This is a genomic window from Cupriavidus mimosae (genome assembly GCF_023952485.1).
GTDB classification, from domain to species: Bacteria; Pseudomonadota; Gammaproteobacteria; order Burkholderiales; family Burkholderiaceae; genus Cupriavidus; species Cupriavidus taiwanensis_C.
Genome location: NZ_JALHRY010000006.1, coordinates 1 through 54,896, shown reverse-complemented (window position 1 = coordinate 54,896; position 54,896 = coordinate 1). Strand labels below are relative to the sequence as shown.

The 54,896-nt window shown below is 67.7% G+C and carries 53 protein-coding genes and 1 tRNA gene (1 of these 54 running past the window's edge); 34 read left to right on the top strand and 20 right to left on the bottom strand.

Going from position 1 to position 54,896, the window contains the following annotated elements; genetic code table 11:
• Together MKD50_RS12865 and lpdA are read left to right on the top strand one after the other, a co-directional pair.
• Window positions 1-642 carry the 3' portion of an Ntn hydrolase family protein gene (locus MKD50_RS12865; protein ID WP_115706649.1) on the top strand. It extends 18 nt beyond the left edge of the window, so the window shows 642 of its 660 coding nt (coding positions 19-660); its start codon lies beyond the left edge, outside the window; it ends in the stop codon at window positions 640-642.
• 33 nt (window positions 643-675) lie between these two features.
• Window positions 676-2,454 (top strand): dihydrolipoyl dehydrogenase, encoded by a 1,779-nt coding sequence (gene lpdA, locus MKD50_RS12860; protein WP_115706650.1) that lies wholly within the window; start codon window positions 676-678, stop codon window positions 2,452-2,454.
• Window positions 2,455-2,587: 133 nt separating this feature from the next.
• Here the strand turns inward: lpdA and MKD50_RS12855 are convergent, their stop codons facing one another.
• Window positions 2,588-2,854, bottom strand: coding sequence for a GNAT family N-acetyltransferase (locus MKD50_RS12855; RefSeq protein ID WP_256461660.1), 267 nt, complete (start codon window positions 2,852-2,854; stop codon window positions 2,588-2,590).
• Between the two features lie 417 nt (window positions 2,855-3,271).
• On the opposite strand from MKD50_RS12855, the gene MKD50_RS12850 reads away from it, so the two are divergent.
• The 9 genes from MKD50_RS12850 to mdcH all read left to right on the top strand — a co-directional run bounded on the left by MKD50_RS12850 (window position 3,272) and on the right by mdcH (window position 12,030).
• Window positions 3,272-4,672 (top strand): SLC13 family permease, encoded by a 1,401-nt coding sequence (locus MKD50_RS12850; protein WP_252667285.1) that lies wholly within the window; start codon window positions 3,272-3,274, stop codon window positions 4,670-4,672.
• A 129-nt stretch (window positions 4,673-4,801) separates the two neighbouring features.
• Window positions 4,802-5,719: a LysR family transcriptional regulator gene (locus tag MKD50_RS12845; protein ID WP_252667284.1), complete on the top strand. Its 918-nt coding sequence runs from the start codon at window positions 4,802-4,804 to the stop codon at window positions 5,717-5,719.
• Between the two features lie 134 nt (window positions 5,720-5,853).
• A complete protein-coding gene (gene mdcA, locus MKD50_RS12840; RefSeq protein WP_252667283.1) occupies window positions 5,854-7,512 on the top strand; it encodes a malonate decarboxylase subunit alpha in 1,659 nt (552 codons plus the stop codon).
• Window positions 7,512-8,471, top strand: coding sequence for a triphosphoribosyl-dephospho-CoA synthase (locus tag MKD50_RS12835; RefSeq protein WP_252667282.1), 960 nt, complete (start codon window positions 7,512-7,514; stop codon window positions 8,469-8,471). Before mdcA ends, MKD50_RS12835 begins: the two co-directional genes overlap by 1 nt.
• Window positions 8,471-8,788 (top strand): malonate decarboxylase subunit delta, encoded by a 318-nt coding sequence (locus tag MKD50_RS12830; protein WP_252667281.1) that lies wholly within the window; start codon window positions 8,471-8,473, stop codon window positions 8,786-8,788. The genes MKD50_RS12835 and MKD50_RS12830 overlap by 1 nt, the downstream gene beginning before the upstream one ends.
• The gene (locus MKD50_RS12825; protein ID WP_252667280.1) at window positions 8,785-9,636 is read left to right on the top strand and encodes a biotin-independent malonate decarboxylase subunit beta; all 852 of its coding nucleotides are present in this window, start codon (window positions 8,785-8,787) and stop codon (window positions 9,634-9,636) included. Before MKD50_RS12830 ends, MKD50_RS12825 begins: the two co-directional genes overlap by 4 nt.
• Window positions 9,633-10,469, top strand: coding sequence for a biotin-independent malonate decarboxylase subunit gamma (gene mdcE, locus MKD50_RS12820; protein WP_252667279.1), 837 nt, complete (start codon window positions 9,633-9,635; stop codon window positions 10,467-10,469). The genes MKD50_RS12825 and mdcE overlap by 4 nt, the downstream gene beginning before the upstream one ends.
• Window positions 10,457-11,113, top strand: coding sequence for a malonate decarboxylase holo-ACP synthase (locus MKD50_RS12815; protein WP_252667278.1), 657 nt, complete (start codon window positions 10,457-10,459; stop codon window positions 11,111-11,113). Before mdcE ends, MKD50_RS12815 begins: the two co-directional genes overlap by 13 nt.
• Complete coding sequence (gene mdcH, locus MKD50_RS12810; protein ID WP_252667277.1) at window positions 11,101-12,030, top strand: malonate decarboxylase subunit epsilon; 930 nt, start codon at window positions 11,101-11,103, stop codon at window positions 12,028-12,030. The genes MKD50_RS12815 and mdcH overlap by 13 nt, the downstream gene beginning before the upstream one ends.
• Before the next feature lie 338 nt (window positions 12,031-12,368).
• On the opposite strand, the gene phaP1 is transcribed toward mdcH, so the two are convergent.
• On the bottom strand, window positions 12,369-12,947 hold the full coding sequence (gene phaP1, locus MKD50_RS12805; RefSeq protein ID WP_115706660.1) for a TIGR01841 family phasin PhaP1: 579 nt from the start codon (window positions 12,945-12,947) through the stop codon (window positions 12,369-12,371).
• A 362-nt stretch (window positions 12,948-13,309) separates the two neighbouring features.
• Here phaP1 and MKD50_RS12800 point away from each other — a divergent pair, with 362 nt between their 5' ends.
• The 5 genes from MKD50_RS12800 to pbpG all read left to right on the top strand — a co-directional run bounded on the left by MKD50_RS12800 (window position 13,310) and on the right by pbpG (window position 17,921).
• A complete protein-coding gene (locus tag MKD50_RS12800) occupies window positions 13,310-14,236 on the top strand; it encodes a histone deacetylase family protein (RefSeq protein WP_115706661.1) in 927 nt (308 codons plus the stop codon).
• Window positions 14,233-15,159, top strand: a complete 927-nt coding sequence (locus MKD50_RS12795) for a DMT family transporter (RefSeq protein WP_252667276.1) — start codon at window positions 14,233-14,235, stop codon at window positions 15,157-15,159. Before MKD50_RS12800 ends, MKD50_RS12795 begins: the two co-directional genes overlap by 4 nt.
• A gap of 84 nt (window positions 15,160-15,243) precedes the next feature.
• Entirely contained in the window at window positions 15,244-15,702 is a 459-nt protein-coding gene (locus MKD50_RS12790) for an acyl-CoA thioesterase (RefSeq protein WP_115706663.1), read from the top strand.
• A gap of 16 nt (window positions 15,703-15,718) precedes the next feature.
• Window positions 15,719-16,441 (top strand): nitroreductase, encoded by a 723-nt coding sequence (locus MKD50_RS12785; protein ID WP_115680017.1) that lies wholly within the window; start codon window positions 15,719-15,721, stop codon window positions 16,439-16,441.
• Between the two features lie 262 nt (window positions 16,442-16,703).
• Window positions 16,704-17,921, top strand: a complete 1,218-nt coding sequence (pbpG, locus tag MKD50_RS12780; RefSeq protein WP_252667275.1) for a D-alanyl-D-alanine endopeptidase — start codon at window positions 16,704-16,706, stop codon at window positions 17,919-17,921.
• Window positions 17,922-17,985: 64 nt separating this feature from the next.
• Here the strand turns inward: pbpG and MKD50_RS12775 are convergent, their stop codons facing one another.
• The 3 genes from MKD50_RS12775 to MKD50_RS12765 form a co-directional block, all read right to left on the bottom strand.
• Window positions 17,986-19,398 carry an FAD-binding oxidoreductase gene (locus MKD50_RS12775; RefSeq protein ID WP_252667274.1) on the bottom strand — a complete coding sequence of 471 codons (1,413 nt, stop codon included), beginning with the start codon at window positions 19,396-19,398 and terminating at the stop codon, window positions 17,986-17,988.
• A gap of 15 nt (window positions 19,399-19,413) precedes the next feature.
• Complete coding sequence (locus MKD50_RS12770; RefSeq protein ID WP_115706665.1) at window positions 19,414-20,163, bottom strand: FadR/GntR family transcriptional regulator; 750 nt, start codon at window positions 20,161-20,163, stop codon at window positions 19,414-19,416.
• Between the two features lie 138 nt (window positions 20,164-20,301).
• Window positions 20,302-21,087 carry an IclR family transcriptional regulator gene (locus MKD50_RS12765; protein ID WP_012352591.1) on the bottom strand — a complete coding sequence of 262 codons (786 nt, stop codon included), beginning with the start codon at window positions 21,085-21,087 and terminating at the stop codon, window positions 20,302-20,304.
• Between the two features lie 233 nt (window positions 21,088-21,320).
• Here MKD50_RS12765 and MKD50_RS12760 point away from each other — a divergent pair, with 233 nt between their 5' ends.
• Genes MKD50_RS12760 through MKD50_RS12750 form a run of 3 tightly spaced genes read left to right on the top strand, consistent with a single transcriptional unit; the run spans window position 21,321 to window position 23,755 of the window.
• A complete protein-coding gene (locus tag MKD50_RS12760; RefSeq protein WP_240074255.1) occupies window positions 21,321-22,046 on the top strand; it encodes a (Fe-S)-binding protein in 726 nt (241 codons plus the stop codon).
• A 30-nt stretch (window positions 22,047-22,076) separates the two neighbouring features.
• Window positions 22,077-23,489 carry a LutB/LldF family L-lactate oxidation iron-sulfur protein gene (locus tag MKD50_RS12755; protein WP_252667273.1) on the top strand — a complete coding sequence of 471 codons (1,413 nt, stop codon included), beginning with the start codon at window positions 22,077-22,079 and terminating at the stop codon, window positions 23,487-23,489.
• Window positions 23,486-23,755, top strand: a complete 270-nt coding sequence (locus tag MKD50_RS12750) for a hypothetical protein (protein ID WP_115706668.1) — start codon at window positions 23,486-23,488, stop codon at window positions 23,753-23,755. The genes MKD50_RS12755 and MKD50_RS12750 overlap by 4 nt, the downstream gene beginning before the upstream one ends.
• 34 nt (window positions 23,756-23,789) lie before the next feature.
• On the opposite strand, the gene MKD50_RS12745 is transcribed toward MKD50_RS12750, so the two are convergent.
• Window positions 23,790-24,677, bottom strand: coding sequence for a LysR family transcriptional regulator (locus tag MKD50_RS12745; protein ID WP_115706669.1), 888 nt, complete (start codon window positions 24,675-24,677; stop codon window positions 23,790-23,792).
• Between the two features lie 117 nt (window positions 24,678-24,794).
• Between MKD50_RS12745 and MKD50_RS12740 the strand changes: the two genes are divergently transcribed.
• The 3 genes from MKD50_RS12740 to MKD50_RS12730 all read left to right on the top strand — a co-directional run bounded on the left by MKD50_RS12740 (window position 24,795) and on the right by MKD50_RS12730 (window position 27,760).
• Entirely contained in the window at window positions 24,795-25,796 is a 1,002-nt protein-coding gene (locus tag MKD50_RS12740) for an ornithine cyclodeaminase family protein (protein WP_115706670.1), read from the top strand.
• On the top strand, window positions 25,793-26,626 hold the full coding sequence (locus tag MKD50_RS12735; protein ID WP_240074264.1) for a phosphate/phosphite/phosphonate ABC transporter substrate-binding protein: 834 nt from the start codon (window positions 25,793-25,795) through the stop codon (window positions 26,624-26,626). The genes MKD50_RS12740 and MKD50_RS12735 overlap by 4 nt, the downstream gene beginning before the upstream one ends.
• A gap of 135 nt (window positions 26,627-26,761) precedes the next feature.
• Complete coding sequence (locus MKD50_RS12730) at window positions 26,762-27,760, top strand: tripartite tricarboxylate transporter substrate binding protein (protein WP_252667272.1); 999 nt, start codon at window positions 26,762-26,764, stop codon at window positions 27,758-27,760.
• Window positions 27,761-27,833: 73 nt separating this feature from the next.
• On the opposite strand, the gene MKD50_RS12725 is transcribed toward MKD50_RS12730, so the two are convergent.
• The 14 genes from MKD50_RS12725 to MKD50_RS12660 form a co-directional block, all read right to left on the bottom strand.
• The gene (locus tag MKD50_RS12725) at window positions 27,834-28,628 is read right to left on the bottom strand and encodes an ABC transporter ATP-binding protein (protein WP_012352596.1); all 795 of its coding nucleotides are present in this window, start codon (window positions 28,626-28,628) and stop codon (window positions 27,834-27,836) included.
• A 1-nt stretch (window position 28,629) separates the two neighbouring features.
• Window positions 28,630-29,526 carry an ABC transporter permease gene (locus MKD50_RS12720; protein WP_115706673.1) on the bottom strand — a complete coding sequence of 299 codons (897 nt, stop codon included), beginning with the start codon at window positions 29,524-29,526 and terminating at the stop codon, window positions 28,630-28,632.
• A gap of 177 nt (window positions 29,527-29,703) precedes the next feature.
• Complete coding sequence (locus tag MKD50_RS12715; protein ID WP_062798240.1) at window positions 29,704-30,681, bottom strand: ABC transporter substrate-binding protein; 978 nt, start codon at window positions 30,679-30,681, stop codon at window positions 29,704-29,706.
• A gap of 445 nt (window positions 30,682-31,126) precedes the next feature.
• The gene (locus tag MKD50_RS12710; protein ID WP_252667271.1) at window positions 31,127-32,161 is read right to left on the bottom strand and encodes a quinone-dependent dihydroorotate dehydrogenase; all 1,035 of its coding nucleotides are present in this window, start codon (window positions 32,159-32,161) and stop codon (window positions 31,127-31,129) included.
• Window positions 32,162-32,269: 108 nt separating this feature from the next.
• Window positions 32,270-33,085, bottom strand: a complete 816-nt coding sequence (locus tag MKD50_RS12705; RefSeq protein ID WP_252667270.1) for an arginyltransferase — start codon at window positions 33,083-33,085, stop codon at window positions 32,270-32,272.
• Between the two features lie 77 nt (window positions 33,086-33,162).
• Window positions 33,163-33,915, bottom strand: coding sequence for a leucyl/phenylalanyl-tRNA--protein transferase (gene aat, locus MKD50_RS12700; RefSeq protein WP_252667269.1), 753 nt, complete (start codon window positions 33,913-33,915; stop codon window positions 33,163-33,165).
• A gap of 41 nt (window positions 33,916-33,956) precedes the next feature.
• Window positions 33,957-34,541, bottom strand: a complete 585-nt coding sequence (locus MKD50_RS12695) for an NUDIX hydrolase (RefSeq protein ID WP_062798246.1) — start codon at window positions 34,539-34,541, stop codon at window positions 33,957-33,959.
• A gap of 207 nt (window positions 34,542-34,748) precedes the next feature.
• Window positions 34,749-34,824, bottom strand: a tRNA-Met gene (locus MKD50_RS12690).
• 122 nt (window positions 34,825-34,946) lie between these two features.
• Window positions 34,947-35,699, bottom strand: coding sequence for an RES family NAD+ phosphorylase (locus MKD50_RS12685; RefSeq protein WP_115706677.1), 753 nt, complete (start codon window positions 35,697-35,699; stop codon window positions 34,947-34,949).
• Entirely contained in the window at window positions 35,659-36,048 is a 390-nt protein-coding gene (locus MKD50_RS12680; protein WP_018004354.1) for an MbcA/ParS/Xre antitoxin family protein, read from the bottom strand. The genes MKD50_RS12685 and MKD50_RS12680 overlap by 41 nt, the downstream gene beginning before the upstream one ends.
• Before the next feature lie 113 nt (window positions 36,049-36,161).
• Window positions 36,162-37,406, bottom strand: coding sequence for a benzoyl-CoA 2,3-epoxidase subunit BoxA (gene boxA, locus MKD50_RS12675; RefSeq protein WP_252667268.1), 1,245 nt, complete (start codon window positions 37,404-37,406; stop codon window positions 36,162-36,164).
• 13 nt (window positions 37,407-37,419) lie between these two features.
• Complete coding sequence (boxB, locus tag MKD50_RS12670; RefSeq protein WP_252667267.1) at window positions 37,420-38,844, bottom strand: benzoyl-CoA 2,3-epoxidase subunit BoxB; 1,425 nt, start codon at window positions 38,842-38,844, stop codon at window positions 37,420-37,422.
• A 29-nt stretch (window positions 38,845-38,873) separates the two neighbouring features.
• Entirely contained in the window at window positions 38,874-40,571 is a 1,698-nt protein-coding gene (gene boxC / locus MKD50_RS12665) for a 2,3-epoxybenzoyl-CoA dihydrolase (RefSeq protein WP_240074297.1), read from the bottom strand.
• A gap of 113 nt (window positions 40,572-40,684) precedes the next feature.
• Window positions 40,685-41,632: a helix-turn-helix transcriptional regulator gene (locus MKD50_RS12660; RefSeq protein WP_240074303.1), complete on the bottom strand. Its 948-nt coding sequence runs from the start codon at window positions 41,630-41,632 to the stop codon at window positions 40,685-40,687.
• 286 nt (window positions 41,633-41,918) lie between these two features.
• On the opposite strand from MKD50_RS12660, the gene MKD50_RS12655 reads away from it, so the two are divergent.
• From MKD50_RS12655 to MKD50_RS12600, 12 genes are all read left to right on the top strand, one after another.
• Window positions 41,919-43,526, top strand: coding sequence for a benzoate-CoA ligase family protein (locus MKD50_RS12655; RefSeq protein WP_252667266.1), 1,608 nt, complete (start codon window positions 41,919-41,921; stop codon window positions 43,524-43,526).
• 34 nt (window positions 43,527-43,560) lie between these two features.
• Window positions 43,561-44,376: an alpha/beta fold hydrolase gene (locus tag MKD50_RS12650; protein WP_240074306.1), complete on the top strand. Its 816-nt coding sequence runs from the start codon at window positions 43,561-43,563 to the stop codon at window positions 44,374-44,376.
• A 122-nt stretch (window positions 44,377-44,498) separates the two neighbouring features.
• Window positions 44,499-45,704 (top strand): ABC transporter substrate-binding protein, encoded by a 1,206-nt coding sequence (locus tag MKD50_RS12645; RefSeq protein ID WP_252667265.1) that lies wholly within the window; start codon window positions 44,499-44,501, stop codon window positions 45,702-45,704.
• 251 nt (window positions 45,705-45,955) lie between these two features.
• Window positions 45,956-46,822 carry a branched-chain amino acid ABC transporter permease gene (locus tag MKD50_RS12640; protein ID WP_252667264.1) on the top strand — a complete coding sequence of 289 codons (867 nt, stop codon included), beginning with the start codon at window positions 45,956-45,958 and terminating at the stop codon, window positions 46,820-46,822.
• Between the two features lies 1 nt (window position 46,823).
• On the top strand, window positions 46,824-47,903 hold the full coding sequence (locus MKD50_RS12635; protein WP_252667263.1) for a branched-chain amino acid ABC transporter permease: 1,080 nt from the start codon (window positions 46,824-46,826) through the stop codon (window positions 47,901-47,903).
• Window positions 47,900-48,670 carry an ABC transporter ATP-binding protein gene (locus MKD50_RS12630; RefSeq protein ID WP_115706686.1) on the top strand — a complete coding sequence of 257 codons (771 nt, stop codon included), beginning with the start codon at window positions 47,900-47,902 and terminating at the stop codon, window positions 48,668-48,670. Before MKD50_RS12635 ends, MKD50_RS12630 begins: the two co-directional genes overlap by 4 nt.
• A complete protein-coding gene (locus MKD50_RS12625) occupies window positions 48,667-49,407 on the top strand; it encodes an ABC transporter ATP-binding protein (RefSeq protein ID WP_115706687.1) in 741 nt (246 codons plus the stop codon). The genes MKD50_RS12630 and MKD50_RS12625 overlap by 4 nt, the downstream gene beginning before the upstream one ends.
• 318 nt (window positions 49,408-49,725) lie before the next feature.
• A complete protein-coding gene (locus tag MKD50_RS12620; RefSeq protein ID WP_252667262.1) occupies window positions 49,726-51,624 on the top strand; it encodes a potassium transporter Kup in 1,899 nt (632 codons plus the stop codon).
• A gap of 447 nt (window positions 51,625-52,071) precedes the next feature.
• Entirely contained in the window at window positions 52,072-52,476 is a 405-nt protein-coding gene (locus tag MKD50_RS12615; RefSeq protein ID WP_115706689.1) for a hypothetical protein, read from the top strand.
• 123 nt (window positions 52,477-52,599) lie between these two features.
• Window positions 52,600-53,688: an alpha/beta fold hydrolase gene (locus MKD50_RS12610; RefSeq protein WP_115706690.1), complete on the top strand. Its 1,089-nt coding sequence runs from the start codon at window positions 52,600-52,602 to the stop codon at window positions 53,686-53,688.
• Between the two features lie 172 nt (window positions 53,689-53,860).
• Window positions 53,861-54,301 (top strand): Hsp20/alpha crystallin family protein, encoded by a 441-nt coding sequence (locus MKD50_RS12605; RefSeq protein ID WP_115706691.1) that lies wholly within the window; start codon window positions 53,861-53,863, stop codon window positions 54,299-54,301.
• Between the two features lie 15 nt (window positions 54,302-54,316).
• Window positions 54,317-54,739: an Hsp20/alpha crystallin family protein gene (locus MKD50_RS12600; RefSeq protein WP_115706692.1), complete on the top strand. Its 423-nt coding sequence runs from the start codon at window positions 54,317-54,319 to the stop codon at window positions 54,737-54,739.
• Window positions 54,740-54,896 lie beyond the last annotated feature (157 nt).

Below are 54,896 nucleotides of genomic sequence, written 5' to 3'. Positions count from 1 at the left end.
GTCAAGAAGGGCGCCGAAGTGGCGATCGCGGCGGACGCGCTGGTCACCTTCGGCGATACGCGGCTGTCGCGCGCGTATGAGCGCAACCAGAAGGTCTTTCCGGTCGGCGACGGCTTTATCGCGCTGGCCGGGACGACCGCGCACTTTCCGGTCATGCGCACGTTGCTGGCGGGCCTGGGCGAGGAATGCAGGCTGGGCTCGCGCGACGACGTGTTCCGCACCTTCCTGAAGGTGCACGAGAAGCTGAAGACGGACTACTTCGTCAACACCAAGGAAGACGATGACGATCCCTACGAGTCGTCGCAGATCGTATGCCTGATCGCCAATCCGGCGGGCATCTTCGGCGTCTACTCGTACCGCGAGGTGTTCTCGTTCGACCGTTTCTGGGGCATCGGCTCGGGCCGCAACTACGCGCTGGGCGCGATGCATGCGGTCTATGACCGCCCGGACCTCGGCGCGGGCGAGATCGCGCGCATCGGCGTCGATGCCGGCGTGGAGTTCGACAAGAGTTCGTCGGGACCGATCGAGATGCACACGGTGCGGCTGCACCAGGAAGACGCCGCGGCGGCACTCGCCGACGATGCCGCGGGCGGCGAGCCGGCGGCCGGCGACGCAGCAACCAACAACGACGGCGCGCCCTGAAGCCGAGAGGCGGGCGCGCATAGAGGAGCAAATATGAGTGTGATCGAAGTCAAGGTGCCGGATATCGGCGATTTCGACGCGGTTGAAGTGATCGAGGTGCTGGTCAAGGCCGGCGACACGGTCGAGGTGGAGCAGTCCCTGATCGTGCTGGAGTCCGACAAGGCCAGCATGGACGTGCCGTCGTCGGCCGCCGGCAAGGTGGTCGACGTCAAGGTCAAGGTCGGCGACAAGGTGGGCCAGGGCGCGGTGATCTGCACCATCGAGGCCCAGGCTGGAGCAGCCGCCACGCCTGCCCCGGCCCCGGCCCCGGCACCCGCGCAGGCCCCCGCGCCCGCCGCAGCGCCCGCCCCGGCGGCCGCCAGCCATGCCGGCGGTGCCGATATCCAGTGCGAGATGCTGGTGCTGGGTGCCGGCCCTGGCGGTTACTCGGCCGCCTTCCGCGCCGCCGACCTGGGCATGAACACCGTGCTGGTGGAACGCTACAGCACGCTCGGCGGCGTCTGCCTGAACGTGGGCTGCATCCCGTCCAAGGCGCTGCTGCACAACGCCGCGGTGATCGACGAGGCCAAGGCGCTGGCCGCCCACGGCATCCTCTTCGGCGAAGCCAAGATCGACCTGGACGGCCTGCGCCACTACAAGAACCAGGTGGTGGGCAAGCTGACCGGCGGCCTGGCCGGCATGGCCAAGGCGCGCAAGGTTCAGGTGGTGCGCGGCATCGGCAACTTCCTCGATCCGCACCACATGGAAGTCGAACTGACCGAGGGCGAGGGCAAGCGCAGCACCGGCAAGAAGACCGTGATCCGCTTCGAGAAGGCCATCATCGCCGCCGGCAGCCAGGCGGTGAAGCTGCCCTTCATCCCGGAAGACCCGCGCATCGTCGACTCGACCGGCGCGCTGGAACTGCCGGAAGTGCCCAACAAGATGCTGGTCATCGGCGGCGGCATCATCGGCCTGGAAATGGCCACGGTGTACAGCACGCTGGGCGCGGAGATCGATGTCGTCGAAATGCTGCCGGGCCTGATGAACGGCGCCGACCGCGACCTGGTCAAGGTCTGGGAAAAGAAGAACAAGGACCGCTTCGGCAAGGTGATGCTGAATACCAAGACGGTCGCGGTGGAAGCCAAGCCGGACGGCATCTACGTCAGCTTCGAGGGCGAAGCCGCACCGGCCGAGCCGCAGCGCTATGACCTGGTGCTGGTGTCGGTGGGACGCTCGCCCAACGGCAAGCGCATCAGCGCCGAGAAGGCCGGCGTGGCCGTGACCGAGCGCGGCTTTATCGACGTCGACAAGCAGATGCGCACCAACGTGCCGAATATCTTCGCGATCGGCGATATCGTCGGCCAGCCGATGCTGGCACACAAGGCCGTGCACGAAGCCCACGTGGCCGCCGAGGCCGCGCATGGCGAGAAGGCCTTCTTCGATGCCAAGCAGATCCCGTCGGTGGCCTTTACCGATCCGGAAGTGGCCTGGGCCGGCCTGACCGAAGACGAGTGCAAGGCGCAGGGCATCAAGTACAGCAAGGGCGTGTTCCCGTGGGCCGCTTCGGGCCGCGCCATCGCCAACGGCCGCGACGAGGGCTTTACCAAGCTGATCTTCGACGAGGAAACGCACCGCGTGATCGGCGGTGGCATCGTCGGCACGCACGCCGGCGACCTGATCAGCGAAGTGTGCCTGGCGATCGAGATGGGCGCCGACGCGGTGGATATCGGCAAGACCATCCATCCGCACCCGACGCTGGGCGAGTCGATCGGCATGGCGGCCGAGATCTACGAAGGCACGTGTACCGACGTGCCGCCGCCGCGCAAGCGTTGATCCCGGCCTGACACACACTGCTGGTCTGCCCCGTGCGGACCAGCAGTGTGTGCAACGAGCGGGTTACTCACAGGCATCAAGCCTGGCAGTGCCGATGATGCGACCAGCGTAATCACCGGGCCAATCAGTTTCTTCACAAAGGGACGCGATGACTAACGTCGCGGCTGCGTCCTGACATGCGGCGAAGCCAGGGGCCGACTTCCTCGAAGCCGTTGTCCCGATAGAACGCGAGCCTGCGCTTCCGTCTTGGCTGAGCCGGTGCGCCGACCTCCAGGCGCTTCCATCCTCGCTCGCGCCCTTCCTGCAGCGCCACCCCGATCAGGCGAGGTGCAATGCCCCGCGATCTCATGTCGGGGCGAAGGTACAGCGCCGTGATAAGGCCGAACTTTCTATAACCCACAGCTTCTGGTTGTAGGGGTTTGAAGTTTCTCTAGAAGCACTTCGATGGCTCGGCCGACATCGCGCCATTCAGTCTCCATGGCAAAGCAACCCGTCTTTGTGCTGGCCGTCCGGCGTTGCTCGCACGCCTGCTTTCCGCTTTCCGTAAGGATCGGTCCAAGCGCTTAATTGATGGCCCCGCCCCGGCGCCATATCGTTCAGCCAGACCAACAAGAGAATGCCGGACGCAGTTTCGGACCCGGTCGGCGCCGTTCCATGCGGCCTCACAGACAAGGAGACAACATCATGGCCCATCCCTTCGATACGTTGCCGTAGCGGCAGACCTGAATCTCCGGCAGCCGGCCCGCCGCGCTGCTGCGTTCCCCTGACTTACTTGCCGGTCGGTGTGCGCGGACGCGCAGGCCGCCACGGAGCCGCTATGTCGTCACACGTCATTTCCATCTCGGTGCTAGGGCTGATGTTCGTCATCGCTACGGTACTGCCTGTCAACATGGGCGCACTTGCCTTTGTCGGTGCCTTCCTGGTTGGCACCCTGGTCGCGGCCATGCCGGCCAAGGCCATCCTTGCCGGCTTTCCCGTCGACCTGTTCCTGACGCTGGTCGGCATCACGTACCTGTTCGCGGTGGCGCAGAACAACGGCACGATCGACTGGCTGGTGCGGCTCGCGGTGCGGGCCGTGGGCGGCCGGATCGCCGCCATTCCCTGGATCATGTTCCTGATCGCGGCGCTGCTGACGTCGGTCGGCGCGGTCAGTCCGGCGGCGGTGGCCATCATCGCGCCGATCGCGCTGGGCTTTGCCGCGCGCTATGGCATCAATCCGCTGCTGATGGGTCTGATGGTCATCCATGGCGCGCAGGGCGGCGGCTTTTCGCCGATCAGCATCTATGGCGGCATCACCAACAAGATCGTGCAGAAGGCAGGTCTCCCGCTGAACGAGATGGCGACGGCTTTCGCCAGCCTTGGCGTCAACCTCGCCGTGGCCGCCGGCCTCTTCGTTGCGCTGGGCGGACTGCGCCTGATGCGGCAAGCGGCACCGCCCGCGCTGCAACCGGTGGCCGGCGGCGTGCTGGCCATGGGGGCGCCGTTCGGCGCGCGCACCGTGCCGGCACAGGGCGCGCAGATCTACGGCGATGCGGAGGCCGAAGCCGGCCTCGAGGAGCAGAAGACGATGGCACGCGACCGCACTGCGCTGCTTGGCAGCGAAGGGGAAGCTGTGGCCGCGGCCCCGGCCGGCCTCTACCAGTACCTGACCGTAGCCGGCCTGGTCGCGCTGGCGGTGCTGACGCTCTACTTCAAGCTCGATATCGGCTTTGTCTCGCTGACCATCGCGCTGCTGCTCGCGCTGATCGCGCCAGAACTGCAGAAGCGTGCGCTGGGCCAGGTGTCGTGGCCCGAGATCATGCTGATCGTCGGCGTCAGCACCTTCGTCGGGGTGATGGACAAGATGGGCACCATCGACTTCGTCGGCCACAGCGTCGCCAGCCTGACGTCGCCGCTGATGGCCGCGCTGCTGCTGTGCGTGGTCGGCGCGGTGGTGTCGGCCTTCGCCTCGTCGACCGCCGTGCTGGGTTCGCTGATCCCGCTGGCCGTGCCGTTCCTGCAGCAGGGCTCTGACGTGAGCGCCATCGGCTTTATCGCCGCGATGGCGGTGTCCTCGACCATCGTCGACGTCAGCCCGTTCTCGACCAACGGCGCACTGGTGCTCGCCAACGCGCAGGGGGTGGACCGGCAGGCCTTCTTCCGCACGCTGCTGATCTATGGCGCACTGGTGACTGTGATTGCGCCGGTGATGCTGTGGCTTGTCTTCGTCGTGCTCTGATACCTGTTGCCGCTACCCAGACTTCCGACCATGAAGCTGCCCGGTTAGCCGCGGCCAGCTGCACCCAGCGGTGCGCACTGGCCGGCACGCGGCTAAGATAGGAGCCTGCCCTCAACCATTGCCCGACCCATGAGAATCCGCATCGGCGAAGAGATCACCTTCCGCAAGCTCGAAGCCCTGCTGGCGTTCATGGAATCGGGCAACCTGGCCAAGGCGGCCGAAATTCTCGATACCAGCACGGTCAGCGTGCACCGCGCGCTGCATTCGCTGGAACAGGGCACCAGCTGCGCGCTGTTCCGCCACGAGGGCCGCAACCTGATACCGACCGATGCCGCCCATGTGCTGGCGGATACGGCCCGGGAAGTGCTCAAGGCCATGGCCGACGGTATCCGCGCCACGCGCGAGGCCGCCGGCTTTTCGGCCGACCAGGTCAAGATCGGGTCGCTTTATTCGCTGACGGTCCAGACCGTGCCGAAGGTCGTGATCGGCCTGAAGCTGCGGCGCCCGGAACTGCAGACCGATCTGGTGCTGGGTTCGAACGCGGACCTGCTGCGGAAGCTCAAGCAGGGCTCGATCGACGCCGCCCTGATGGCTGTGCCCGAGCCCGATCCGGAGATCGAGTCGATCCCGCTGTTCGAGGACGATATCTTTTTCGCGGCGCCGGCCGGTTCGCCCTATGCCTCGATGCCCGCGGTGGACCTGCGCGCTTGCCGCGATGAGCCCTTCGTCAGCCTGAGCGAGGGTTTCGTCACCTACAGCGGCTTTGTCGAGGCGTTCCGCATTGCCGAATTCACGCCTAATGTGGTGATGAAGGTCGGCGATATCTTTTCGCTGATGAACCTGGTGGGCGGCGGCATCGGCTATACGCTGCTGCCGGGCCGGGTGAAAGGCGTGTATTCGCGCGATGTGGCGTTCGTGCCGCTGGCCGCCGAATACGACATCAAGCAAACCATCGCCCTGAACTTCCTGCGCCGCCGCGAGCGCGATCCCAACCTGCTGGCGCTGGCCGCGGCCTGCCGCATGGCGATGCGCGACGCCGACGAGTAAGGCACCCGGACGGCGCTGCGCCCACGCCCAGGCTCGCTTCCGGCCAGCGTAACGGTTCATTTCCCGGCGTCATTGTTTGGTGAAGTCCGCGTGTTTAAGGTGGACGCATCAGACAGACACCAGCCGGAGACGCAATGACCCACATCAGCACGGGCCGACAGTGGAATACCCGCAGGGAAGCCAAGGCGCGCCGCAAGCAGAACGCCGCAGCCATTGCCGACGGCAAGGTGGTGCCGACCAGCGACATCGTCGCGTTCCTGGAAGCCGTGCTGGCGTCCGGCGACCGCGTGGTGCTGGAGGGCAACAACCAGAAGCAGGCCGACTTCCTGTCGCGCTCGCTGGCGCAGGTCGATCCGGCGCGCGTGCATGCGCTCCACATGATCATCCCCAGCGTCAGCCGGGTCGAGCACCTCGACCTGTTCGAACGCGGCATTGCGCGCAAGCTGGATTTCTCGTACGCGGGCGCGCAGAGCATCCGCATCTCGCAGTTCCTGGAAGACGGACAGCTCGAAGTCGGCGCGATCCATACCTATATCGAGCTGTATTCGCGGCTGTACGTGGACCTGGTGCCCAATGTGGTGCTGATCGCCGGCTACAAGGCGGATCGCCAGGGCAACCTCTACACCGGTCCGAGCACTGAAGATACGCCGGCGCTGGTCGAGGCCGCAGCCTTCCGCGACGGCCTGGTGATCGCACAGGTCAACGAGATCGTCGACGATCCCGCGGACCTGCCGCGCGTCGACGTGCCGGGCTCCTGGATCGACTACGTGGTGCAGGCGGACAAGCCGTTCTTCTGCGAACCGCTGTTCACGCGCGACCCGCGGCTGATCAAGCCGGTGCACGTGCTGATGGCGATGATGGCGATCCGCGGCATCTACGAGCGCCACCAGGTGCAGTCGCTCAACCATGGCATCGGCTTCAACACCGCGGCGATCGAGCTGATCCTGCCGACCTACGGTGAGGCGCTCGGTCTGAAATGCAAGATCTGCAAGTACTGGACGCTCAACCCGCACCCGACCCTGATTCCGGCGATCGAGACCGGCTGGGTCGAGAGCGTGCACAGCTTCGGCAGCGAACTGGGCATGGAAGCCTACGTCGCCGCGCGGCCGGACGTCTTCTTTACCGGCGCGGACGGCTCGATGCGCTCGAACCGGGCCTTCTGCCAGCTTGCCGGCCAGTACGCGGTGGACCTGTTCATCGGCTCGACGCTGCAGATCGACGGCGACGGCCATTCGTCCACGGTGACGCGCGGGCGGCTGTCCGGCTTTGGCGGCGCGCCCAACATGGGCCACCAGCCGGGCGGGCGCCGGCACCCGACGCCGGCGTGGCTCGACCTGATCGAGACCGACGACCCGCTCGCGCGCGGCCGCAAGCTGGTGGTGCAAATGGTGGAGACCTTCCAGGCCGGCGGCAAGCCGACCTTCGTCGAGTCGATGGATGCGGTCGAGGTCGCGCGCGAAAGCGGCATGCCGCTGGCGCCGGTGATGATCTACGGCGACGACGTCACGCACGTGCTGACCGAAGAGGGCATCGCCTACCTCTACAAGGCGCAATCGCTGGAGGAGCGGCGCCGGATGATTGCCGCCGTGGCCGGCGTCACGCCCATCGGCCTGAAGCACGATCCCGCTACCACGCGCCGGATGCGCAGCGACGGCCTGATCGCGCTGCCGGAAGACCTGGGCGTGCAGCGCAGCCAGGCCACGCGCAGCCTGCTGGCGGCCAAGAGCATGGCCGACCTGGTCGACTGGTCCGGCGGGCTGTACGAGCCGCCGGCACGCTTCCGGAGCTGGTAATGGCAGTCGCCACCGCAAGGATCCTGCAGGCGCAGGCCCCGTACGCGCCCGCGCAGCGCCCGGCGGCCTCGGCCCACGCCGAGGCGCTGGCAGGACTCGCCGTCGGCGCCATCGCCGAAGAGGCGCAGCTCTCGCCCAAGCCCGGCCTGGTCGACAGCCGCGGCAGCGGGGCCCATGCCGACCTGACCTTGCCGCTGATGCTGCGCTCGGCGCATGCGCTGGGGCCTTCGTTCGCGGCCATGGCCGATGCCGGGCTGCAGGCGCCGCGTGTGGGCTATGGCCTGCGCGAACAGCTGGGCGCGCTCGGCCGCGAGGCCGAGGCCGTGATGCTGGCCGCCACCGGTGGCGTCAACACGCATCGCGGCGCGATCTGGTGCATCGGCCTGCTGGTCGGCGCCGCGGCGCACGCGAGTGCCGCAGGGCTGGCCGCCAGTGCCGGGACGATCAGCGCCACGGCCGGAGCCATTGCCTCGCTGGCGGACCGGCACCGGCCGGTGCTCACCGGCAACAAGGGCGAACTCGCCTGCCTGGCCTACGGTGTCGGCGGGGCGCGCGCGCAGGCGCGCGCGGGCTTCCCGCACGTGACGCGGCTGGCGCTGCCGGCGCTGCAGCGCAGCCGCGCGCGCGGCGATACCGAAGCGACGGCCCGCCTGAACGCGCTGCTCGCGCTGATGAGCGAACTGGACGATACCTGCGTGCTGGCCAGGTCGGGGCGGCCCGGGCTGGACTACATGCAGGCCGGTGCCAGGGCGGTGCTGTCGGCAGGCGGCGCGGGCACGGTGGCGGGCCGGCGCCACCTGCGCAGCCTCGATGCCGGCATGCTGGCCCGACGGGCCTCGCCGGGCGGCGCGGCGGACCTGCTGGCCGCGACGATCTTCCTCGACCGGCTGTCGCGGGACGGGGCTGCCGGCGTGACGGCTGCGAGATCGGCCGCGAATAACGACTTCAGGGGACTTTGATGGAACAACTGCGATTTGAATTCCCGGCGGGACAGCCTGCCACCGGGCGCGTACTGGTCGGCGTGGTGGGGTCAGGCGACCTCGAGGTAGTGGTCGAGCCGGGCCAGGGCGGCAAGACCACGGTGGAGGTCACTACCTCGGTCAATGGCTATGACCGCGTCTGGGATGCGCAGCTCTCGCGCGTCTTCGCCGCCGAGCCGCGCGCATCGATGCAGATCCGCATCCACGATTTCGGCGCGACGCCGGGCGTGGTCGGCATGCGCCTGGCGGAAGCCTTTGAAGCGCTGGGCGGCCCGCAACAAGGAGACGGCGCATGAATACCGCGGAACTGCTGGCGCGCAACAGCTTTATCGAACTCGGCGCACGCGAGCGCGCACGTGCGTTGCTAGATCCGGGCACTTTCCGCGAGCTGGCGGGGCCGTTCGACGGCCTGCAGTCGCCGTGGCTGCCGCCGCAAGGCGTGGTGCCGCAGAGCGATGACGGCGTGGTGGTGGCCAAGGGGCGCATCGATAGGATGCCGGCGGTGGTGCTGGCCATCGAGGGCGCTTTCCAGGGCGGCAGCATGGGCGAGGTCGGTGGCGCCAAGATCGCCGGGGCCCTGGAACTGGCGGCCGAAGACAACCGCCGCGGCGAACCGACGCGCGCGGTGCTGCTGCTGGAAACCGGCGGCGTGCGGCTGCAGGAAGCCAATCTTGGCCTGGCCGCGATTGCCGAGATCCATGCCGCGATCGTTGATCTGCGCCGCTACCAGCCGGTGGTCGGCGTGATCGCGGGACAGGTGGGCTGCTTTGGCGGCATGTCGATCGCGGCCGGCCTGTGCAGCGCGCTGGTGATGACGCAGGAGGGCCGGCTGGGGCTGAACGGCCCGGCCGTGATCGAGCAGGAAGCGGGCATCGCCGAGTACGACTCGCGTGACCGGCCTTTTATCTGGAGCTTCACCGGTGGCACGCAGCGCGTCGCCACCGGTTTCGCCGATGCGTATGTCGACGACGACTGCGAGGCAATGCGCGCGCAGGTTGCCGCGCTGCTGCGCGAGCCGGTCGCCGCCTGCCATCGCAGCGAGCAAGTCGCGCAATACCTGGCCGCGCTGCAGGGGTACGACGCCAGCGCCCAGCCTACGCCCGCGCAGGTGCAGGCACTGTTTCAACGGGGGACCGACGCATGAACGCACCACTTCATCCCGCTGCCGCGCGCGAAGCCAGCCGCGGCGAACGCTGGCTGCAGGCGCTGGCGCCGGCCGCGTCGCGCCAACCGGGCTATCCGGATTCCGTGCAGGTGGCCGACGGCGAACTGGCCGGCACCGCGGTGCGCTGGATTGCGCTGGTGCCCGATGCCGCCAGCCGCTTCCCGCGCGCGCGCAACGGCGAAGCCGGGCTGCTCGAGGGCTGGTCGCTGGCGCGCGCGGTGCGCGAGGCGATCGAGGCGGACCGCGCCGCGCCGGCCAAGCGCGCCATCGTGGCGATCGTCGATACGCCCAGCCAGGCCTACGGCCGGCGCGAGGAGGCACTGGGCATCCACCAGTCGCTGGCCGGCGCGGTGGCCGCATATGCCGAGGCGCGCCTGGCCGGGCATCCGGTGGTGGCGCTGATCGTCGGGCGCGCCATGTCGGGCGCCTTCCTCGCGCACGGCTACCAGGCCAACCGGATCATCGCGCTCAATGACCGGGGCGTGCTGGTGCATGCGATGGGCAAGGAAGCCGCTGCGCGCATCACCATGCGCACGGTCGAGGACCTGGAGGCGCTGGCGTCGACGGTGCCGCCGATGGCCTATGACATCGAGAACTTCGCCACGCTTGGCATCCTGTGGCGGCTGATCGAGGTCGAGTCGGCCAGCGCGCCGCTGGCAGCCGATGTGCACCTCGCGCGCGACACCATCCTGTCCGCGCTGGCCGACATCCGCCGCGACCCGTCGCAGGGCCTTGAAGGCCGCCTGGGCGGCACCAACCGTAAAGCATCGGCAGAGGTGCGCGCGTGCCTGGCGCGGCAATGGCAAGCCTGAACCTCGCCGCGCCCGCGCCGCACGACCTGATCTGGCTGGACGACCCGGCCAGTGCGCTGGAGTGTGCCGCGCTGCCGGCGTGGGTCTCGCTGCCGGCGCTGCATGACACGCCGGTGGTCGTGCGGCGCGACGGCCGCCGGCCGGGGGAGATCCCGGTCGGCCTGCGCGGCAGCACGCGCGCAGAGCGCTTCGGCACGTGGATTGCGCCGTCGGCGATCCGCAGGCTCGTCACGCCGATGGACCTGGCCGCCGGGTGTGCCTGGCGCCTGCGCCCGGCGCTGGCGGCATTGCCAGCAATCCGTGCGCTCGAGGCCATCGCCGGCCGGCTCGATGCCGCCGGCATCCGCTGGGGCGTCACCGGCAGCGCCGCCTTCTCGCTCGCATGCTTGGCCAACGTGCTGCATGCCGACAGCGACCTCGACCTGGTCGTGCAGGCAGACCAGCCGCTGCCGGCCAGTCAGTTCCAGCTGCTTGGCGAACTGCAGCGCAACGCGCCAGTCCGCGTCGACATCCAGATCGCGACACCGTACGGCGGCTTTTCGCTGCTGGAACGCCTGCGCAGCGGGGGCAGGGTGCTGCTGAAGACCGATCACGGTCCGTGCCTGTGCGACAACCCGTGGCAACCATCGCCATGCAAGTCCTGATCACGTTCCCCGGGCAGGGAACGCAGCGGCCCGGCATGCTGAGGGACCTGCCAGGCGATCCGGCCGTGGTGTCCGTGCTGGCCGAAGCGGAGGAAGTCCTGCAGGTGCCGGTGGCGGAGATGGATACGCCCGAGCGCCTGCAATCCACGGTCTGGACCCAGCTGTGCCTGCTGACGTCAGGCGTGGCGATGGCACGGTGCCTGGCCGCGCACGACGCCCGTGCCGACGCCGTGGCCGGCCTTTCCATCGGCGCGTATGCCGCCGCGGTGACTGCCGGCGTGCTCTCCTTTGCCGATGCCTTGCGCCTGGTGCGCCTGCGCGGGGAACTGATGGCGCAGGCCTATCCCGGCGGCTACGGCATGACCGCCATCCTGGGACTCGACTGCACCCGGCTCGCGCCGCTGGTGGCGCAGGTGTGCTCGCCGCAACGGCCGGTATACCTTGCCAACTTCAACGCACCGACGCAGACCGTGATCGCCGGCAGCGAGGCGGCAATGACCGAGGTATCGGCACTGGCGCTCGCCGCCGGCGCGCAGGCCGCGAAGCCGGTCGCGATCCATGTGCCATCGCATTGCCCGCTGCTCAATGGCGCGGCGCAGGCGCTGCAGCGGGCCATGCAGGGCGTGGTGCTGACCAGGCCCGCGGCGCGCTATTTCAGCGCCAGCAAGGCGCGCGAGTTGCGCGACCCGGGACAGATTGCCGACGACCTGGCGCTGAACATGGCCACACCAGTGCGCTGGCATGAAACCATGCTGCTCGCCCATGCCAATGGCGCGCGCCTGGTGGTCGAAGCGCCGCCGGGCGACGTGCTGACGCGCCTGGCCCAGCCGGTCTTTACCGATGGGGTGACCCTGGCATGCGACCGGGCACGGCTGGATTCGATCGTGGCGATAGTGAAACGGCACGCCGCGAACTGACGTAGAACACGGCAATTGCGCAATCCGCTCCTCGAATCCGCGCTGCACCCTTATTTTGCAATTAACCGCCACGAGTCGCCGACATCAGCCTTTCACGGCAGGCAGCGGCAGGGCAACTGCTGGCTTATGGGCCAAAAAAAAACCCGACCTGTAGAGGTCGGGTTTAACGATACCTTTGGACAAGGAGACCGCGGTACCGAGGAGACATCGGCAGACAAGGCAGCGCCGGGCCAGTCGGTCAGGGCACTCCCTTCATCGTTGGCAAAGCCCACGGCAACGCGTGGCAATGGGCTTTGCCAACGGACCGGCCGGGGCCGGTCCGTCTTCAACACTGGCTATCAGGCAGCAGTGGCCTTCTTCGCCGTGGCCGTGCGGGCCGTGGCGCTGGCTTGCTGGGCAGCCTTGGTGGCAGCCGAAGCGGCGGCCTGGAAGTTGGTTTCAGCGATTTCGACCGCTTGCTTGGTCGCCTTCTGCACCGACTCGTAGGCGTTGTTGGCAGCGGAGATCGCCGACTTCACGATGGCCACGGTCGATTCCGAACCGGCCGGGGCGTTCTTGGCGAAGTTCTCGACCAGGGCCTGGACGTTCTTCGAGCCTTCGGCCAGCTGGGCCTCGGCCACCTTGGCGAATTCGCTCTGGGTTTCCGAAGCGATCTCGTACAGGTGACGGGTGTAGGCCAGGGTCTTTTCGGCGACCGGCTGCACGGCTGCAGCCTGGATCGCCAGCAGCTCCTGGGCGTCCTTGGCCGACAGCGCCTTCTTGGCGTTGTCGACGTTTTCGGCGAAGGTGGTCTTGACCACCTGCAGGTTCAGTTCGACGAGCTTTTCGACGCCTTCAAACGCCTTGGTGGTCAGGCCGAACAGCGTTTCGAGGTTAGCCTTTTGTGCTGCTGCGACTTGTTCCGGGGTGAGGATCATTGCTGGTCTCCAGTGGTGAACTTCAAGGTCAAGCAAATTAAGCCGCCTAGATGTCAGGGCCGTGACGGTGTTGTGCCCGTTTCGGCCAGCCCAGGCGTGTGGGTGGGTCAGGGCGCCGTTTGTGCGTTTGTGCGCCGCAACAAGCCGTATTGTAGGGGCGGCCGAATCAATGTCAAGGAGATTTTGTGCGTCGCACAAAATCCGGTTGGGAAGGTATACGGCAAGTGGCGTTGTGGCCATTTCCCGGCTCGGGCGGCAATGCCGGGGCAGGGGTGCTACCATCCCAGGCTGCCCGCGCCGGTACGGCCGGCCGAGGCCGGAATATCAACAAGATGTGAACATAATCGCCCAGGCCTCTTTGCATGCTCGCTTTCTACGCCGACCACTTCGTGCTGCCGTTGCCGCCCGGACATCGCTTCCCCATGCGCAAGTACAGCATGCTGCGCGACGCAGTGTCGGCCCAGGTGCCGGGGCTGCGCCTGTCCGAGGCGCCGCGCGCCGGCGACGATGCGCTGCTGCTGGCGCACACGGCGGAATACGTAGAGGCCGCCTCGGCCGGCACGCTCGACGCGGCGCGCCAGCGCGAGATCGGCTTTCCCTGGTCCGAAGCGATGGTGGAGCGCTCGCGCCGTTCGGCGGGCGCCACCATCGAGGCCTGCCGCAGCGCGCTGCGTGAAGGCATTGCCGTGAACCTGGCGGGCGGCACGCACCACGCGTACGCGGACAAGGGCGGCGGCTTCTGCGTCTTCAACGACGCCGCGATCGCCGCGCGCGTGCTGCAGCGCGACGGGGTGGTGCGCCGCGTCGCGGTGATCGACCTCGACGTGCATCAGGGCAACGGCACCGCATCGATCCTGCACGGCGACCCGTCGGTGTTTACGCTGTCGCTGCACGGCGAGAAGAACTACCCGTTCCGCAAGGAAGCGAGCGACCTCGACGTTGGCCTGCCGGATGGCTGCGACGATGAGGCCTACGCGCAGGCGTTGCAGACAGCGCTGGACACGCTGTTCCGCCGCTTCGAACCCGACCTGCTGATTTACCTGGCGGGCGCGGACCCGCACGAGGGCGACCGGCTCGGGCGGTTGAAACTGACCATGGCTGGCCTGGCACGGCGCGACCGCCTGGTGTTCGACGCCGCGCAAGCACGCCGGCTGCCGGTGGCGGTGACCATGGCCGGCGGCTACGGCAACCAGATCGAAGACACCGTTGCCGTCCATGCGCAGACGGTGCGGCTCGCCGCGCAATATCACGCCCGGTATGCGCAACTTGCCGCGCGGCTGGCATCATGAGCGAGGCGATCGAGTCGGGCCGCAGCGGTGCGGCCAGCCCGCGCGCCACGCTGTGGGTGGCATCGATGCCGTGGCTGTTCGTGCTGATCTGGAGCACCGGCTTTATCGTCGCCAAATACGGCATGCCCTACGCAGAGCCGATGACCTTCCTGTTCCTGCGCTTTGCCGGCGTGCTGGTGCTGATGGTGCCGTTCGTGCTGCTGGCGCGCGTGCCGCTGCCGCGCGCGACGGGATCGACCGCCACCGACTGGAGCGCGGTGGGGCATATCGCGGTGGCAGGCCTGCTGCTGCAGGCGGGCTATCTCGGCGGCGTATGGGCCGCGATCAGGCTCGGCATGCCGGCAGGCGTATCGGCGCTGATCGTCGGCATGCAGCCGATCCTGACCGCGCTGATCGCCACGCGCATGGGCGAGCGCATCGGCGCACGCCAATGGCTGGGCCTGCTGCTGGGCATCGCCGGCGTGGCGCTGGTGGTGGCGAACAAGCTCGGTGCCAGCGGCTTGACGCCGGCCAGCCTCGCGCTGGCTGGCGGCGCGTTGTTCAGCATTACCGTGGGCACGGTCTACCAGCGGCATTTCTGCCCGGTGTTCGACCTGCGCATGGGTTCGGTGATCCAGTTCGCCGCGGCGGCGCTCGCCTGCGTGCCGTTGATGTTCCTGTTCGAGACGCGGGAGGTGCAGTGGACTGCCGCCATGCTCGGCGCGCTGGCGTGGTCGGTGGTGGCGTTGTCGATCGGCGCGATCTCGCTGCTGTTCCTGCTGATCCGCCAGGGTGCGGCCACCAGGGTGTCCAGCCTGATGTACCTGACCCCGCCCACCACGGCGGTGATGGCCTGGCTCTTGTTCGGCGAGCGTTTCCCGCCGCTGGCGGCCGCTGGCATGGTGCTGGCCGCGCTTGGTGTCGCGCTTGTCATCCGTCGCTAGCGGCTGCGCGTTCGTATCGCGTAGGCCGCTGGTTCAGAATTTTCGCATTTCGTACTGCCTCGCGTCCTGTTCCTCTCTCGCCCCATGAAACCGCAAGCCGAATCGCGCAGTGCCTATCCGTACTTCCAGCCGATCACCACGCGTTGGATGGACAACGATGTCTATGGCCACGTTAACAACGTTGTCTACTACAGTTATTTTGACACCGTGGTGAATACCTACCTGATCCGGCAGGGCGTGCTCGATGTCACGTCGGGCGACACCATCGGGCTGGTGATCGAGACGCAGTGCAACTACTTCTCGTCGCTCAGTTTTCCCGAGACCGTGGTAGCGGGTTTACGCGTAGCCAGGCTGGGCACGTCGAGCGTGCGCTATGAGGTCGGCCTGTTCAGCGGCGACGACGAAGTCGCTGCCGCGCAAGGGCATTTCATCCACGTCTATGTCGATCGCGCTACGCGCCGGCCGGTACCGCTGCCGGGCGCGTTGCGCGAAGCGCTGCTGCCGTTGGCGGCGGCGGGCGCGGTGACGGGCGCACGGGAATAGGACGGGGCAACAGGAGATGAACAAGATGTCCCACGAGAAGCAACTCGGCTCGCAGGATGCCGTGGACTGCGTGGATCGTGCGATCCTGACGCGGCGTTCGGTGCGGGCCTTTCTCGATACGCCCGTGCCGCGCAGCACCGTCGAAGAGATCCTGGCGGTGGCCAGCCGCGCGCCGTCCGGTACCAACACGCAACCGTGGCGCGTCTATGTGCTGTCGGGCGAGGCCAAGGCGAAGCTGTGCGCCGACGTGCTGGCCGCCTATGAAGATCCCGAGCGCGACAGCAAGTATCGGGAGGAGTACCCGTACTATCCGCGCGAATGGGCCGATCCGTACCTGTCGCGGCGGCGCAAGGTGGGCTGGGACCTGTACGGGCTGCTCGAGATCAGCCGCGAGGACAAGGCGCGCATGCACGAACAGCATGCGCGCAACTTCCGTTTCTTCGATGCGCCGGTGGGCATCATCTTCACCATCGACCGCATCATGGAGCAGGGCAGCTGGCTCGACTACGGCATGTTCCTGCAAAGCATCATGGTCGCCGCCCGGGCACGCGGGCTCGATACCTGCCCGCAGGCGGCGTTCACGCAGTTCCACAAGATCATCGCCAGCCACCTGCGGCTGCCACCTGAAGAAATGGTGGTGTGCGGCATGTCGTTGGGTTTTGCCGATCCGGAGGCCGTCGCAAACCGCCTCACCACGGAACGTGAGCCGGTCAGCGGGTTTGCGCGTTTTCTCTCATAGTGAAATTTGTTTCAACATGTAACGATGGACGCCGATATCCCAAGAGACTTTGCGTATTGGCTTCGTCGCTACGAAGGGGTAGCAAGGGTGAGCCTGACTGCGCTTGGTTCGAGTTCGAAAGCGGACGTGACGCATCACTTACTTTTTTCACATTGTGGAAAGGTATGTGAATCGAACTTTAAAGAGCGTCTGTAAGTCTTTAATCTTGCTAACAATTTCTTTCTTTCCTACACTAGCGCCATTCCTATGCGCTGAACGAATCATGTTCCGGTCTGATTCCATTTTCTCCAGATTCTTCGGCTCCACACCCTTGTCCGCCGTCGCCGCCGCGGTACTGGTGTCGGTGTCGATGGTCGCGGTGCCTGTGGCCGAAGCGGCCACCAAGGCCTCATCCACGCAAAAAACAAGCAAAAAGCAGGAAAAATCCGCTAAAACGGAGAAAAAGACCGCTTCGAAGCCTGTTGCCAAGAGCGCCCGCAACGCCAGGGTCGCGAAGAGCGAAGCAGGCTCCACGCGCAAGGTGGTGGTGCTCAAGAAGGGCAAGCGCCATGTCGTGGTGGCGCAGCGCGCGGACCCGGTGCGGGCTGCGTTTACACCTTCCAAGCCGTCGCTGGGCGAGGCCATGGGCCTGCGCGACACGGACGATGCGCTGGCCTTGCGCTCCAGCGTCGCCCTGGTGATGGACCAGAACTCCAACGAGGTGCTGTTCCAGAAGAATGCCGGCGCCGTGCTGCCGATTGCCTCGATCACCAAGCTGATGACCGCGCTGGTGGTGATGGACTCGCGCCTGCCGATGGACGAGGTGCTGACCATCACCGAGGAAGACCGCGACACCGAGAAGCACAGCAGCTCGCGCCTGCGCTTCGGCACGCAGCTGACGCGCCAGGAACTGCTGCTGCTGGCGCTGATGTCGTCCGAGAACCGCGCCGCTTCGGCGCTGGGCCGCCACTACCCGGGCGGCCTGCCCGCCTTTGTACAGGCCATGAACCGCAAGGCGCGCGAACTCGGCATGAACGACAGCCATTTCGTCGATTCCAGCGGCCTGTCGAGCAGCAACGTGTCGAGCGCGACCGACCTGGTGCGCATGGTCAATGCCGCGTACCGCAACCCGACCATCCGCGAGTACTCGACCCAGACCGAGCATGAAGTCAACGTGCTCGGCCGCACCCAGCATTACGTCAGCACCAACCGCCTGGTGCGTGGCGGCAACTGGGAGATCGGCCTGCAGAAGACCGGCTTTATCTCCGAGGCCGGCCAGTGCCTGGTGATGCAGGCGCGGGTACATGGGCGCAACGTGGTGATGGTGTTCCTGGATTCGGCCGGCAAGCTGTCGCGCTTTGCCGATGCCAACCGGGTCAAGGACTGGCTCGAGCATTCGCCGTCCTCGCCGCAGCGCGGCTTCCCGTCCTCGCCGAACCTGACGCAGGGGCCGGGCAGCGCCCACGCGGTGCTGGCCTCGCAGCAATCGCGCGGGATCTGAGCCCGCACGCCTGACCGGAAAAACGCGCCGCAATGCGGCGCGTTTTGCTTTGGTGCGACAGCGGTCAGAGCAGCTTGCCGGGGTTCATGATCCCGGCCGGATCGAACACCGCCTTGATCTCCCGCATCAGCCGCAATTCCAGCGGATCCTTCACCGCCAGGAAGGCATGGCGCTTGAGCTGGCCGATGCCATGCTCGGCGCTGATGCTGCCGCCGTAGCGCATCACTTCGTCCAGCACCGCATCGGTCACGGCATCGCCTTGCGTGGCTGCCCAGTCCCTTGAGGCGCCGGCCGGACGCGACAGGTTGTAGTGCAGGTTGCCATCGCCGAAGTGTCCGAACACGAAGGGCCGGATCGCGGCATCGAGCGCGCGCAGCCGGGTTTCCATCGATGCCATGAAGGCGGGGATCTGCTCGATCGGCAGCGACACGTCGTGCTTGAGGTGCGGGCCGTCGGCGCGCTGCGCTTCGGAGATTTCCTCGCGCAGCTTCCACAGCGCCTGCAGTTGCGCGAGTGAAGCGGAGACCGCGGCATCGAGGCACAGCTCGCGCTCCAGCGCCTCGCCGATGACGCGTTCCAGCAGCGCGTTCAGCGCCGCCTCGTCGGTGGTGTCGGCCAGCTCCACCAGTACATAGGCGGGATAGCGCTGCGCGAACGGTTCCTGCACGCCTTCCGCATGCGCGAGCACCAGGTCCAGGCAATCACCGGTAAAGAATTCGAAGGCCTGCAGACGTGCGCCGCATTGCTCGAACAGCAGTTCATAGAGCGCCAGCGACTGCGCGGGCGAGGCCACTGCCGCCAGCACCACGCTGCGCGTATCGGTGCGCGGGAACAGGCGCAACGCCGCCGCGGTGATCACGCCGAGTGTGCCTTCGGAGCCGATCAGCAGTTGCTTCAGGTCATAGCCGGTATTGTCCTTGCGCAGCGTGCGCAGCCCGTGGAAGACCTCGCCGTTGGGCAGCACCGCTTCGACCCCCAGCACCAGTTCGCGTGTCATGCCATAGCGCACCACGTTGACGCCGCCGGCATTGGTGGCGAGGTTGCCGCCGATCTGGCACGAGTCTTCGGCAGCCAGCGACAGCGGCAGCAAGCGGTTGGCGTCCTGGGCCGCGCGGCGCAGGTTGCCCAGGATGCAGCCAGCCTCGACCACCATGGTATTGGCGATGGTATCGAGCGAGCGCACCGCGTTCATGCGGTCCAGGCTCAGCACCACGTTCTGCGCGCGCGCGTCGGGCGTGGCGCCGCCGCACAGGCCGGTATTGCCGCCGCGCGGCACCACCGGCACCGCGGCCTGCTGGCATAGCGCCAGCGCGCGCGACACTTCGTCGACGCTACGGGGCCGCAGCACCGCCTGGGCCTGGCCACGGTAGATGCCGCGCCAGTCCGACAGCCACGGCGCGATCTCGTCGGGATGGGTCAGCGCGGTGTCGGGGCCAAGGGCTTCGGTGAGCCGCTGGGCAAGGGATCCGTTTTGCATGATGGTGGTGTCTTGTCAGGAAAGGGATGCGGGGCTGGTGGCGCCAGGCGCCGTGGCTGCGTCGGCGCGCACGCGTAGCGCAAGTCCGAGGCGGCGCGCCGCGCTTTGCAGGTGCGCCACCGCCGCCGCGCGCGCCGCGCCGGCATCGCCGCGGCGGATGGCCGCGACGATGGCCTCGTGTTCGGCATGCACGGTCTCGGCCAGGCCGGGCTGGCGCAGCGTATTGGCGCGCGCGGTGGCGACGGCCTGGTGCAGCTGCAGGTTCAGATACTGCAGCAGCTGGCGGTAGTACGGGTTGTGCGTGGCGGCGGCGATGCCGATATGGAAGGCCGCGTCGAGATCGGCGGCCGGCTGCGGGTCGTAGAGCCGCGCCTGCAGGCGCTGCAGCAGGGCCGCCAGCGCGGCCACGTCGTCATCGGTGCGGCGCACCGCGGCCAGCGCCGCGGCGGCGCCTTCCAGGTCGATGCGAAGGTCGTACAGGTCGGCCAGCTCGGCGGCGTCGAACTCGGGATCGCGCGGCAGCTGGAAGCCGGATGCGCCGGTGCGCGAGCGCACCGTGCAGCCGACGCCCTGGCGCGACTCGACAAAGCCCTGCGAGCGCAGGTGCTCGGTGACTTCACGGATCACGGCGGCGCTGACGCCGTATTGCTCGGCCAGCTGCCGGCCGGTCGGCAGGCGGCTGCCGACGGGGTAGGCGCCGCTTTCGATATCGGCGCGCAACTGGCGCGTGACCTGTTCGGTAAGGGTGACGGTGCGGGTTCGCATGGCAGTCGATTATAAGGTTTGCTGGTTATCTGAAAACATAGGGTAAACGTTAGGGCGGAAAATCTGGCGTATCAAAAGCAAAACGCGCGGACTGCCTCGCTGGCAGCCCGCGCGTTGGCGGCAATGCGGCAGGTGGCGTCAGGCCGCGGCTTCGGTCACGTAGCCCATGCCGCGCGAGATCTGCAGGGCGGTGTCCTTCAGGTTCTGCAGCCAGCTGTCCTGCAGCCGGTCCGCCGGCGCCGACAGCGACAGGCCCGCCACCAGCCGGCGCGAGTCGTCATAGATGCCGGCGGCGATGCAGCGCACTCCCAGTTCCAGCTCCTCGTTGTCGCGGGCATAGCCGTTGGTGCGGACCCAGTTGAGTTCGCGTTCGAGTTTGGCCAGGTCGGTGATCGAGGTGCGGGTGTGGCCGGCCAGCCCGGTGCGGGTGGCGTAGTTGCGCACGCGCGCCGACTCGTCGGCGGCCAGGAACAGCTTGCCCACCGAGGTCAGGTGCAGCGGGGCGCGGCCGCCGATGGCGCGCACCACCTGCATGCCCGAGCGCTCGCTGTACGCGCGCTCGATATAGACGATCTCGTCGCCCTGGCGCACCGACAGGTTGACGGTCTGGCCGGTGACGCGGTGCAGCGCGCGCATCGGCGCCAGCGCCGCGTCGCGCACCGACAGGCGCGCCTTGACCAGGTTGCCCAGCTCCAGCAGCCGCATGCCGAGCCGGTAGCTGCCGGGGTCGGAGCGGTCGACGAAGCGGCAGGCGACCATGTCGTTGAGGATGCGGTGCGCGGTGGAGGGATGCAGTCCGGTGGCCAGCGACAGCTCTTTCAGGCTGACCGGGTCGGCATGCTGGGCGAGGGCGTCCAGCAGGGTCATCATGCGCTCGATGACCTGGATGGACGTCTTGCCGGGTGACTTGTCTGCGTCGGACATTGGGAAAATTAGAAATGTTGCCTTGCGGCATTTTTAAACCTGCCTGATTCTATCTCGCATCGTGAAAATTTCAATAGGTGAAATGACATTACGGTAAGAAAGCGCCCGTGATGTCTCGACCCCGAGTGCCGTGCATGGCACCGCATTCACCGCTGCGCTGAACGCTTTGTGCGCCACTCGCGGCGCTGAACGCGCATAATTGCGGGGTTTTCAGGGTCTGGGAGAAGTCAACAATGCGAGTCGGTCTGTTCCACACCTGCCTGGTGGACCTGATGCGCCCGGAGATCGGTTTTTCGGTGCTCAAGCTGCTGGAAGCCGCCGGCTACGAGGTCATGGTGCCCGAGGCGCAGACCTGCTGCGGCCAGCCGGCCTACAACTCGGGGGAACGCGCGGTATCGCGCGACCTGGCCGAGAAATTCCTGCGCGAGTTCGAGATGTTCGACTACATCGTGGTGCCGTCGGGCAGTTGCGGCGGCATGATCCGGCATCACTACGCCGACTTGCTGCGCGACGATCCGGAACTGAACGGCCGCTACGAGCGCCTGCGCGAACGCGTGTTCGAGCTGACCGACTTCCTCGCCACCGTGGCCCGGATCGAGACCCTGCCGTCGACCTTCGCGGGCCAGGTCACCTACCACGATTCGTGTTCCGGCCTGCGCGAACTGGGGGTCAAGCAGCAGCCGCGCACGTTGCTGTCGCGCCTGCCCGGCGTGCAGCTGACCGAGATGAAGGACTGCGAGGCCTGCTGCGGTTTCGGCGGCACCTTCTCGGTCAAGTACGGCAATATCTCCACGGCCATCGTCGACGAGAAGTGCGCGAACATCCAGGCCACCGGCGCCGACGCCGTGGTGCTGGGCGACCTGGGCTGCATGCTCAATATCGAAGGCCGCCTGCGCCGCACCGGCGACAGCCGCACCCGCGTGCTGCATATCGCGCAGGTGCTGGCGGGCGACGCCTGACCGCGACGACACCATCAGGAATTCGCCACGATGCAAGTCCACAGCATGGAATTCAAGGCGCGCGCCGGGCAGAAACTGGCCGACCAGCGCCTGCAGCAGAACCTGAAGAAGCTTTCGACCAAGTTCGTCACGGCGCGCGCCGAGGCGATCCGCGATATCGATTTCGACGCCACGCGCGAGGCCCTGAAAGAGCGCCGCAACCGCGCGCTGGAAAACCTCGACGTCTGGCTCGCCACGTTCGAAGAAAACGCCACCCGCCGCGGCGCCACCGTGCTGTTTGCCGAAACCACCGCCGATGCCGCGCGGCTGGTTGCGGAGATCGCGCAGAAGCACGGCGTGAAGAAGGTCATCAAGAGCAAGTCGATGGTGACCGAGGAAATGCGCCTGAACCAGGTGCTGGGCGAGATGGGCGTGCAGAGCATCGAGACTGACCTGGGCGAGTACATCCTGCAGATCAACGACTCGGAGCCGCCGTCGCACATCATTGCGCCGGTGGTGCACAAGGACAAGGACGAGATCGCCGACCTGTTCGCCAGGGTTCACCACAAGCCGCGGCTGACCGAGATCCCGGAGATGACGCGCGAGGCGCGCGAAGTGCTGCGGCCGGAATTCCTCAGCGCCGACATGGGCGTCACCGGCGGCAACTTCATCATCGCCGAGACCGGCTCGGTGGCGGTGGTTACCAACGAAGGCAATGAAGGCATGTGCACGGTAATGCCGCGCGTGCACGTGGCGGTGACCGGTATCGAGAAGGTGCTGCCGACGCTGGAAGACCTGGCCACGGTGATGCGGCTGCTGCCGCGCTCGGCCACCGGCCAGGCGATCTCCAATTACTTTTCGCTGCTGACCGGGCCGCGCGCCGAAGGCGAGCGCGACGGTCCCGAGCATATGTATTTCGTGCTGGTCGATGGCGGCCGCAGCGGACTGATCGGCGGCGACTTCCAGGAGATGCTGCGCTGCATCCGCTGCGGCGCCTGCATGAACCACTGCCCGGTGTACCAGAAGATCGGCGGCCATGCCTATGGCTGGGTCTATCCCGGGCCGATGGGCAGCGTGCTGACCCCCAGTTACGTTGGCCTCGCCAAGACCGTCGACCTGCCACAGGCGGCGACCATGTGTGGCGAATGCAATCGCGTCTGCCCGGCATCGATCCCGTTGTCCGACCTGCTGCGCAAGCTGCGCGAGAAACAGATGGAGCGCGGCCTGCGGCCGTGGCAGGAGCGCTTCGCGCTGAAGGCCTGGGGCTACGTGGCCAAGCGGCCCGAACTCTATGCGCTGACTGCCCGCATCGGGGCCTGGCTGCTGGGCCGCATGGGCGGCAGCAACGGACTGATCGCCAGCCTGCCGCTGGCGGGCAAGGGCTGGACCGAAACACGCGACATGCCGGCGCCGTCGGGCCGCACGTTCCGCGAACTCTACAAGGAAAGGAGGGCGCGTTCATGAGCGCTAAGAATTCGGAAGCGCTGGCGCGCATGCGCGCCGCGCTGGAGCAGCACGTCGCGGGGTCGATGCCCGCGCAGGAACTCGTGCGCGCATGGCGCGATGCCGGCAGCGCGCTGGCGCTGCCGCCTGTCTACGGGCAGGCGATGGAAGAACTGCTGCGCAGGCTGGAGATGTCCGCGGTGTTTGCGCAGGACAGCTGCTCGTTCTCGAGCAGCGCGGTGACCGACCAGCTGGCGCGGTGGCTGGACAAGGCGGCGACGGCCTGAGGCCGGTACGCCTCCCCGCGGCCGCCCCCGCGGCTCAACGCTTCATCATCCCCGTCAGCGTCTCAACGAACTCCAGCGAGAGCCGCGACAGCGGCTCGGTCTGCACATGGAAGATCTGCACCGAGGCATTGACCTTGGTGCGGATCGGCACGGCAACGATATTGGGCCAGTTCGCCCCGAATACCGTCATCGCATCGACCAGCGCGATGCCGGCGCCGGCCTGCGCCAGCGCGCGCGCCACGTGGGCCTGCTCCACCTGCACCCGCACGTCGGGCTGGTCGCCATCGTTGCCGAACATCTCGTGCACCAGCAGCGCGAACGGCACTTCCGGGCCATAGCCGATCAGGTCTTCGCCGATCAGGTCGGCGGGACGCACCCATTTGCGCGTGGCCAGCCGGTGTCCCACCGGCACCAGTGCCACGATCTCGTTCTTCACCAGCAGGCGCGCCTCGAGGTTGGGATGCACCAGCGGCATGTTCGACACCGCCAGGTCCACCTGCCCCGATAGCAGCGCGCGCAGCATGTTGCCGGGAATCTGCGTGCGCACCACCACGCGCACCGCCGGGTGCGCGGCCCGGAAGCTGGCGATCGCGCGCGGCAGCACGGTCTGTCCCAGGTTGGGGCTGCAGGTGATGCGCAGGCTGCCGGTGCGGTTGGCGGCGAGGTCCTCGGCGATCTCGTTGACGCGCTCGATCCCCTCATAGACCGCATTGACTTCGCCGAGCAGGCGCCTCGCTTCTGGCGTGGGATAGAGCCGGCCCTTGGTGCGCCGGAACAGCTCGAGGCCGAGCCGCTGCTCGGTGTGCGACATCAGCCGGCTGATGGCCGGTTGCGACACATAGAGCAGCTTCGACGCGCCGCTGATCGAGCCGGTCAGCATCACAGCACGGAACACCTCGATCTGGCGCAGGTTCATTTTCATGGCATTAACCTGATGTTAAGGCAGGCGGACATATAAGCATATGACAGTCAATGGCGCCAACCCTACACTGGATTCCATCGAGACACCACACACACTGATCTGGAGAGCGGGGACCGTATGGCTGATATTCATCTCACCTACCTCAACGGCCGGGACATCGAGCGGCTGGAAATGACCGATGCGGAGATCATCGACGCGGTCGATCAGGCACTGATCGCGCAGGGCAACGGCCAGACCGTGATCGAGCCGCGCGTGCACCTGATGCCGGACCCGGCCTTCAACGGACACTTCAACGTGCTGCGCGGCTACGTGGCGCCGCTGGAACTGGCCGGGGTCAAGGTGGTCGGCGATTTCGTCGACAACTACAAGCTCGGTCTGCCGTCGGAAATGGCCATGCTGAACCTGTTCGATCCACGCACCGGCATGCCGGTGGCGATGATCGACGCGACCTTTATCACCGATGCCCGCACCGGCGCGCTGACCGCGCTTGGAGCAAAGCATCTGGCGCGCCGCGACAGCAAGGTGCTGGGCCATATCGGCGCGCGGGGCACCTCGTACTGGAACGTGCGGCTGCTCGACAGCCTTTATGACTTCGACGAGATCCGCGTGCATTCGCGCCGCCCGGAAAGCCGCAATGCCTTTGCCGCGCGGCTGGAGCGCGATCTCGGCAAGAAGATCGTGGTGACCGAGGACTGGGAGTCGTGCGTGCGCGGCGCCGATATCGTGGTCGAGGCCTCGCGGCTGGAACGTCCGATGCCGATGCTCAAGACCGAATGGATCAAGCCCGGTGCGTTCGTCGTGCCCTACGGCACCATGAGCGCGGTCGAGTTGTCGCTGACCGACATCATGACGCGGATGGTGGTGGACGACTGGGGGCAGTGCAAGGGCGGCATGTTCGGCTCGCTGCGCGCGCATGTCGAAGCGGGCAAGCTGTCGGAACGGACGCTTTATGGCGAGCTCGGCGAGATCGCCGCCGGCCGCAAGCCGGGCCGCCAGAGCGACGACGAAACCAACCTGTTCTGGCACCGCGGCCTGTCGCTGAGCGATATCGCGCTGGGACACGCCATCCTGAAGAAAGCCGAGCAACGCGGGCTGGGCCACAAGCTGGTGTACGCATGATCGCCAATGCCCGCATGTACGCGGTGACGCCGCAAGCCGAAGCGGCATGGCGCGCGCTGCTGGCGCGCGTGTCCGAGCGCGCGGGCGTGGCGTTGCCGTATGTCGGGCATCCCGCGCCGGCGCCGGTCAGCGCGCTGTGGGCGCGGCCCGACTGCGGCTGCGTGTTCATGTGCGGCTATCCGTACGCGAGCGCGCCGGTTGCGCCGCAGTTGCTGGCCGCGCCGGTTCCGTCGCATGCGCGCTATGACGGAAGGCCGGTTTATTTCACGGAGTTCATCGTGCGCGCCGAGGCGCCGGTGCAGTCGCTGGCGCAGACCTTCGGCGGGCGGCTGGCATGCATGTTGCCTGAGTCCAACTCCGGCTATAACGCGCCGCGGCATTACCTGATGCGGCTGGCACCGGGGGGTACGCGGGCGCTGTACCGGCCCGCTGCGATGGCCACGCCGACTCCGAGCGAGGTCGTCGATGCCGTGCTTGCCGGCGATGCCGAGGTGGGGGTGATCGACAGCTATGTGATGGACCTGCTGCGCCGCTACGACCCCGGGCTTGCCGCGCAACTGAAGACGCTGGCGCTGACGCCGCCCGCACCGATTCCGGTGCTGGTTGCATCGGCGGGAGCCGATCCGCAGCAGTGTGTGCGCATGCGTGCAGCATTGCTGGGAATGCATGAGGATGCTGCCGGCAGCGCGCTGCTGGCCTCGCTGGAACTGGCGCGCTTCGTCGAGGTGCAGCCGGCCGACTATGCCTGCCTGCCCGCGATGGCGAATGAAGCGGATCGCGCATGCTTTGCGCTGACCGGCCCCGCCGCCGCAGAGCGGGGCACGGGATAGGCAACGCGTCGGACCGCACACGGTCATCGGCGATAACAAGACCGAGCCGGCGCGGTGGAGGAGCCATAGCCTGATTACGGCCACATTGGGGAAACCGTCATGAAATCCGCTGTAAATGCTGCTGTAAAGCCTTTAGTGAATCCTGACATCCGGCGCCTTGCCGTGCATTGCCTGTTCGCCTGTGCGGCAGCCTGCGCGACATGGCTCGGTGCGGAGTCGGCTCATGCCCAGCCGCCCACATATCCCGCCAGGCCGGTACGCCTGATCGTTCCGTTCGCCGCCGGCGGCCCCGCCGACGTGCTGGCGCGCGCCGTCGGGGAAGGCATGGCCAAGGCCACCGGCCAGAGCATGCTGGTCGAGAACAAGGCCGGCGCGGCCGGCACCATCGGCGTCGACATGGTGGCCAAGGCAGCGCCGGACGGCTACACCATCGCGCTGGTGCCGGTCGGCAATATCGCGGTGAATCCCACGCTGATGCCTAACCTGCCTTACAAGCCGTCCGACCTGGCGCCGGTGGCGATGCTCGCTACTGCCGAGAACGTGCTGGTGGTCAACGCGGCCACGCCGGTGAGGACGGTGGCAGAACTGCTCAAGCTGGCCGCGCAGAAGCCGGGCGAGCTGAGCTTTGCCTCGCCCGGCGCGGGCAGCCAGGCGCATCTCGCCGGCGAGCTGCTGCAGCTCGATGCCAACGTCAAGCTCAACCACGTGCCGTACAAGGGCGTGAGTCCAGCCATGACCGACGTGGTCGGCGGCCAGGTGACGATGATGTTCGCGCAGCTGTCGGCGGCGTTGCCTTACATCAAAGCCGGCAAACTGCGCGCCCTGGGCGTGGCCAGCGCCAGGCGTTCGACAGTGCTGCCCGAGGTGCCGACGATCGCCGAGCAGGGCTTCCCGAAGTTCGAGGCGGTGTCGTGGTATGCGTTGATGGTGCCGGCGGGCACGCCGCCCGAGGTGGTGCGCAAGCTAAGCCAGCATGCCGACGCGGTGCTGGCGGATGCGGCGCTGAAGGAAAAGCTGGCGACGCTGGGGATGGAGGCGGCGGGTGGCACGCCGCAGCAGCTGGCGGCGACCATCCAGAAGGAAAGTACGCGATGGGCGGGGGTGATCAAGCAGCGGCGAATCACGATCGATTAAATCGTTTGCACGCTACCGAGGCCTGAAAACAAAAACGGGGAGCCGAAGCTCCCCGTTTTTCTTGCCAGCGCTATCACCCCAGCAACAACGCATCATCATCCAGCTGCTCATGCCGCGTCTGCTCGAACATCTTCAGCAGGTCCGGCACGTCCAGCCCCTTGCGCTTGTCGCCCGAGACGTCCAGCACCACTTGCCCCTGGTGCAGCATCACCGTGCGCTGGCCGTAGTCGAGCGCCTGGCGCATGCTGTGCGTCACCATCATCGTCGTCAGCTTGCTTTCCTCCACGATGCGCGCGGTCAGTTCCAGCACGAACGCGGCGGTCTTGGGGTCGAGCGCGGCGGTGTGCTCGTCCAGCAGCAGGATGCGCGACGGCTGCAGCGACGCCATCAGCAGGCTCACCGCCTGGCGCTGGCCGCCGGAGAGCAGGCCAATGCGGTCGGTCAGGCGGTTTTCCAGGCCCAGGTTGAGCAGGCGCAGCTTCTCGCGGAACAGCTCGCGCGAGGCGCGGTTCAGCGCGGGGCGGAAGCCGCGGCGGCTGCCGCGTGCCATCGCCAGGGCCATGTTCTCCTCGATCGTCAGCGCTTCGCAGGTGCCGGCCATGGGGTCCTGGAACACGCGTGCCACCAGGTGGGCGCGGTCCCAGGCGGGCTTGCGCGTGACGTCGGTGTCATCGATGGTAATGCGGCCCGAGTCGACCATCTGGTCGCCGCTGATCGCATTCAGGAAGGTCGACTTGCCGGCGCCGTTGGAGCCGATCACGGCCACGAACTGGCCGCTCGGGATTTCCAGGCTTAGGCCGCGCAGTGCGCGGGTCTCGATCGGGGTGCCCGGGTTGAAGGTGAGCTTCAGGTCTTGTGCGCGCAGCATCTCAGGCACCTCCGTTCTTGCGGGCAAACAGCTTCTTGCGCGTCGCCGGCAGCACCAGCGCGATCGTCACCAGCGCGGCGGTGACCAGGTTCAGATCCTGCGCCTTGAGGCCGATGAAGTCGCTGTTCAGCGCCAGCGCGATGAAGAAGCGGTACAGGATGGCGCCCAGCACCACCGCCAGCGTGGTCCAGATCAGCCGGCGTGCCGGCAGGATGGTCTCGCCGATGATCACCGCGGCCAGCCCGATCACGATGGTGCCGATGCCCATCGAGATATCCGAGCCGCCCTGCGTTTGCGCGAACAGCGCGCCGGCCAGCGCCACCAGCGCATTGGACAGCGCCATGCCGGCCAGCGTGGCACGGCCGGTGGCGATGCCCTGCGCGCGTGCCATGCGCGGGTTGGCGCCGGTGGCGCGCATCGCCAGGCCCAGCTGCGAGCTGAAGAACCAGTCCAGGCCGACCTTGGCGACTACCACCACCACGAACAGCACCAGCGGGCGCAGCACGTAGTCGGGCAGCCATTCGGGCTGCAGCACGGTAAACAGCGTGGGTTCGGTGATCAGCGGCACGTTGGGGCGGCCCATGATGCGCAGGTTGATCGAGTACAGCGCGATCATCATCAGGATACTGGCGAGCAGGTCCATGATCTTGAGGCGCACGTTGAGCCAGCCGGTGATCCAGCCGGCCAGCGCGCCGGCGGCGATGGCCACCACGGTCGCCAGGAACGGGTCCTGGCCCGCGGCGATCAGCGTCGCGGCCACGGCGCCGCCCAGCGGGAAGCTGCCGTCAACGGTCAGGTCGGGAAAGTTGAGGATGCGGAAGGAAATCAGCACCCCGAGCGCCACCAGGCTGAAGATCAGGCCGATCTCCAGGGCGCCCAGAAGGGAAAAGAGGGACATGGGGGAAATCCTGTTGCGGGGTCCGGCGTCTGCCTGGCGCCGGTTTCGGGGCGTTGCGCCGGCACGCCCGGGTGGGGCCGCCGGCCGCCTCGCCCTGTTCTGTTCCGGCCGGGCCGGGTAGGCCGGGCCAGCGCATCCGCCGCCTCGCGGCGGCGGCATGGCAGGGCGTGGCTGTGCTTACTTGATGACGGTCTTTGCTTCCTTGACCAGCTCCGGCGACAGCGTCACGCCTTGCTTGGCGGCCGCGCCGGTGTTGACGAACAGTTCCAGGTTGTCGCTGGTCTGCGAGGCGATCGTGCCCGGCTTCTCGCCCTTCAGGATGCGCACCACCACCTTGCCGGTCTGGTGGCCCAGGTCGCCGTAGTTGACGCCCAGTGCCGCCACGGCGCCGCGCTTGACGCTGTCGGTATCGGCCGCGACCAGCGGGATCTTCGATTCGTTGGCCACCTTGACCAGGGCCTCGTACGCCGACACCACGTTGTTGTCGGTGTTGGTGTAGATCACGTCGACCTTGCCGATCAGGCTCTTGGCGGCCGGGCCGATGTCGACGGTGCGCGGTGCGGCGGCTTCCTTGAGCGTCAGGCCTTCCTTGGCCAGCAGCGCGCTCAGTTCCTTGACCACCACCACCGAGTTGGCTTCACCCGGGTTGTAGACCATGCCCACGGTCTTGGCCTTGGGCACCACGCGCTTGATCAGGGCTACCTGCTTGTCCAGCGGCAGCTTGTCCGACACGCCGGTGACGTTGGTGCCCGACGCCGACCAGCTCTTGACCAACTGCGCCGCGACCGGATCGGTCACGCCCGAGTACACCACCGGCACCGTCTTGGTGGCGGCCACCACGGCCTGCGCCGACGGCGTGGCGATGGCGACGATGGCGTTGGGGTTGTCGCCGACGAACTTGCGCGCGATCTGCGCGGCGGTGCCGGTGTTGCCCTGGGCGCTCTGGTATTCCCACTTCAGGCTCTTGTCGGCGTCATAGCCGGCCGCCTTCAGTTCTGCACGCACGCCGTCGCGGATGGCGTCCAGCGCGGGATGGTCGACGATCGACAGCACCTTGACGGTCTGGGCCTGCACGGCGCCGCCGTACAGCAGTGCCAGCGCCACGGCGCCGCCCAGGATGGTTTTGGATGCTGCGAGACCCTTGGTGGACTTCATTATGTGTGCTCCCCCGAAACTCGGTTCTGGATTGGATACGGCCGCGGATGGTTCGGTCCGCCGTCCTGGCCCGCGCGCCGGCTGGCGCACGGTGCCGGTCCGGGCGGGCGCGGCGGCTTCCTGCGGCAGGAGGGAGCGTGCGCGGACGCGGCGGATGCGACAGCGATAAGCCTGCGAGGATACCACTTCCCGCGCACGAAATGGACAGTCATCATGCGGAAGTGGGGCATCCGATGCTGTCAGACGCCCGCTATCCGCCATCGAGGCGCATTTAATTGCGCGGGAACCGGGATTTGCTTGTGGATTACCCTGATTGCGGTGGCCGCATCTTCATGCAATTGCGCGCTGCCAGGGCGTCGAGGTTTTCCTCGATCCGGGCGCTGCATGTGGCGCATCGGCCGGATGCGATCGGGGGCCTTTGCCGGCCCCGCCGGCCCCTCCGGGCTCAGCCGCGCAGCGCCGCGGCGCACTCGCGCACCAGCGCCGGGCCGCGATAGATCAGGCCGCTGTAGACCTGCACCAGTTGGGCGCCGGCGTCGGTCTTGGCGCGCGCATCGGCGCCGCCGAAGATGCCGCCCACGCCGATGATCGGCACCGCGTCGCCGACCACGCCGTGCAGCGCGCGTACCACGCGGGTCGAGGCTTCGAACACCGGGCGCCCGGACAGGCCGCCGGCTTCGTCGGCATGCGGCAGTCCCTTGACCGCGTCGCGCGAGATGGTGGTGTTGGTGGCGATCACGCCATCGATCTGGTGGCGCACCAGCGCGTCGCCGATATTGCCGATCTGGTCGGCGTCGAGATCCGGCGCGATCTTCAGCGCCAGCGGCACATAGCGCTTGTGCCGGTCGGCCAGGCGCTGCTGCGCCTCCTTCAGCGACGACAACAGGCTGTCGAGTTCGCTCGCGCCCTGCAGCTGGCGCAGGTTCTTGGTGTTGGGCGAGGAGATATTGACCGTCACATAGCTGGCGTGCGGATAGACACGCTCCAGGCAGTACAGGTAGTCGTCGTTGGCGCGCTCGATCGGGGTATCGGCGTTCTTGCCGATATTCAGCCCCAGCACGCCGCCCTCGGCCTTCCAGCGCGACGCCTGCACGTTGGCGACGAAGGCATCGACGCCGCCGTTGTTGAAGCCCATGCGGTTGATCAGCGCATCGGCCTGCGGCAGCCGGAACATGCGCGGACGCGGGTTGCCCGGCTGCGCGCGCGGCGTGACCGTGCCCACCTCGATAAAGCCGAAGCCGAGCGCGGCGAGGCCGTCGATATAGGCGCCGTCCTTGTCCAGGCCCGCGGCCAGGCCGACCGGGTTGGGAAAGCGCACTCCCATGACCGTGCGCGGATCGTCGGCGATGCGGTTGCCGATGCAGCCGCCCAGACCCATGCGGTGCGCGCGCAGCAGGTTGTTCAGCGTGAAATGGTGGGCGTCCTCGGCATCCATCGAGAACAGGGCGGGGCGAAACAGGGGGTAGAGCGCGTTGAGCACGTGGGCAGGCGGCCGGCGGGGCGGCGCGGAAGTCGGGACCAGGGCGGCATTGTAGCGGCTGGTCCGCCCGCGAGGGCAGCCGCGGCGGCGGCCCCGCGGCCTGGCGGGCTAAGGCTGCGTCGCGGGCGGCACCGGCGCCACGGCTTTCTCGGCCTCGGCGGCCTCGGCGGCCTCGGCGGCGACGTCCTCGAATGCATGCCAGTGGTTGCCGGTCAGCACCTGCAGCGGCCGGAAGCGCGCCTTGTACGCCATCTTGCGGCTGTCGGCGATCCAGTAGCCCAGGTACAGATGCGGCAACCCGAGCGCATGAGTCTGGTGGATCTGCCAGAGGATGTTGTAGGTGCCGTAGCTGGCGTTGCGCTCGAGCGGATCGTAGAAGGTGTAGACCGACGACAGCCCGTCGTCGAGCACGTCGATCATGCTGACCATGCGCAGCCGCCCGGCCTCGGGCGAGCCGGGCGGATCGCGGAATTCGACCAGGCGCGAGTTGACGCGGCTCTGCAGCAGGAACTGCTCGTACTGGTCGCGGCTGTCCTGGTCCATGCCGCCGCCGGCGTGGCGCATCGACTGGTACAGCAGATACAGCGAATAGTGCTCTTCGACGTAGGTCAGCGGCGCCACCAACGCCTGCAGGTGCTGGTGGCGGTTCCACGCGCGGCGCTGCGAGCGGTCCGGTGTGAACTGGTCGACCAGCACGCGGCAAGGCGTGCAGGCCTGGCAATCGTCGCAATACGGCCGGTAGGTAAAGATGCCGCTGCGGCGGAAGCCCGCGCGCACCAGCCGGGAATAGACGTCGGCATTGATCAGGTGCGCCGGCGTGGCCACCTGGGAGCGCGCCATGCGCCCGTCGAGATAGCTGCAAGCGTAGGGCGCCGTGGCATAGAACTGCAGCGCGGACAGCGGTAGTTCCTTCAGCTTGCTCATGACTCAGGGGGCTCCGGGCGGGACGGCGCGGTTTGCACGGTGGTCCGCAGCGTAAGCGTCGGCACCCGTGCCGGGATTCAGCCTGCCGGCGCGGCGGGTGTCCCGGCCCAGCGCTCCAGCACCGATTTGTCGAACCGCCACGGACTGATCGCCGGCCGTGCCGTTGCCGCGCGCACATGGGCCACGAATTCGGCGCGGGGGATGGGGCGCGCACCCAGCGAGGCCAGGTGGTCGGTTTCCTGCTGGCAGTCTATCATCGCCACGCCGTGGTTGCCGAGGAACGCGCACAGCGCCGCCAGCGCGATCTTGGATGCGTCGGTGCGGTGCGCAAACATGGATTCGCCAAAGAACATCCGTCCCAGCGCCACGCCATACAGGCCGCCGACGCGCTCGCCGCGGTACCAGCTCTCGACCGAGTGGGCCAGGCCGTTGCGGTGCAGGGTGCCGTACGCGGCAATGATGGCGTCGGTGATCCAGGTGCCTTCCTGGCCCTCGCGCGGCGTGGTCGCGCAGGCGCGCATCACGGCCAGGAAATCGTGGTCGACGCGGATTTCCCAGTCGGCATCGCGCAGCACGCGCCGCAGCGTCTTGCGCAGGTTGGCCGAGACACGCAATGCCGGCGGCGCCAGCACCATGCGCGGATCGGTGCTCCACCACAGCACCGGCTGGCCGCTCGAATACCACGGGAAGATGCCCTGGCGATACGCCAGCAGCAGCCGCTGCGGCGACAGCTCGCGGCTGGCGGCCAACAGGCCGGGGGCCTCGGAATCGGCCCCGAGCGCGTGCTCGACCGGGGGAAACGGATCTTGCGGGTCCAGCCAGGCAATCATGCGGGCTGCGCCGGTGGGCGGTGCGCGGCGGGGCCCGCCGCTCAGGGGGTGACCGTGGCCCGGCTGGTCAGCGGGCGCATGGGCTTGTCGATGTCCAGGCTGTGCAGCCGGAAGCTGCCATCCTGCAACCGGCCGGCGGCGCGGTCGGCGAAGAAGCAGCGCAGGGTATGGATCACGGTGGGGAAGGCCAGTTCATCCCAGGGCACATCGGCCTCCGCCACCAGCTTCACTTCCAGGCTTTCTTCGCCGGGCGCGATGTCGAGGTCGTCGAGCGTGGCGAGGTAGAACAGGTGCACCTGGTGCACATGCGGCACGTTCAGGATCGAGAACAGCTCGCCCACCTGCACGCGCGCGCCAGCTTCTTCCAGGGTTTCGCGCGAGGCCGCCTGGGCGGTGGTCTCGCCGATCTCCATGAAGCCCGCAGGCAGGGTCCAGAAGCCGTAGCGGGGCTCGATCGCGCGCTTGCACAGCAGGATCTTGTCTTCCCAGACCGGGATGGTGCCGACCACGTTGCGGGGATTGACGTAGTGGATGGTGCCGCAGTTGTCGCAAACACTGCGCGGGCGGTTGTCGCCGTCAGGCACGCGCAACACGACCGCATGACCACAGTTCGAGCAGAATTTCATGAGGGGCGTCCGGGAGAATGGCGAAAGTGTATCACCCCCGCCGAGGGCACCGGCGGGCCGTAGGAGCGGTGGTGCACCATGGGGGCGGCATGCCGCAGCGGCACTGCCGCGCCGCCGGCTGGCGGCATAAAACAAAAAACCCGCCGGGGGCGGGTTTGTCTGCGCGGTTTGTCCGCTGACGGCGTCACAGATAAGCATCTGTGCGGTTGGTTGCGGGGGCAGGACTTGAACCTGCGACCTTCGGGTTATGAGCCCGACGAGCTGCCAACTGCTCCACCCCGCGTCCGTCGAAGAAAAGATTATATGGCATCTGGTTGCGCAATGCAACACCTGTTTAACAAAACCTGTGGGCGATGCGCATTGCCGCGTGCCATAACGATTAGATCGCCGCGGCGGGGCAGAGGTTCAGCGCGCCTCGGGGGTATCGCTTGTGCGCTGCCACAGCGCGGCCTCGAACTCGAAGCTGTCGCGCTGTTGCAGGTCGTCGCGTTGCCAGATCACGCGGTCGCGGCGCACGGTCAGCATCCACGTGGTGGTGGCCAGTGGCGCCGGGTGCGAGAACGCGCGCGGCGTCAGCACCGCCCCGCAGGGGCCGTGCTGCGGATCGCGCACCGACGTATAGCGGATCATGCCGAGGCCGGCTTCGCGCGCGATGCGGCCGAACGCCTGGCAAGGCTCGTGATGATCCGGATCGGTCCAGGCGGCGCGGTCCCGGTCGAACGGCGGCTGGTCCAGCGCCACGCCGGAGGTCTCCACGCGCACTTCGAACAGCGTCTGCGCGCGCGCGTCGATGCGGGGCAGCGCCGGGCTGTCATTGAGAAAGCGCCAGCGCCAGTAGCCGAGCTCGGCACAGGCGGTGCGGATCTCGTTGGCGCCATAGAACACGCCCGGGTCCTGGCTGGCGCGGAAGCGCGAGCCCCAGGGCGAGGGCGGATAGCGGAACGGGGTGAACAGAAGATAGTGCAGATGGCGTGCCTCGACCGGCACCACGGGCTTGCCGGCGTCCAGCACGGCTTCGAGTACTGCCTGTTCCTCCAGGCTGTCGACCAGCGGCATGGTCGAGACCACATGCTGGGCTTCCACTGCCCGCCACAGCGTGAGCGCGAACTGCCGGCGCTCAGATGCGACCGCGGGTGGCGTCCAGGTAGTGAACGACACGGACCAGACCTTCGGTGGTGCGGATCAGCTCGAGCGGCTTGCCGCCCAGCGCGAGGTTGTCGTGAGTGAGCCATAGCCGGGCCTGGTCGCCGTGGCCCAGGATGGCGTCGAGCGAGCGGAACAGGCGCACGAACAAAACGCCGAACTCCCACTCCTTGCGGTGCGCGTCGAGCACATAGCCGCCCGACGCCATGCGCGAGACCGAGGCCGTGCTGATGCCCAGTACGCTCGCTACCATGGCCTGGCTGATGCCCAGGAAGCCGGCGGCGCGCATGACCGCCTTGGTCAGCGTGGTGCCGGGGTCGGGGCCGCCGGCAGGATCGGTTTCCGGAATCCGCCTCGATTGCATCGCCTGTGCTCCTGTTTCTTCAGCAAGATTATAGGCGATGAATTTCAGAAGGGAAGTGGCTGCTCGAGATTCCAGCCTATGTCGCGGCGCACGCCGGTTGCGCGGGGACGCGCCTAATAGGTTTCGATATGCAGCCGTCCTTCGGCCTTCATGGTGGTTTCCAGCGCCTTCCAGTTAAGACCGGCGCCGGCGCAGACCGTTTCAAATGCGGCCAGCACGCCTTCCTCCATGCCCTTCAGGCCGCAGATATAGACATGGCCGTTGGCGTCGCACAGCAGCGCGGCGACGCTGTCCGCGGCCCCGCGGATCGCGTCCTGGACATAGCGGCGCGGCGTGGCCGGGTCGCGCGAGAAGGCGAAGTGGATGTCGAGGAAGTCCTTGGGCAGTTTCAGCAGCGGGCCGAAGTAGGGCAGCTCGGCGGCATTGCGCGCGCCGAAGAACAGCAGCCGGCGCCCGCTGAATTGCGCCAGATTGCGGCGCATGCGCTCGGTCATGGCGCGCATCGGTGCTGAGCCGGTGCCGGTGCAGATCATCATCACGCTGGCCTCGGCGTGATTGGGCATCAGGAAGGTCGAGCCGAACGGGCCCACCACCTGCACTGTGTCGCCCTTGGCCAGGTCGCACAGGTAGTTCGACGCCACGCCACGCACCGGCTTGCCGTCGTGGTCCTGCTCGACCCGCTTGACCGTCAGCGCGAGGTTGTTATAGCCCGGGCGCTCGCCGTCGCGCGGGCTGGCGACCGAATACATGCGGATGTAATGCGGCTTGCCCGCGTCATCGGTGCCCGGCGGGACGATGCCGATCGACTGGCCCTCCAGGATCGGGAAGAAGTGGGTGCCGAGATCCAGCACGATATGGTGGATATCGCTGGAGGCGTCCGCGGCGGTGAGCCGGTAGTTGCCGGCCACGGTTGCAGTCACCGGCGCGCGCACGCCGTGCAGGTTCACATAGGGATGCGCGGCCGACCACGGCGCGCGCGGCGAGGTATGGCGGCTGGTCTCGACCGCCTGGATCGCGCCGGCGTCGGCCGTGGTGGTGCCGCTGCCGGCGGCGGCCGGCGCGGCCTGGTCCGTGCTGTCCAGCTCCGGCAACGGCAGCTCGGCCGGCAGCTCGTCCCACAGCAGCTGCGCCTCGATCGAATAGACCTGGCCGCGCAGCATGGTGCGCCAGTTGTCGATGGCGCCGGTCGGGCACGGCGACAGGCAGGCGTTGCAGCCGTTGCACACGTCGGCCCGGACCACGTAGTTGCGGTCGTCATGGGTGATGGCATCGATCGGGCAGGTGTCTTCGCAGGTGTTGCAGCGAATACAGATTTCCGGATCGATCAGGTGCTGCTTGATGAGGTCGGGGGCGCCCATGGCGGTTCGGGTTTCAGTTGAAGCGCACGTATTCGAAATCCATCGGCTGGCGGTTGATGCCTACCGCCGGCGGGGCGATCCAGTTCGCGTACTTGCCGGGCTCGGTGACGCGGCCCATCAGCGAGGCGACGAAGGCGCGGTCTTCGTCGGTCGCCAGCCAGTCGCGTTCGTGAGCTTTCCATTCGGCTGCCGATATCAGCCTGCCGTCGGGCGAGACATGGACGTTGGCGAGGGTGCCGATCTTGCGGTTGAAGGCCTTGTGCGGCACCGTCAGGCGGAACGGGATACCGGCCTTCTCGATGACCTTGTTCCAGCGCGCCACGCCGCCCATGCTGTCCTTGATGTAGTCGTCGCGCAGCACTTCGTTGAGCGCGTTGAGCATCGGAACCTCGCGCTCGCCCAGGCGGCCGTCGCGCACTTCCGGCACGCGGTAGACATCGTTCTTGAGCACATGGTCGTCGGCGCGCTTGCCTTCCTCGAAGCGTCCCTTCAGGCCCGCGCTGTAGAAGGTGGCGGCGTTCGACGACTGGTCGGCGCCGAACAGGTCGATGGTGACGCTGTAGTGGAAGTTCAGGTAGCGCTGGATGGTCGGCAGGTCGATCACGCCGGCGGCGCGCACCTCGGCCGGGTCTTCGATGCCGCGCTCGCGCATGACCTCGCAGGTGCGCTGGATCACACGCGATACGCCCGATTCGCCGACGAACATGTGGTGCGCTTCCTCGGTCAGCATAAAGCGCGTGGTGCGCGCCAGCGGATCGAAGCCGGACTCGGCCAGCGCGCACAGCTGGAACTTGCCGTCGCGGTCGGTGAAGTAGGTGAACATGAAGAACGACAGCCAGTCCGGCGTGCGTTCGTTGAAGGCGCCGAGGATGCGCGGGTTGTCCTGGTCGCCCGAGCGGCGCTCCAGCAGCGCCTCGGCTTCCTCGCGGCCGTCGCGGCCGAAATAGCGGTGCAGCAGGTACACCATCGCCCACAGGTGGCGGCCTTCTTCGACGTTGACCTGGAACAGGTTGCGCAGATCGTACAGGCTTGGCGCGGTCAGGCCGAGGTGGCGCTGCTGCTCGACCGAGGCGGGCTCGGTGTCGCCCTGGGTCACGATGATGCGGCGCAGGTTGGCGCGGTGCTCGCCCGGCACCTCTTGCCACGCGGCTTCGCCCTTGTGCTCGCCGAAGTGGATGCGGCGCTCGGGATCGGCCGGCTGCAGGAAGATGCCCCAGCGGTAGTCGGGCATGCGGACGTGGTCGAAATGCGCCCAGCCGGATGGATCGACCGACACCGCGGTGCGCAGGTACACCTCGAAGCCGTGCGAGCCATCGGGCCCCATGTCGCGCCACCAGTCGAGGAAGGCTGGCTGCCAGTGTTCCAGCGCGCGCTGCAGCGCGCGGTCGTCGGACAGGTTGACGTTGTTGGGGATCTTCTGGCTGTAGTCGATGCTCACGTCTTGGTCTCCTGTGTCTTGCGGGCGCGCTAGACGCGGTCCCAGTCGAAGCGGGCCTTGTTGCCGCTGCCGAAGACCTTCAGCGCGCCGTTCTCGCCGACGGCGTTGGGACGCTGGAAGATCCAGTTCTGCCAGGCGGTGAGCCGGCCGAAGATGCGGGTCTCCATGGTCTCGGCGCCGCCGAAGCGCAGGTTGGCTTCCATCCCGGTGAGCGCATCCGGCGACAAGCTGGCGCGTTCCTCCAGCGCGATGCGGATCTCGTCTTCCCAGTCGATATCGTCCGGCGCCGCGGTGATCAGGCCGAGCGAATCGGCGCTGAGCGCATCCAGCGGCGCGCCGATATGGTCGCGCACCGGGCCCAGCGCGGCCTCGTCGCCGTAGAAGCGCGCGGCCAGCCGGGTCTGGCCGTTGGGCATGGGGTAGTGGCCGAAGTTGAGCGGCGAGACGAACACGCGCGGCGCGTCGTCGGGGGCGTCGGGCAGGTGCAGCATGTAGCTGCGGTCGGCGGCCAGTGCCAGTTCCAGCAGCGTGCCGGCAAAGCAGGAATCGGGCTCGATCAGCGCGATCAGGCTGCGCGACGACACGTCAAGGCGCGCCAGCGTGCGGCGCAGCATGCCCAGCGTCTCGCGCACGAACCAGTGGCCGGCGTGCGCTTGCAACAGGGCATCGGCCGCCATCACCGCGGCCGGGTCGCCATCAGTCTTCAGCACCCAGATGCCGATGTCGAGATGGTTGGTGCGCAGCGTCAGGATGGCGTCGTCGAGTTCGCGCGCCATCTTCAGCGGCCACCATTGCGCGCCCGCCGCGACCACGCCGGCCAGGTCGGCGGGCTGGTGCTTGTCGGGACCGAACACGGTCAGCGTGGCCTTGCGCGCGTTGGCATCGACATGCACGCGTACGGTCTCGTAGCGATAGCCGTCCGGCTCCACGGCGCGCGATAGCGGCGTCAGGGTGATGCCGTGGTGGCCTTGCGGACGGTCGCTGGTGGCGGCCAGCGCCGTGGCGCGCTCGGCCACGTACTCGGCGAAGCGCGCCGGCTTGACCACTTCGTCGACCAGCTTCCAGTCCCTGGCGCGCTGGCCGCGCACGCCTTCAGTGGTGGTGCAGAAGATGTCGGCGTGGTCGCGGCGCACATGGCGCTTGTCGGTTACGCGGGTGAGGCCGCCGGTGCCGGGCAGCACCCCCAGCAGCGGCACCTCGGGCAGGCTCACCGCGGACGAGCGGTCGTCGACCAGCACGATCTCGTCGCACGCCAGTGCCAGCTCGTAGCCGCCGCCGGCGGTGGTGCCGTTGCAGGCGGCGATGAACTTCAGTCCCGAGTGCCGGCTGGCGTCCTCGATGGCATTGCGGGTCTCGTTGGTGAACTTGCAGAAGTTGACCTTCCACGCATGCGATGACTGCCCCAGCATGAAGATATTGGCGCCCGAGCAGAAGATGCGCTCGCGCGCGCTGGTGAGCACCACCGCGCGCACCTCGGGGTGCTCGAAGCGGATGCGCTGCAGGGCGTCATGCAGTTCGATGTCGACGCCGAGATCGTAGGAATTGAGCTTGAGCGCATAGCCCGGACGCAGGCCGCCTTCCTCATCGACATCCAGCGCCAGCGTGGCGATTGGACCATTGAAGCTCAGCTTCCAGTGGCGGTACTGGTCGGGATGGCGCTCGAACGTGACCGGCGCGGGCGCGTCTGCCTGGCCGGGGTGATGCGGGGCGATTGCCGGCGTGGACATGGCTGTCTCCTGAGTGCACTATCGTGCCTTGCGGCTTTTGATGAAATATAGTGCATGGAGACGGGCGGTGCAACGTCTTTGTCGCGCGTTCCGGCGCGCTCGCCGGGGCAGGCTCAGGCGCCCGCGGCCTGCAACTGGGCGCGCAGTTGCTGCAGCGAGGTCGCGGCGTCCTGGCCGCTGGTGTCGATCGACAGGTCGGCCCGGTCATACAGCGGCGCGCGCGCTTCAAGGATGCGACGCAGGTCGGCCATGGCCTCGCGGTTGCCTTCCATCGGCCGCATATCGCCCTGGGCCACCACGCGCGCCATGTGTTCTTCGGGCGTGGTGCGCACCCAGATGGTGTAGCACTGCGCCAGCAGCAGGTTGAAGGTGGCCGGTTCCGACACCAGGCTGCCGGGCGTGGCCAGCACCATGCGGTCGTGTTCGCGCAGGGTCCGCTCCAGCGCGCGCATTTCGTAGCGGCGATAGGCGGCCTGCCCGTACAGCGAGTGAATCTCGGACAGGCTGGCGCCGGCTTCCTGCTCGATCACGGCGTTCAGTTCGACGAAGGGCACGTCGCGCACCGCGGCGAGCGCGCGCCCCAGCGTCGACTTGCCGGCGCCGCGCAGGCCGATCAGCGCGATGCGGCGGTGGCGCGCATCGCCGGACTGCTCCGGCGCCAGCGCATGGCGGCAGGCTTCGCGCACGCGCGCGAGGTCGCCGGCGGGCAGTTGCGCCAGCCACTGCACCATCTGCGCGAACTCGGACGCCTGCTGGCCGTTGAGGGTGTCCACCTCGGCCAGCACCACCGGCAGCGGCACATCGAGCGCGCGCGCCACCTGCCGCAGCAGCAGCACCGAGGCATTGCCGGTGCCGGTTTCGAGGTTGGCCAGATAGCGTTCGGACACGGCCGCGCCGCGCGCCAGGTCCTTGCGCGACATGCCGCGCGAGGCGCGCAGCGAACGGATGCGCTCGCCCAGCCGGGTCAGGTAGGGGTCGCGTTCGGCGTTGGCGGCGGGCGCGGCAGGGATGTCGGCCTCGGCGGCGCTGGCGGCGGGCAGCGGTGCGGAATCGCGGCGCATGGTGTCGGTCGGGGTTGGTGCGGCCAAAGGAAGGCACGGGCAAAAGCAGGGGCGCATTATACGTTCAGCGGGGTTGCGCCAAGTGGTGCCGCAGGCGGCTGCCACCGCGAACCCTGTCCTATAGTGCATTCCCTTGGTTGCATAATAGTTGATGTGAAATAAAATGCATCAACAAGCGGATCCCGGCTGCATTCCGGCCGGTCCCCATAACAGCGACTGGCCTGGCGCCGGCGCGCGCCCGTCGGGTAGTAGCGGGCCGCGGCGCGCGACCCCGAGGAGTGCAGACATGACGCCCCCCACCCTTGCCGCGGCCGGCACTGCCGATGCCATTGCGGCGCTGCCGTCACGCTATAACGCCGCCGACGACCTGCTGTCGCGCAACCTCGCGGCCGGCCGTGGTGGCAAGACCGTTTATCGCGACGACACCACTGCGCTGACCTACACCGAACTCGACGAGCGGGCCCGCCGCTTCGCCGGCGCGCTGCGCGCGGCCGGCTTGCGCCAGGAAGAGCGCCTGTTGCTGTGCGCGCTGGATACGGTCGATTTTCCGGTGGTGTTCCTCGGCTGCCTGCTGGCGGGCGTGGTGCCGGTGGCGGTCAATACCTTGCTAACCGCAGACGACTACGCCTACATGCTCGAACACAGCGGCGCGCGCGCGGTGGTGGTGTCCGAGCCGCTGCTGCCGGTGATGCAGGCCGCAATCGACAAGAGCGGGCTGTCGCCGACCGTGATCCAGGCCGCACCGCACGCCGGCGCCGCACCGTCCTGCAGTGTCGGCGCGATGCTGGCGCGTACGCGCACACCGGCGCCAACTGCCAGCACCGGGCCCGACGACATGGCGTTCTGGCTGTACTCGTCCGGCTCGACCGGCCGACCCAAGGGGACCGTGCATACCCACGCCAACCTGTTCCATACCGCCGACCTCTATGCACGGCAAGTGCTGGGCATCCGCGAGGACGACGTGGTGTTCTCCGCCGCCAAGCTGTTCTTTGCCTACGGGCTGGGCAATGCGCTGACCTTCCCGATGTCGGTCGGCGCCACCACCGTGCTGATGGCTGAACGGCCCACGCCCGCGGCCGTGTTCAAACGGCTGTGCGAACACAAGCCGACGGTGTTCTGCGGCGTGCCGACGCTGTTCGCCGGTATGCTGGCCGCGCCCGAGCTGCCGCCGCGCGCGCAGGTGGCACTGCGCGTATGCACCTCGGCCGGCGAGGCGCTGCCGCGCGATATCGGCGAACGCTTCCTGGCGCATTTCGGCTGCGACATCCTCGACGGCATCGGCTCCACCGAGATGCTGCATATCTTCCTGTCGAACCGGCCGGGGTCGGTGCGCTACGGCACCACTGGCGTGCCGGTCCCCGGCTACGAAATCAGGCTGCTCGACGAGCAGGGCCAGCCCTGCGCCGCGGGCGAGATCGGCGAGCTCTACATCAAGGGACCGAGCGCCGCGCTGATGTACTGGTGCAATCGCGACAAGAGCCGCGAGACCTTTGTCGGCGCCTGGACCCGCAGCGGCGACAAATACCTGCGCGATGCGGACGGCTACTACACCTATGCCGGCCGCAGCGACGACATGCTCAAGGTCGGCGGCATCTACGTCTCGCCGTTCGAGGTCGAGGCCGCGCTGGCGCAGCATCCGGCCGTGCTGGAAGCGGCGGTGATCGGCGTGACCGATGCCGACGAACTGGTCAAGCCCAAGGCCTTCGTGGTGCTGCGCCCCGGGCAGCAATGGCACGACGGCATGACGGCGGAACTGCAGGCCTTTATCAAGTCGCGCCTGGCGCCGTACAAATACCCGCGCCAGATCGAATGCGTGCCGGAGCTGCCCAAGACCGCGACCGGCAAGATCCAGCGCTTCCGCCTGCGCCTGCGCGAGCAGGCCGCGCGCGGCTGAACTTCTTTAACCGATGCAAACAGACAAGGTGTCCATGCCCAGCAGCCTGGTCGAGATCCCGTTCGACAACCGCCGTATCCAGATCGAGTACCAGTGGCTGCGCCCGGAGCGCGCGCAGCGCCCGCTGGTGGTGTTCCTGCACGAGGGCCTGGGCTCGGTCAGCATGTGGCGCGACTTTCCGCTGGACTTCTGCGAGGCCGGCGATTACCGCGGGCTGGTGTTTTCCCGCTACGGCTACGGTCGCTCCACGCCGCGGCCGCACGACGAGAAGTGGCGCCCCGATTTCATGCACCGGCAGGCGCGCGAGGCGCTGCCCGCGCTGTTCGATGCCTTGGAGATCGGACCCGGCCGCGCGCACGGCACCCCCTGGCTGCTCGGCCACAGCGACGGCGCTTCGATCGCGTTGATCCATGCCGCCAGCTTTCCCCGGGCAGTGGCAGGCATCACCGTGCTGGCACCGCATATCGTGGTCGAAGACCTGTCGGTGCAAAGCATCGCGGCGACGCGCAAGGCCTATCTTGAAACCGACCTGCGCGAGCGGCTGGCACGCCACCACGCGGATGTCGATTCCGCGTTCTGGGGCTGGAACGATATCTGGCTCGACCCGGAATTCCGCCGCTGGGACCTGCGGCCGCTGCTGTCCGGCATCCAATGCCCGGTGCTGGCGGTGCAGGGCGAGGAGGACGAGTACGGCACCATGGCGCAGATCGAGGGTATCCATCGATATGCCCCCCAGACCACCTTGCTTAAACTCGCGCGATGCGGACATTCGCCCCATCGCGACCAAAAAGATCCGTTGACGCTGGCTGCGGTTCGGCATATAAACGCATATACTTCAAACCTAAAATAATTGGGCTTCCCGCCGATTGCGCATGGGTTCCCGGTGCCAGATGCGCCGGCGGCACCGTGGCAAGGGCAGGGGTGACCGGCAACGGTCCAGCGAGCCAACCGGCTTGACCACCAGGAGACAAAATGCGTCGCTTCCCATCGCGCAGGCTTGCGCCTGCCTGCCTTGCCGTCGCCACCGTCTTTGCCATGGCCGGCGCTTCCGCGCAGACCGCGGCCCCCGCGGCCGGCGCCCCCGCCGGCGGCAAGATCAAGGTCGGCTTCATGCTCCCGTACACCGGCACCTATGCCGCGCTGGGCAACGCCATCGAGAACGGTTTCCGCATGTACGTGCAGCAGCAGGGCGGCAAGCTGGCCGGACGCGAGATCGAGTACTTCAAGGTCGACGACGAGTCCGATCCGGCCAAGGCGCCGGAGAATGCCACCAAGCTGGTCAAGCGCGACCAGGTCGACGTGGTGGTCGGCACGGTGCATTCCGGCGTGCAGATGGGCATCGTCAAGGTGGCCAAGGAAAACAACACGCTGCTGATCATTCCCAACGCCGGCGTCGACGAGGCCACCGGCCCGCTGTGCGGGCCCAATATCTTCCGCACCTCGTTCTCGAACTGGCAGCCGGGCTATGCGATGGGCCAGGTGCTGGGCGAGCGCGGCCTGAAGAAGGTGGTGACGCTGACCTGGAAATACGCCGCCGGCGAGCAGTCGGTCAAGGGCTTCAAGGAGGCGTTCGAGGCCAAGGGCGGCAAAGTGGTGAAGGAGCTGAGCCTGCCTTTCCCCAACGTCGAATTCCAGGCGCTGATCACCGAAGTGGCGTCGCTCAAGCCCGATGCCGTGTTCGTGTTCTTTGCCGGCGGCGGCGCGGTCAAGTTCGTCAAGGACTGGGCCGCGGCCGGGCTGAAGGACAAGATTCCGCTGTATGGCTCGGGCTTCCTGACCGACGGCACGCTCGAGGCGCAGGGCAACGCCGCCCAGGGGCTGGAAACCACGCTGCATTACGCCGACGGGCTGAGCAACGCGCGCGACAAGAACTTCCGCCTGGACTACGCCAAGACCTACAAGCTGCAGCCCGACGTGTACGCAGTGCAGGGCTACGATGCCGCGCAACTGCTGGCGGCCGGCGCGACCGCGGTGAAGGGCGACATGACGCGCAAGGCCGACCTGTACAAGGCCATGGGCGGCGCCAGGATCGACAGCCCGCGCGGCACCTTCACGCTGTCCAAGGCGCACAACCCGGTTCAGGACTTCTACCTGCGCAAGGTTGACGGGCGCGAGAACAAGGTCAGTGCGGTGGCGGTGAAGGCGCTGGCCGATCCGGCGCGCGGGTGCAGGCTGTAAGCGCTTCAACACCCGCGTGTTTTCTCTCCCGCTTGCGGGAGAGGGGCAGGGGGTGAGGGCAGGCGGATCAAAGGCTGAGCGCGCGGCTTTTAAAAAATTTGGCCCTGCTTGATGTGGTACCTCGCTAGTCCACCCCTCACCCCGACCCTCTCCCGATGAGGGGAGAGGGGGAACACCTTGCTGAGGCAAGTTCGGGCGGCTTTGGCGCACCCAAGACCGTCATCCTGTCGTCGTTTGCAGAAGTGCCCCGCATGGACATCGTCTCCTTCCTAATCCAGTGCCTGAACAGCGTCCAGTACGGCCTCCTGCTGTTCCTGGTCGCCAGCGGCCTGACGCTGATCTTCGGCATCATGGGCGTGATCAACCTGGCTCACGGCAGCTTCTACATGCTGGGCGCCTACCTGGCCTTCACGCTGGCCGGACTCACCGGCAACCTGTTCATCGCCATTCCGCTGGGCATCGTGCTGGCGGTGGCGTTCGGCTATGTGCTCGAGTGGGCCTTCTTCAGCTACCTGTACGAGCGCGACCACCTGCAGCAGGTGCTGATGACCTATGGCCTGATCCTGGTGTTCGAGGAGCTGCGCAGCATCCTGGTCGGCGATGACGTGCATGGCGTGCAGGTGCCGGCCTTGCTCGACGGCGCGCTGCCGATCGGCAACGACATGACGTATCCGGTGTACCGCCTGTTCATCTCCGCCATCTGCCTGGTGGTGGCGCTGGCGATGTACTACGTGATCCGCCGCACGCGCGTGGGCATGATGATCCGCGCCGGCGCCACCAACCGCGAGATGGTGCAGTCGCTGGGCATCAATATCACGGTGCTGTACCGCTTCGTGTTTGCGCTCGGCGTGGCGCTGGCGGTGCTGGCAGGCATGATCGCCGCGCCGGTGTCGTCGGTCTATCCGGGCATGGGAGCGCAGGTGCTGATCGTCTGCTTCGTGGTGGTGGTGATCGGCGGCATCGGCTCGGTCAAGGGGGCGCTGGTGGCGTCGCTGTTGCTGGGCTTTGTCGATACCTTCGGCAAGGTGTTCTGGCAGGAGGCAGCCGGCGTGCTGATCTACCTGCTGATGGCGGTGATCCTGCTGTGGAAGCCGCAGGGGCTGTTCAAGGCGGGGTGACATGAATCCGACGACATTGCCGGCGCGCCGGCACACTGCGCGCAACGCCACGCTCGCCACCGCGCTGGGCTGGGTGGTGGCCTTCGCCGCGCTGGCTGCGCTGCCGCTGCTGCTGACCGCGGACAGCCACAAGTTCTATATCGAGCTGCTCAGCAAGGTGATGATCATGGCGATCTTCGCGCTGTCGCTGCAGCTGCTGATCGGCTACACCGGGCTGGTCAGCCTGGGCCATGCCGCCTACTTCGCCATGGCCGCCTACGCCACCGCCATGCTGGCGCCGCAGAGCGGCCCTGGCAACGGCTGGGTGCTGCTGGCCGGCGCGCTGGCGGCATCGGCCGCGCTGGCGCTGGTGGTGGGCGCGCTGGTGCTGCGCACGCGCGGCGTGTATTTCATCATGGTGACGCTGGCGTTCGCGCAGATGGTGTACTTCGTGTTCCACGACACCAAGGTCGCGGGGGGCAGCGACGGCACTTATATCTACTTCCGCCCGGAATTCCCCGTGCCCGGCGAGCACCTGCTGACGGTGAACGACCCCATGCATTTCTACTGGCTGGTGTGGCTGGGGCTGGTGGCGACCGTGGCGGTGCTGATGCTGGTGCTGCGCTCGCGCTTCGGTCACGCGCTGGTCGGCATCCGCCACAACGAGCAGCGCATGCGCGCGGCCGGCTATGCCACCTACCGCTACCAGCTTGGCGCCTTTGTCGCGGGCGGGCTGCTGGCGGGGCTGGCGGGGTTTCTCTATGCGATCCAGTTCGGCTTCGTCAATCCGGAGATCGCGTCGTGGCACCAGTCCGGCAACGCCATGCTGATGGTGATCCTGGGCGGGGTCGGCAGCCTGGCCGGCGCGGTGCTGGGCGCGTTCTCGTTCGTGCTGCTGGCCGAGTGGTTCAGTACCCTGACCAAGCACTGGCAGCTGCTGATGGGCGGCTTCATCATTGTCGCGGTGGCGCTGCTGCCGCGCGGGCTGGTCAGCCTGCCGTCGGTGCTGCGGCACGGGCGCCGGCGCAGCCGCAACGGCGATGCCGGCTCCGGCACCGACGAAGCCGCGGCGGAGCCGCGCAGCCATACGGAGGCCGCATGAACGCGCCCGCCACCCCCATCCTCGAGGCGCAGCAGCTGACCCGGCGCTTCGGTGGCCTGACCGCCGTGGCCGGGGTCGACCTGACGCTGGCGCTGCATGAGATCCACGCCGTGATCGGTACCAACGGCGCTGGCAAGTCGACCCTGATCAATATGCTGTCCGGCGAACTGCCGCCTTCCTCGGGCCGGCTGCGCCTGAAGGGGGAGGACGTGACCGGCTGGTCGCAGCCGCGGCTGGCGCGCCATGGAGTGGGGCGCAGCTACCAGCGCAACAACATCTTCCTGCCGCTGACGGTGCGCGAGAACTGCCGGCTGGCGGCGCAGTCGCGCGCGCAGCGCGCCTGGCGGCTGTGGGAAAGCGCCCAGGGCTGCCGCACCGCCGCGACGCTGGCCGACGAGGCCATGGAGCGCGCCGGGCTGGAGCACCTGGCGGACCGGCGCGCCAGCGACCTCGCGCACGGGCAGAAGCGCCAGCTGGAAGTGGCGATGTGCCTGGCGACGCAGCCGGTTGCGCTGCTGCTGGACGAGCCGCTGGCCGGCATGGGCGCGGAAGAGTCGGCACGGATGCTGGCATTGCTGCGCGGCCTGCGCGAAGGCCACGCCATCCTGCTGGTGGAGCACGACATGGACGCGGTGTTCTCGGTCGCCGACCGCATCACCGTGATGGTCAACGGCGCCGTGATTGCCACGGGCAGCCCCGAGGCGATCCGCACCAACCACGAAGTCCAGGTCGCCTACCTGGGCGAGGAAGAGGACCAGGCCGCATGAACCAGCAGAACCCCGCGGCGGCCCCCGCCACGCCGATGATCGAGGCCACCGGCATCAACGCCTGGTATGGCTCCAGCCACGTGCTGCGCGACATCGACTTCACCGTCGGCGCGGGCGAGACGGTCGGGCTGCTCGGGCGCAACGGCATGGGCAAGAGTACGCTGTTGCGCACGCTGCTGGGCCATGTGCGCCAGCGCCAGGGCCGCATCCGTGTGGCCGGCCGCGACGTCTCGCGCGCGCAGCCGTTCGAGGTGGCGCGCCTCGGCGTGGCCTACGTGCCAGAGGGGCGCGGCATCTTCCCCAGCCTGTCGGTGCGCGAGAATCTGCTCATGGCCGCGCGCAAGGGCTGCAATGGCCGCAACGACTGGGACGAGGCGCGCGTGCTCGACCTGTTCCCGCGCCTGAAGGAGCGCCTGTCCCATGGCGGCCAGCAGCTGTCGGGGGGCGAGCAGCAGATGCTGTCGATCGGCCGCGCGCTGATGACCAACCCCGATTGCCTGGTGCTGGACGAAGCCACCGAAGGGCTGGCGCCGCGCATCGTGCGCGAGATCTGGGCCGTCATCGCCACGGTGCGGGCCACCGGTATCGCCTCGGTGGTGGTCGACCGCAATTTCCGCTCGGTGCTTGCCCACGCCGACCGTGCTGTGGTCCTGGAAAAGGGCCGGGTCGTGCTGTCGGGCCCCGCCTCTGACCTGGCCGGCAAGCCCGAAGCGCTGGACCGTTACCTCGGCGTCTGAACCGAGAGCGGCGTATAAGGCACTATTGTTGCCCCGCCGCAACGGCACTTGCGGGCGCAAGGCATCGCTGTTTTGCTCTCGCAGGGCTTGACCATCCGCCACTTCCCTCCCATCCTTCCGAAGTCACGAAAGCGGCATCCCTGTTTGCCGCAGTGGTCGATAGTCGACAGTTCCACTAGAATTGCGCGCGTTTGTGCAATGCAATAAGAACCGCACCCAGCACCGGCACCGGGCGCAGCAAGCTGTTGCGCCAGATCGGACCGGTCCGCTGCAGAGCCAACAAACCTGCCGGCGCTTCGGTCGGGCAGACCCAACTTCATGACCCAATCCACAACCAGCCACTATTTTGTCGAGAGCCCCAGCACGCGCGCGCTGGTGCTCGGCGCGGTAGGCGTCGTCTTCGGCGACATCGGCACCAGCCCGCTCTACGCCCTCAAGGAATGCTTCAGCAAGGAGCACGGCATCGCCTTCAGCACGGATGCCGTGCTGGGCGTGATCTCCATGCTGTTCTGGGCCATGATCATCGTGGTCTCGATCAAGTACGTGGTGTTCGTGATGCGGGCCGACAACGACGGCGAAGGCGGCGTGCTGGCGCTGATGGCGCTGGTGCTGCGCACCGTGGCGCCGCGCTCCGGCAAGGCCAGGGTGCTGATGATGCTGGGCATGTTCGGCGCCTGCATGTTCTACGGCGACGCGGTGATCACGCCGGCGATCTCGGTGCTGTCGGCGGTGGAGGGGCTGGAAATCGCCGCGCCGCAGTTGTCGCAATTCGTGATACCGATCACGCTGGCGATCCTGGCGGCGCTGTTTCTGATCCAGCGCCACGGCACCGCGGCGGTGGGCAAGCTGTTCGGACCGGTCATGCTGGCGTGGTTCCTCGCGCTGGGCGCATTGGGCGTCTACAACCTGGTGCAGGCGCCGGAGATCCTGAAGGCCGTGAATCCCTACTACGGCATCACCTTCCTGGTGGAGCACTCGCTGCAGGCGTTCATCGTGCTTGGCTCGGTGTTCCTGGTGCTGACCGGGGCCGAGGCCTTGTATGTCGACATGGGCCACTTCGGCGCGCGCCCGATCCGCATCGGCTGGTTCATCCTGGTGATGCCGTGCCTGATGCTGAACTACTTCGGCCAGGGCGCGATGCTGCTGAACAATCCGGCCGGGGCCGAGAACCCGTTCTACCTGATGGTGCCGGAGCTGTTGCTGATCCCGATGGTGCTGCTGGCCACCTGCGCCACCGTGATCGCCTCGCAGGCGGTGATCTCGGGCGCGTACTCGCTGACCAGCCAGGCGATCCAGCTGGGCTTCCTGCCGCGCATGCGGGTGCGCTACACCTCGGCGGCCGAGATTGGCCAGATCTACCTGCCGGTGGTCAACTGGATGCTGCTGGCGCTGGTGTTCGGCGTGGTGATCTCGTTCAAGAAGTCCGAGAACCTGGCGGCGGCCTATGGCATCGCGGTGACCACCACCATGGTCATCACCACCATCCTGGCGACGGTGTGCATGCGCAACGTCTGGAAATGGAACCCCGCGCTGGTCGCAGTGCTGGGCGCGGCCTTCCTGGTGGTCGACCTGTCGTTCTTCGCGGCCAACCTGCTCAAGGTCGCCGAGGGCGGCTGGTTCCCGCTGCTGCTGGGCAGCAGTGCGTTCTTCCTGCTGATGACCTGGTACAGCGGCCGCAAGCTGCTGCGCGCGCGCAGCCTGGAAGACGGCATCCCGCTCGAGCCGTTCATCGCCGGCCTGCTGGCGCACCCGCCGCACCGGGTCGAGGGCACCGCGGTGTTCCTGACCGGCAACACCGACTCGGTGCCGGTCTCGCTGCTGCACAACCTGAAGCACAACCGCGTGCTGCATGAGCGCGTGGTATTCCTGAACTTCATCACGCGCGACGTGCCGTACGTCGACGACGACCAGCGCCTGAGCTGCAAGGACCTGGGCGGCGGCGTGTTCATTCTCAAGTCCGAATACGGCTTCAAGGAAACGCCGGACGTGCAGAAGGTGCTGGACCTGGCCGATCGCAAGCTGGACATGCACTTCGAGCTGATGGAGACCTCGTTCTTCATCGCCCGCGAATCGGTGATCCCGTCCAAGCTGCCGGGCATGCCGATGTGGCGCGAAAGCCTGTTCGCGTGGATGCATCAGAACGGCGCCAAGCCGTCGGATTTCTTCCAGATCCCGGCCAACCGGGTCGTCGAACTGGGCACCAAGGTCGAGATCTGAGCGCGCGCGGGCAGCCCCCGCCGCCCGCTCCGCCAAGTCCCCGGGCCTGAGCCGCCAGGCGCCCCGGGGGCTTTTCTTTTGGGGGCAATGCCCGCTGCGGGGCACAGGTCCCGGAAAACGGCCATGCCGCAGCGGGAACCGGGACCGTAGCCTCATGCGGCCGACCGGCCCGCGTCCGACAATGCGTCCCTCAGCTTGTCTCAGCCCCACGCCTTGCGGCAGTTCCCTCATCGGCGCGGTGGCATCCAGACTGCCCCAACACCCCCCCGGAAACCCGGAGTCCGGCGCTATGCCGCTGCCCTGATGGGATGGCAGCCGGCCCGCGCCAGGCCATGGCTTGCACGGCACGGGCGATCCCGTGCAGCCGCGCCGTTTCGCCGCCGATCGCCTGAATGACGGAGCTGCCGCGGCTGACGCTGCCGCCGGCTACCGCAGCTGGAGATTGCAATGCACAGGAATCTTGCCCACACCCTCGTTGCCGCTGCCGCACTCGCCGCCGGCCTGAGCCAGCCGGCCCGCGCCGGTGCCTATGGCGAAGCGCTGGCCGCTGCCATGCCGCGCCACGCCGCCGCCCAGCGCGATGCATTTACCGAGGGCGCGCGCAGTCCGGACGCAGAGACCGCGCTGCTGCCCGTGGTGGCGCGCGGCAACCTTTCCGTGTGCCGGGTGCGCGGCTTCGACGCGAGCCAGGACGGAATGCGCAAGGCGGATCCCTATACCGACGGCGCCCGCATGGGGCGTTTCGACGTCTTCACCGAGGGCGCGCTGGGCGGGTCGCGCGACCTCTCTCGTGATCCGTATGCCGACGGCGCGCGCTCCGATGCGCGCGGCAGCGGGGAATGCCTGTCCTGAACCCGCGGCGGCGCTTTTGCGCCGCCCGTCCTTTGCCTAAGCTAGGGAAGTCACGCGGCGCGCCCGCATGGCGGCCGCGGCCCGCGGCCGCCGGCAGGCAGCTCCTGTCCGCGCGGCCCCGACATGCCGATGTTCAAGCAGCAGATCCGCCTGTGCACCAGCCGCGATGGCGTGCGGCTGGCCTATGCCATCACCGGCAGCGGCGCGCCGCTGGTCAAGGCGGCCAACTGGATGAGCCATCTGGAGTTCGACGTCGGCAGCCCGGTGTGGAGCCACATGATCACGGCGCTGTCCGACACGCATACGCTGATCCGCTATGACGAGCGCGGCTGCGGCCTCTCCGACCGCGACATCGAGGACCTGTCCTTCGACGCCTGGCTGCGCGATCTCGAAACCATCGTCGACGCCACCGGCGTGGACCATTTCCCGCTGCTGGGTATCTCGCAAGGCGCATCGATCGCCGTGGCCTACGCGGTGGCGCATCCGCAGCGGGTCAGCCATCTGGTGCTGCACGGCGGCTACGCGCGCGGGCGCCTGAAACGCGACCATCTGAGCCAGCGCCTGCTGGAGGAAGCCGAGCTGATGAACAAGCTGGCCGAACTGGGCTGGGGCCAGGAGAACCCGGCCTTCCGCCAGTTCTTCACCACCCAGTTCATCCCGGGCGGCACCGCCGAACAGCATGCCTGGTTCAACGAACTCGAGCGGGTGTCGACCTCGCCGCTGAATGCCGCGCGCTTCATGCGCGTGTTCAACGACATCGACGTGGTGGCGCTGCTGCCGCGCGTGTCGTGCCCGACGCTGGTGCTGCATGCGGTGCGCGACGCGCGCGTGCCGTTCGATGAAGGCCGCCTGATTGCCAGCGAGATTCACGGCGCGCGCTTCGTGCCGCTGGAAAGCGGCAACCACCTGCTGCTGGAGGACGAGCCGGCGTGGCGCCGCTGGCTCGACGAGGTGCGCGCGTTCCTGCCGTCGGCGCAGCCGGCACGCTCACCCGCGTTCGCCGCGTTCACCGCGCTCACGCGCCGCGAGCGCGATATCGTCGAACTGATCGCGCAGGGGCGCGACAACGCGCAGATCGCTGCCCACCTGGACCTGTGCGAGAAGACCGTGCGCAACCATATCACCAGCATCTTCGCCAAGCTGGAAGTGGAAAACCGCGGCCAGGCCATCGTGCTGGCGCGCAAGGCCGGCTTCGATCGCGCCGGTGCCTGAGGCGCCCGCCGGCCTGCACCAACCCCTCTTGAAATCCTCCGGCCCGGACACTAATTAAGGATTGCCCAGCCGCTGCAGCAACGCGCTGTGGCTTTCCTGCCAGCCGGCGCACCGGCGGCCGGGAAACAAGGCGTCCGTGCGCCTCCCCGCTGCACAGAAGGAGGATCCAACCATGAGTGACTTCATTTTCGGGACTGACCTGTTCAGTGAATTCGACCGGATGCAACGGCAGATGGCCGGCCTGTTCGGCGGCTTTCCGTCGAGCCTGCGCTCCGGGCGTTTTGGCGCGTTTCCGCCGCTCAATGTCGGCACCACCGACGACTCCATCGAGATCGTGGTGTTTGCCCCGGGCCTCAAGGCGGAACAGTTCGAGGTGTCGGTGGACAAGGGCCTGCTGACGATCAGCGGCGAGCGCGCCGCGACCCAGCCCGAGGGCGACGCCGAAGCGCGGCCCTACGCGCAGGAGCGCTTTGCCGGCAGTTTCCGCCGTGTGATCGAGTTGCCGCAGGCGGCCGATCCCGACAAGGTACAGGCTCGCTACGCCAACGGCTGCCTGTCGATCAGCGTCGGCAAGCGCGAGGCCTCGCGCCCGCGTGCCATCACCGTCAGCTAATGTGAGGAGGTAGCCATGACCGATTCGAATCAAGTCGTCCAGCGCGACCAGGCCAATGCGGCCGGGCAGGGCGGTGCCGTGGCGCAGCGCCGGGATGAGGCCCCGGCCATGACGCTGATTCCCGCCGTCGACATCTTCGAGACCGCCGCCGGCGTTACGCTGTGGGCGGACCTGCCGGGGGTGCCACGCGAGAAGCTGGAGGTCAACGTCCACGACAGCAGCTTGCGCATCGAGGGCGAGGCAGTGCTGCCGATGCCGGCCGGCCTGCGCGTGCAGCATGCCGAAGTGCGGCAGCCGCGCTATGCGCGCACCTTTACGCTCAGCCCGGATCTCGACGCTTCGGCGATCCAGGCCAACCTGCAGGACGGCGTGCTCAAGCTGACCATCCCGCGCCGCGATGAAGCGCGGCCGCGCCGGATCGAGGTCTCGGTGGGCTAAGCGTGCCCGGATGCAGAACGGCGGTGCCAGGGCACCGCCGTTCTGCTTGGCATGGGCCGCGAGCGCTCAGCCCTGGTTGACCAGCACGCGGGCATCGCTGACGTGGCTGCGGTACGCCTCGAAGATGCGGCGCAGCGCCGCTTCCATGCCGATCTCC

What these genes read in the sequence shown, in the direction of transcription:
- phaP1 (WP_115706660.1), bottom strand. Translation starts at nt 12,947, where the DNA reads ATGATCCTCACCCCGGAACAAGTCGCAGCAGCACAAAAGGCTAACCTC.
- MKD50_RS12755 (WP_252667273.1), top strand. Translation starts at nt 22,077, where the DNA reads ATGCAAGTCCACAGCATGGAATTCAAGGCGCGCGCCGGGCAGAAACTG.
- MKD50_RS12800 (WP_115706661.1), top strand. Translation starts at nt 13,310, where the DNA reads ATGCTCGCTTTCTACGCCGACCACTTCGTGCTGCCGTTGCCGCCCGGA.
- MKD50_RS12815 (WP_252667278.1), top strand. Translation starts at nt 10,457, where the DNA reads ATGGCAAGCCTGAACCTCGCCGCGCCCGCGCCGCACGACCTGATCTGG.
- MKD50_RS12830 (WP_252667281.1), top strand. Translation starts at nt 8,471, where the DNA reads ATGGAACAACTGCGATTTGAATTCCCGGCGGGACAGCCTGCCACCGGG.
- MKD50_RS12735 (WP_240074264.1), top strand. Translation starts at nt 25,793, where the DNA reads ATGATCGCCAATGCCCGCATGTACGCGGTGACGCCGCAAGCCGAAGCG.
- MKD50_RS12795 (WP_252667276.1), top strand. Translation starts at nt 14,233, where the DNA reads ATGAGCGAGGCGATCGAGTCGGGCCGCAGCGGTGCGGCCAGCCCGCGC.
- MKD50_RS12645 (WP_252667265.1), top strand. Translation starts at nt 44,499, where the DNA reads ATGCGTCGCTTCCCATCGCGCAGGCTTGCGCCTGCCTGCCTTGCCGTC.
- MKD50_RS12720 (WP_115706673.1), bottom strand. Translation starts at nt 29,526, where the DNA reads ATGTCCCTCTTTTCCCTTCTGGGCGCCCTGGAGATCGGCCTGATCTTC.
- MKD50_RS12695 (WP_062798246.1), bottom strand. Translation starts at nt 34,541, where the DNA reads ATGAAATTCTGCTCGAACTGTGGTCATGCGGTCGTGTTGCGCGTGCCT.
- MKD50_RS12845 (WP_252667284.1), top strand. Translation starts at nt 4,802, where the DNA reads ATGAGAATCCGCATCGGCGAAGAGATCACCTTCCGCAAGCTCGAAGCC.
- MKD50_RS12725 (WP_012352596.1), bottom strand. Translation starts at nt 28,628, where the DNA reads ATGCTGCGCGCACAAGACCTGAAGCTCACCTTCAACCCGGGCACCCCG.
- aat (WP_252667269.1), bottom strand. Translation starts at nt 33,915, where the DNA reads ATGATTGCCTGGCTGGACCCGCAAGATCCGTTTCCCCCGGTCGAGCAC.
- MKD50_RS12715 (WP_062798240.1), bottom strand. Translation starts at nt 30,681, where the DNA reads ATGAAGTCCACCAAGGGTCTCGCAGCATCCAAAACCATCCTGGGCGGC.
- MKD50_RS12705 (WP_252667270.1), bottom strand. Translation starts at nt 33,085, where the DNA reads ATGAGCAAGCTGAAGGAACTACCGCTGTCCGCGCTGCAGTTCTATGCC.
- MKD50_RS12625 (WP_115706687.1), top strand. Translation starts at nt 48,667, where the DNA reads ATGAACCAGCAGAACCCCGCGGCGGCCCCCGCCACGCCGATGATCGAG.
- MKD50_RS12790 (WP_115706663.1), top strand. Translation starts at nt 15,244, where the DNA reads ATGAAACCGCAAGCCGAATCGCGCAGTGCCTATCCGTACTTCCAGCCG.
- pbpG (WP_252667275.1), top strand. Translation starts at nt 16,704, where the DNA reads ATGTTCCGGTCTGATTCCATTTTCTCCAGATTCTTCGGCTCCACACCC.
- MKD50_RS12635 (WP_252667263.1), top strand. Translation starts at nt 46,824, where the DNA reads ATGAATCCGACGACATTGCCGGCGCGCCGGCACACTGCGCGCAACGCC.
- MKD50_RS12750 (WP_115706668.1), top strand. Translation starts at nt 23,486, where the DNA reads ATGAGCGCTAAGAATTCGGAAGCGCTGGCGCGCATGCGCGCCGCGCTG.
- MKD50_RS12760 (WP_240074255.1), top strand. Translation starts at nt 21,321, where the DNA reads ATGCGAGTCGGTCTGTTCCACACCTGCCTGGTGGACCTGATGCGCCCG.
- boxC (WP_240074297.1), bottom strand. Translation starts at nt 40,571, where the DNA reads ATGTCCACGCCGGCAATCGCCCCGCATCACCCCGGCCAGGCAGACGCG.
- mdcA (WP_252667283.1), top strand. Translation starts at nt 5,854, where the DNA reads ATGACCCACATCAGCACGGGCCGACAGTGGAATACCCGCAGGGAAGCC.
- MKD50_RS12610 (WP_115706690.1), top strand. Translation starts at nt 52,600, where the DNA reads ATGCCGATGTTCAAGCAGCAGATCCGCCTGTGCACCAGCCGCGATGGC.
- MKD50_RS12825 (WP_252667280.1), top strand. Translation starts at nt 8,785, where the DNA reads ATGAATACCGCGGAACTGCTGGCGCGCAACAGCTTTATCGAACTCGGC.
- boxA (WP_252667268.1), bottom strand. Translation starts at nt 37,406, where the DNA reads ATGGGCGCCCCCGACCTCATCAAGCAGCACCTGATCGATCCGGAAATC.
- MKD50_RS12660 (WP_240074303.1), bottom strand. Translation starts at nt 41,632, where the DNA reads ATGCGCCGCGATTCCGCACCGCTGCCCGCCGCCAGCGCCGCCGAGGCC.
- MKD50_RS12605 (WP_115706691.1), top strand. Translation starts at nt 53,861, where the DNA reads ATGAGTGACTTCATTTTCGGGACTGACCTGTTCAGTGAATTCGACCGG.
- MKD50_RS12620 (WP_252667262.1), top strand. Translation starts at nt 49,726, where the DNA reads ATGACCCAATCCACAACCAGCCACTATTTTGTCGAGAGCCCCAGCACG.
- MKD50_RS12770 (WP_115706665.1), bottom strand. Translation starts at nt 20,163, where the DNA reads ATGCGAACCCGCACCGTCACCCTTACCGAACAGGTCACGCGCCAGTTG.
- MKD50_RS12835 (WP_252667282.1), top strand. Translation starts at nt 7,512, where the DNA reads ATGGCAGTCGCCACCGCAAGGATCCTGCAGGCGCAGGCCCCGTACGCG.
- MKD50_RS12630 (WP_115706686.1), top strand. Translation starts at nt 47,900, where the DNA reads ATGAACGCGCCCGCCACCCCCATCCTCGAGGCGCAGCAGCTGACCCGG.
- MKD50_RS12615 (WP_115706689.1), top strand. Translation starts at nt 52,072, where the DNA reads ATGCACAGGAATCTTGCCCACACCCTCGTTGCCGCTGCCGCACTCGCC.
- MKD50_RS12600 (WP_115706692.1), top strand. Translation starts at nt 54,317, where the DNA reads ATGACCGATTCGAATCAAGTCGTCCAGCGCGACCAGGCCAATGCGGCC.
- MKD50_RS12785 (WP_115680017.1), top strand. Translation starts at nt 15,719, where the DNA reads ATGAACAAGATGTCCCACGAGAAGCAACTCGGCTCGCAGGATGCCGTG.
- MKD50_RS12775 (WP_252667274.1), bottom strand. Translation starts at nt 19,398, where the DNA reads ATGCAAAACGGATCCCTTGCCCAGCGGCTCACCGAAGCCCTTGGCCCC.
- mdcH (WP_252667277.1), top strand. Translation starts at nt 11,101, where the DNA reads ATGCAAGTCCTGATCACGTTCCCCGGGCAGGGAACGCAGCGGCCCGGC.
- MKD50_RS12655 (WP_252667266.1), top strand. Translation starts at nt 41,919, where the DNA reads ATGACGCCCCCCACCCTTGCCGCGGCCGGCACTGCCGATGCCATTGCG.
- MKD50_RS12850 (WP_252667285.1), top strand. Translation starts at nt 3,272, where the DNA reads ATGTCGTCACACGTCATTTCCATCTCGGTGCTAGGGCTGATGTTCGTC.
- MKD50_RS12680 (WP_018004354.1), bottom strand. Translation starts at nt 36,048, where the DNA reads ATGCAATCGAGGCGGATTCCGGAAACCGATCCTGCCGGCGGCCCCGAC.
- MKD50_RS12765 (WP_012352591.1), bottom strand. Translation starts at nt 21,087, where the DNA reads ATGTCCGACGCAGACAAGTCACCCGGCAAGACGTCCATCCAGGTCATC.
- MKD50_RS12745 (WP_115706669.1), bottom strand. Translation starts at nt 24,677, where the DNA reads ATGAAAATGAACCTGCGCCAGATCGAGGTGTTCCGTGCTGTGATGCTG.
- mdcE (WP_252667279.1), top strand. Translation starts at nt 9,633, where the DNA reads ATGAACGCACCACTTCATCCCGCTGCCGCGCGCGAAGCCAGCCGCGGC.
- lpdA (WP_115706650.1), top strand. Translation starts at nt 676, where the DNA reads ATGAGTGTGATCGAAGTCAAGGTGCCGGATATCGGCGATTTCGACGCG.
- MKD50_RS12740 (WP_115706670.1), top strand. Translation starts at nt 24,795, where the DNA reads ATGGCTGATATTCATCTCACCTACCTCAACGGCCGGGACATCGAGCGG.
- MKD50_RS12640 (WP_252667264.1), top strand. Translation starts at nt 45,956, where the DNA reads ATGGACATCGTCTCCTTCCTAATCCAGTGCCTGAACAGCGTCCAGTAC.
- MKD50_RS12650 (WP_240074306.1), top strand. Translation starts at nt 43,561, where the DNA reads ATGCCCAGCAGCCTGGTCGAGATCCCGTTCGACAACCGCCGTATCCAG.